Origin of the sequence: Actinomadura sp. NTSP31, assembly GCF_041951385.1 — a bacterium.
GTDB lineage: Bacteria > Actinomycetota > Actinomycetes > Streptosporangiales > Streptosporangiaceae > Spirillospora > Spirillospora napierensis.
On record NZ_JBGNUT010000030.1, the window covers coordinates 57672 to 115342 of the forward strand.

The 57671-nt window shown below is 73.9% G+C and carries 49 protein-coding genes (2 of these 49 cut by a window edge); 28 read left to right on the plus strand and 21 right to left on the minus strand.

What is annotated here, in order from left to right; all coding sequences use genetic code 11:
• The 5 genes from ACA514_RS37285 to ACA514_RS37305 form a co-directional block, all read left to right on the plus strand.
• Positions 1–1137: the 3' portion of a carbohydrate kinase family protein gene (locus ACA514_RS37285; RefSeq protein ID WP_375045992.1), read on the plus strand. The gene continues 126 nt to the left of window position 1, outside the view; only the last 1137 of its 1263 coding nucleotides appear in the window; the start codon falls outside the window, past its left edge; the stop codon is at positions 1135–1137.
• 98 nt (positions 1138–1235) lie between these two features.
• Positions 1236–2591, plus strand: coding sequence for an extracellular solute-binding protein (locus tag ACA514_RS37290; RefSeq protein ID WP_375045993.1), 1356 nt, complete (start codon positions 1236–1238; stop codon positions 2589–2591).
• Positions 2592–2734: 143 nt separating this feature from the next.
• On the plus strand, positions 2735–3709 hold the full coding sequence (locus ACA514_RS37295; RefSeq protein WP_375045994.1) for a carbohydrate ABC transporter permease: 975 nt from the start codon (positions 2735–2737) through the stop codon (positions 3707–3709).
• Positions 3706–4500: a carbohydrate ABC transporter permease gene (locus ACA514_RS37300; protein ID WP_375045995.1), complete on the plus strand. Its 795-nt coding sequence runs from the start codon at positions 3706–3708 to the stop codon at positions 4498–4500. Before ACA514_RS37295 ends, ACA514_RS37300 begins: the two co-directional genes overlap by 4 nt.
• Before the next feature lie 48 nt (positions 4501–4548).
• Positions 4549–7227: a sugar-binding protein gene (locus ACA514_RS37305; protein WP_375045996.1), complete on the plus strand. Its 2679-nt coding sequence runs from the start codon at positions 4549–4551 to the stop codon at positions 7225–7227.
• 66 nt (positions 7228–7293) lie between these two features.
• Here the strand turns inward: ACA514_RS37305 and ACA514_RS37310 are convergent, their stop codons facing one another.
• A complete protein-coding gene (locus ACA514_RS37310) occupies positions 7294–8031 on the minus strand; it encodes a GntR family transcriptional regulator (RefSeq protein WP_375045997.1) in 738 nt (245 codons plus the stop codon).
• A gap of 142 nt (positions 8032–8173) precedes the next feature.
• Between ACA514_RS37310 and ACA514_RS37315 the strand changes: the two genes are divergently transcribed.
• From ACA514_RS37315 to ACA514_RS37335, 5 genes are all read left to right on the plus strand, one after another.
• The gene (locus ACA514_RS37315) at positions 8174–9172 is read left to right on the plus strand and encodes a Gfo/Idh/MocA family oxidoreductase (protein ID WP_375045998.1); all 999 of its coding nucleotides are present in this window, start codon (positions 8174–8176) and stop codon (positions 9170–9172) included.
• Between the two features lie 80 nt (positions 9173–9252).
• Positions 9253–10203 carry a 5-dehydro-2-deoxygluconokinase gene (gene iolC / locus ACA514_RS37320; protein ID WP_375046065.1) on the plus strand — a complete coding sequence of 317 codons (951 nt, stop codon included), beginning with the start codon at positions 9253–9255 and terminating at the stop codon, positions 10201–10203.
• On the plus strand, positions 10200–11090 hold the full coding sequence (locus tag ACA514_RS37325; protein ID WP_375045999.1) for an aldolase: 891 nt from the start codon (positions 10200–10202) through the stop codon (positions 11088–11090). The genes iolC and ACA514_RS37325 overlap by 4 nt, the downstream gene beginning before the upstream one ends.
• Positions 11091–11107: 17 nt before the next feature.
• Positions 11108–11983, plus strand: coding sequence for a 5-deoxy-glucuronate isomerase (gene iolB / locus ACA514_RS37330; RefSeq protein ID WP_375046000.1), 876 nt, complete (start codon positions 11108–11110; stop codon positions 11981–11983).
• 198 nt (positions 11984–12181) lie between these two features.
• Positions 12182–13441 (plus strand): beta-ketoacyl-[acyl-carrier-protein] synthase family protein, encoded by a 1260-nt coding sequence (locus ACA514_RS37335; protein ID WP_375046001.1) that lies wholly within the window; start codon positions 12182–12184, stop codon positions 13439–13441.
• Between the two features lie 22 nt (positions 13442–13463).
• Here ACA514_RS37335 and ACA514_RS37340 read toward each other — a convergent pair whose 3' ends face one another.
• Together ACA514_RS37340 and ACA514_RS37345 are read right to left on the minus strand one after the other, a co-directional pair.
• Positions 13464–13835, minus strand: coding sequence for a hypothetical protein (locus tag ACA514_RS37340; RefSeq protein WP_375046002.1), 372 nt, complete (start codon positions 13833–13835; stop codon positions 13464–13466).
• Positions 13836–13937: 102 nt separating this feature from the next.
• Positions 13938–14912 (minus strand): DUF3068 domain-containing protein, encoded by a 975-nt coding sequence (locus ACA514_RS37345; RefSeq protein WP_375046003.1) that lies wholly within the window; start codon positions 14910–14912, stop codon positions 13938–13940.
• A 292-nt stretch (positions 14913–15204) separates the two neighbouring features.
• On the opposite strand from ACA514_RS37345, the gene nirB reads away from it, so the two are divergent.
• The 7 genes from nirB (at position 15205) to ACA514_RS37380 (ending at position 23064) form a co-directional block, all read left to right on the plus strand.
• Positions 15205–17709: a nitrite reductase large subunit NirB gene (gene nirB, locus ACA514_RS37350; RefSeq protein WP_375046004.1), complete on the plus strand. Its 2505-nt coding sequence runs from the start codon at positions 15205–15207 to the stop codon at positions 17707–17709.
• On the plus strand, positions 17706–19178 hold the full coding sequence (locus ACA514_RS37355) for an FAD-dependent oxidoreductase (RefSeq protein WP_375046005.1): 1473 nt from the start codon (positions 17706–17708) through the stop codon (positions 19176–19178). The genes nirB and ACA514_RS37355 overlap by 4 nt, the downstream gene beginning before the upstream one ends.
• Before the next feature lie 85 nt (positions 19179–19263).
• Complete coding sequence (locus ACA514_RS37360; protein WP_375046006.1) at positions 19264–20709, plus strand: MFS transporter; 1446 nt, start codon at positions 19264–19266, stop codon at positions 20707–20709.
• Between the two features lie 32 nt (positions 20710–20741).
• Positions 20742–21335 carry a TetR/AcrR family transcriptional regulator gene (locus tag ACA514_RS37365; protein ID WP_375046007.1) on the plus strand — a complete coding sequence of 198 codons (594 nt, stop codon included), beginning with the start codon at positions 20742–20744 and terminating at the stop codon, positions 21333–21335.
• Between the two features lie 10 nt (positions 21336–21345).
• Positions 21346–21867, plus strand: a complete 522-nt coding sequence (locus ACA514_RS37370; protein WP_375046008.1) for a gamma carbonic anhydrase family protein — start codon at positions 21346–21348, stop codon at positions 21865–21867.
• Positions 21868–21882: 15 nt separating this feature from the next.
• A complete protein-coding gene (locus ACA514_RS37375) occupies positions 21883–22770 on the plus strand; it encodes an amidohydrolase family protein (protein WP_375046009.1) in 888 nt (295 codons plus the stop codon).
• Between the two features lie 105 nt (positions 22771–22875).
• The gene (locus tag ACA514_RS37380) at positions 22876–23064 is read left to right on the plus strand and encodes a hypothetical protein (RefSeq protein ID WP_375046010.1); all 189 of its coding nucleotides are present in this window, start codon (positions 22876–22878) and stop codon (positions 23062–23064) included.
• A gap of 74 nt (positions 23065–23138) precedes the next feature.
• On the opposite strand, the gene ACA514_RS37385 is transcribed toward ACA514_RS37380, so the two are convergent.
• From ACA514_RS37385 to ACA514_RS37395, 3 genes are all read right to left on the minus strand, one after another.
• Positions 23139–23876: a Crp/Fnr family transcriptional regulator gene (locus ACA514_RS37385; protein WP_375046011.1), complete on the minus strand. Its 738-nt coding sequence runs from the start codon at positions 23874–23876 to the stop codon at positions 23139–23141.
• A gap of 368 nt (positions 23877–24244) precedes the next feature.
• Positions 24245–25165 (minus strand): 5'-3' exonuclease H3TH domain-containing protein, encoded by a 921-nt coding sequence (locus ACA514_RS37390; RefSeq protein ID WP_375046012.1) that lies wholly within the window; start codon positions 25163–25165, stop codon positions 24245–24247.
• 44 nt (positions 25166–25209) lie between these two features.
• Positions 25210–26706 (minus strand): SpoIIE family protein phosphatase, encoded by a 1497-nt coding sequence (locus ACA514_RS37395; protein WP_375046013.1) that lies wholly within the window; start codon positions 26704–26706, stop codon positions 25210–25212.
• Between the two features lie 228 nt (positions 26707–26934).
• Here ACA514_RS37395 and ACA514_RS37400 point away from each other — a divergent pair, with 228 nt between their 5' ends.
• The 5 genes from ACA514_RS37400 to ACA514_RS37420 all read left to right on the plus strand — a co-directional run bounded on the left by ACA514_RS37400 (position 26935) and on the right by ACA514_RS37420 (position 33228).
• Entirely contained in the window at positions 26935–28044 is a 1110-nt protein-coding gene (locus ACA514_RS37400) for a M24 family metallopeptidase (protein ID WP_375046014.1), read from the plus strand.
• A 233-nt stretch (positions 28045–28277) separates the two neighbouring features.
• Positions 28278–29507, plus strand: a complete 1230-nt coding sequence (locus ACA514_RS37405; protein ID WP_375046015.1) for an ABC transporter ATP-binding protein — start codon at positions 28278–28280, stop codon at positions 29505–29507.
• The gene (locus ACA514_RS37410; RefSeq protein ID WP_375046016.1) at positions 29504–30847 is read left to right on the plus strand and encodes an ABC transporter substrate-binding protein; all 1344 of its coding nucleotides are present in this window, start codon (positions 29504–29506) and stop codon (positions 30845–30847) included. The genes ACA514_RS37405 and ACA514_RS37410 overlap by 4 nt, the downstream gene beginning before the upstream one ends.
• A gap of 18 nt (positions 30848–30865) precedes the next feature.
• A complete protein-coding gene (locus tag ACA514_RS37415) occupies positions 30866–32251 on the plus strand; it encodes a carbohydrate ABC transporter permease (RefSeq protein ID WP_375046017.1) in 1386 nt (461 codons plus the stop codon).
• The gene (locus tag ACA514_RS37420; RefSeq protein ID WP_375046018.1) at positions 32248–33228 is read left to right on the plus strand and encodes a carbohydrate ABC transporter permease; all 981 of its coding nucleotides are present in this window, start codon (positions 32248–32250) and stop codon (positions 33226–33228) included. The genes ACA514_RS37415 and ACA514_RS37420 overlap by 4 nt, the downstream gene beginning before the upstream one ends.
• An 85-nt stretch (positions 33229–33313) precedes the next feature.
• Here ACA514_RS37420 and ACA514_RS37425 read toward each other — a convergent pair whose 3' ends face one another.
• Complete coding sequence (locus tag ACA514_RS37425) at positions 33314–34561, minus strand: ABC transporter ATP-binding protein (RefSeq protein WP_375046019.1); 1248 nt, start codon at positions 34559–34561, stop codon at positions 33314–33316.
• A 145-nt stretch (positions 34562–34706) separates the two neighbouring features.
• Between ACA514_RS37425 and ACA514_RS37430 the strand changes: the two genes are divergently transcribed.
• Together ACA514_RS37430 and ACA514_RS37435 are read left to right on the plus strand one after the other, a co-directional pair.
• The gene (locus ACA514_RS37430; RefSeq protein ID WP_375046020.1) at positions 34707–35729 is read left to right on the plus strand and encodes a LacI family DNA-binding transcriptional regulator; all 1023 of its coding nucleotides are present in this window, start codon (positions 34707–34709) and stop codon (positions 35727–35729) included.
• Between the two features lie 120 nt (positions 35730–35849).
• Positions 35850–36290 carry an Lrp/AsnC family transcriptional regulator gene (locus ACA514_RS37435; protein ID WP_344284466.1) on the plus strand — a complete coding sequence of 147 codons (441 nt, stop codon included), beginning with the start codon at positions 35850–35852 and terminating at the stop codon, positions 36288–36290.
• Between the two features lie 9 nt (positions 36291–36299).
• On the opposite strand, the gene ACA514_RS37440 is transcribed toward ACA514_RS37435, so the two are convergent.
• The 12 genes from ACA514_RS37440 to ACA514_RS37495 form a co-directional block, all read right to left on the minus strand.
• Positions 36300–37229, minus strand: coding sequence for a TIGR03619 family F420-dependent LLM class oxidoreductase (locus ACA514_RS37440; RefSeq protein ID WP_375046021.1), 930 nt, complete (start codon positions 37227–37229; stop codon positions 36300–36302).
• A 78-nt stretch (positions 37230–37307) separates the two neighbouring features.
• Positions 37308–38315, minus strand: a complete 1008-nt coding sequence (locus ACA514_RS37445; protein WP_375046022.1) for an N-acetylglucosamine kinase — start codon at positions 38313–38315, stop codon at positions 37308–37310.
• Positions 38315–39571: a 6-phospho-beta-glucosidase gene (locus ACA514_RS37450; protein ID WP_375046023.1), complete on the minus strand. Its 1257-nt coding sequence runs from the start codon at positions 39569–39571 to the stop codon at positions 38315–38317. The genes ACA514_RS37445 and ACA514_RS37450 overlap by 1 nt, the downstream gene beginning before the upstream one ends.
• Positions 39568–40422 carry a carbohydrate ABC transporter permease gene (locus tag ACA514_RS37455; RefSeq protein WP_375046024.1) on the minus strand — a complete coding sequence of 285 codons (855 nt, stop codon included), beginning with the start codon at positions 40420–40422 and terminating at the stop codon, positions 39568–39570. Before ACA514_RS37455 ends, ACA514_RS37450 begins: the two co-directional genes overlap by 4 nt.
• Complete coding sequence (locus tag ACA514_RS37460) at positions 40419–41393, minus strand: carbohydrate ABC transporter permease (protein ID WP_375046025.1); 975 nt, start codon at positions 41391–41393, stop codon at positions 40419–40421. Before ACA514_RS37460 ends, ACA514_RS37455 begins: the two co-directional genes overlap by 4 nt.
• 4 nt (positions 41394–41397) lie before the next feature.
• Positions 41398–42723 (minus strand): ABC transporter substrate-binding protein, encoded by a 1326-nt coding sequence (locus tag ACA514_RS37465; RefSeq protein WP_375046026.1) that lies wholly within the window; start codon positions 42721–42723, stop codon positions 41398–41400.
• Between the two features lie 90 nt (positions 42724–42813).
• The gene (locus tag ACA514_RS37470; RefSeq protein WP_375046027.1) at positions 42814–44070 is read right to left on the minus strand and encodes an ROK family protein; all 1257 of its coding nucleotides are present in this window, start codon (positions 44068–44070) and stop codon (positions 42814–42816) included.
• Between the two features lie 142 nt (positions 44071–44212).
• Positions 44213–44752: a DUF1707 domain-containing protein gene (locus ACA514_RS37475; RefSeq protein ID WP_375046028.1), complete on the minus strand. Its 540-nt coding sequence runs from the start codon at positions 44750–44752 to the stop codon at positions 44213–44215.
• Positions 44753–44908: 156 nt separating this feature from the next.
• Positions 44909–46132, minus strand: coding sequence for an acyl-CoA dehydrogenase family protein (locus ACA514_RS37480; RefSeq protein ID WP_375046029.1), 1224 nt, complete (start codon positions 46130–46132; stop codon positions 44909–44911).
• A gap of 68 nt (positions 46133–46200) precedes the next feature.
• Positions 46201–47280 carry a DUF3616 domain-containing protein gene (locus ACA514_RS37485; protein WP_375046030.1) on the minus strand — a complete coding sequence of 360 codons (1080 nt, stop codon included), beginning with the start codon at positions 47278–47280 and terminating at the stop codon, positions 46201–46203.
• A 63-nt stretch (positions 47281–47343) separates the two neighbouring features.
• The gene (locus ACA514_RS37490) at positions 47344–48525 is read right to left on the minus strand and encodes a cytochrome P450 (protein WP_375046031.1); all 1182 of its coding nucleotides are present in this window, start codon (positions 48523–48525) and stop codon (positions 47344–47346) included.
• A 64-nt stretch (positions 48526–48589) separates the two neighbouring features.
• Complete coding sequence (locus ACA514_RS37495; RefSeq protein WP_375046032.1) at positions 48590–49990, minus strand: KamA family radical SAM protein; 1401 nt, start codon at positions 49988–49990, stop codon at positions 48590–48592.
• A gap of 156 nt (positions 49991–50146) precedes the next feature.
• Between ACA514_RS37495 and ACA514_RS37500 the strand changes: the two genes are divergently transcribed.
• Together ACA514_RS37500 and ACA514_RS37505 are read left to right on the plus strand one after the other, a co-directional pair.
• A complete protein-coding gene (locus ACA514_RS37500; protein ID WP_375046033.1) occupies positions 50147–51202 on the plus strand; it encodes an L-erythro-3,5-diaminohexanoate dehydrogenase in 1056 nt (351 codons plus the stop codon).
• A 52-nt stretch (positions 51203–51254) separates the two neighbouring features.
• Complete coding sequence (locus ACA514_RS37505) at positions 51255–52586, plus strand: DUF2252 domain-containing protein (protein ID WP_375046034.1); 1332 nt, start codon at positions 51255–51257, stop codon at positions 52584–52586.
• Between the two features lie 25 nt (positions 52587–52611).
• Here ACA514_RS37505 and ACA514_RS37510 read toward each other — a convergent pair whose 3' ends face one another.
• On the minus strand, positions 52612–54219 hold the full coding sequence (locus tag ACA514_RS37510; protein ID WP_375046035.1) for a SpoIIE family protein phosphatase: 1608 nt from the start codon (positions 54217–54219) through the stop codon (positions 52612–52614).
• A 101-nt stretch (positions 54220–54320) separates the two neighbouring features.
• Here ACA514_RS37510 and ACA514_RS37515 point away from each other — a divergent pair, with 101 nt between their 5' ends.
• A complete protein-coding gene (locus tag ACA514_RS37515; protein ID WP_375046036.1) occupies positions 54321–55121 on the plus strand; it encodes an SAM-dependent methyltransferase in 801 nt (266 codons plus the stop codon).
• Between the two features lie 51 nt (positions 55122–55172).
• Complete coding sequence (locus ACA514_RS37520; protein ID WP_375046037.1) at positions 55173–57521, plus strand: ATP-binding cassette domain-containing protein; 2349 nt, start codon at positions 55173–55175, stop codon at positions 57519–57521.
• 120 nt (positions 57522–57641) lie between these two features.
• Here ACA514_RS37520 and ACA514_RS37525 read toward each other — a convergent pair whose 3' ends face one another.
• On the minus strand, positions 57642–57671 hold the final stretch of the coding sequence (locus ACA514_RS37525; protein ID WP_375046038.1) for a hypothetical protein. 579 nt of this gene lie beyond the right edge of the window; the window shows 30 of its 609 coding nt (coding positions 580–609); its start codon lies off the right edge, out of view; the stop codon is at positions 57642–57644.

Sequence of the window (57671 nt, forward strand, 5' to 3'; positions counted from 1 at the left end):
GACCCGTGCGCCGAGCGCGCGGCCGTGGGCGAGCGGCTGCGCCGCACGCACGACGCGGACGAGGAGGGACCGGCGCCCGACCTGGACGTCTTCCTGTCCGGCCAGGTCTTCATGGACATGATCTTCACCGGGCTGCCCGGCCTGCCGCCGCCCGGCACCGAGCTGTTCACCGACGGGCTCGGCTCGGCGCCCGGCGGCATCGCCAACATCGCGGTCGCGATGAGCCGGCTCGGGCTGCGCGTCGGGCTCGCCGCCCCGTTCGGCGACGACCTGTTCGGCGCCTACCTGTGGCGCACCCTCGCCGAGCAGGAGGGCGTCGACCTCGGCCACTCCCGCCGGGTCGGCTCCTGGCCCACGCCGGTCACGGTGTCGCTGGCCTACGACTCCGACCGCAGCATGGTCACCTACGCCAAGCCCGTCCCCGACATGGGCTCCGGCGACGACTCCTACGAGGAGGTGCTCGGTTCCGCGCCGCCGTCGGCGCGGGCCTGCTTCATCGACATCGAGCGGCCGGTGCCCGCCTGGGCGCGGCAGATGCGCGCGGGAGGCACCCTGGTCTTCGCCGACCTCGGCTGGGACGCCACCGAGACGTGGTCCAGCGAGGTGCTCGACCGGCTGGAGCACGTGGACGTGTTCCTGCCCAACGCCGTCGAGGCGATGGCCTACACCCGCACCGCCTCGCCCGAGGCGGCCGCCCGCGCCCTGTCGGAGCGGGTCCCGGTCGTGGTGGTCAAGCGCGGCGGCGCCGGCGCGATCGCCATCGACTCCCGCACCGGCGAGGTCGCCGAGACCGACGCGCTGCCGGTCCGGGCGCTGGACGCCACCGGCGCGGGCGACGTGTTCGGCGCCGGCTTCATGTTCGGCACCCTCGCCGGGCTGCCGCTGGCGGAGCGGCTGAAGTTCGCCAACCTGTGCGCGGGCCTGTCGGTGCGGCACCGCAGCGGCTCGCTCGGCGCGCCCTGCTGGGGGGAGATCGCCGCGTTCGGCGAGTCCGGCGAGGTCGCCGAGGAGGTCCTCGAACCGTACGCGTTCGTCGTCGACTACATCCCCGACTCGGCCACCGACACCGTCGTGCGCGCCGAGCCCACCCTCCGCGACGAGTCCGCCCTGCGCGACGACCTGCAGCACTCGTCCTGACCGATCGCCCCCACCCCCCCGCCCCACCCCCCAGGACCCGCACCGGTACGGCCCGTCCGGCCGGTGCGGGACCGGCAGCACAGAAAGGAGCCGCAGGAATGCCGACGCTCATGAGACGGGGCACGGTCGCCGCGGCGGCGGTCCTGGTGACCGCGCTCGCCGCCGCCTGCGCGCCGGGCTCGTCGGACGACAAGCCGGCGAGCAAGGCGCCCGCGGCGGTCAGCACCGACGTCGCCAAGGCCGGGAACGTGACGCTCACCGTCTGGGACCAGGAGGTCCAGGGCGGGCTGAAGGAGCAGATCGAGAAGCTCAACGCCCAGTTCGAGGCCAAGTACCCGAACGTGAAGATCAAGCGGGTGGCGCGCTCGTTCAGCGACCTGCAGAAGACGCTGCGGCTCGCGCTGTCGGGCGGCAGCCCGCCCGACGTCGTCGAGGCCAACCAGGGCTACGCGGCCATGGCGCAGTACGTCAAGGACGGCATGCTGCTGCCGCTCGGCTCCTACGACAAGGCCTACGGGTGGTCCAAGCGCTACCCGAAGGGCCTGCTCGACCTCAACAGCGTCACCAAGGACGGCAAGCTCATCGGGCAGGGCGACCTGTACGGGGTCTCGCTGAACGGCGAGATCGTCGGGCTGTACTACAACAAGGAGAAGCTCGCCAAGCTCGGCATCCAGCCGCCGAAGACCTGGGACGAGTTCGAGCAGGCCCTCGCCACCGCCAAGGGCAAGGGCGAGGTGCCCGTCGCGTTCGGCAACCTGGAGAAGCTGCCCGCGATGCAGCTGTACGGCATCCTGCAGGACGCCGCGACCGGCAAGCAGGGCGTCCGGAACCTGGTGTTCGGCAGCGGCGGGTCCTGGACGGACGCGCCGAACGTGCAGGCCGCGCAGCGGCTGTCCGACTGGGCGAAGAAGGGCTACCTCACCAAGGACTCCAACGCGGTGAAGTGGGACGACACCCCGGTGAACTTCGCCAAGGGCGACGGCGTGTTCATGTTCGGCGGCACCTGGTGGGCGCCGGACCTCAACGACCGGATGAAGGACAAGGTCGGCTTCCTGCTGCCGCCGGCGCCGCAGGCGGGCGCGCCCGTCGCGACCATGGGCGGCGAGAGCCTGCCGTGGTCGATCACCTCCAAGTCCAAGCACGCCGACGTCGCCGCCGCCTACATCAACTTCATCACCTCGCCGGACGCGATGAACGTGGCGGTCGAGGCCGGCAGCCTGCCGGTGCTGCCCGCGTCCAAGCAGCCGGACAAGCCGCTGATGAAGGAGGTGTCGGCGGCCTGGGCCGAGCTCAGCAAGAACGACGGCACCACGCCCTACATCGACTACACGACCCCGACGTTCACCGACGCGTTCGGCGGTCCGCTGCAGGGCCTCGTCGCCGGCAAGAAGTCCGCTCAAGAGGTCATGAAGGCGGCCCAGGACGACTACACCGCCTTCCAGAAGAAGAAGTAGTGACGACCGGCCCGGCGTGACCGCCGTCCCCGCCGCCGCCCGCGCCCGCCGCCCCGCGGCGCGGCCGGCGGCGGGGCACCGCGGGCCGTGCCCGCAGGAAGGGCGCGGCACGCGCCGACGAGGCGACAGCGAGGAGCGCGCACATGACGACCGTCGCGCGGCAGAAGACCCCCGACCCCGGGCCGAAGGCCCGCGGCTCGCGCACCGGGCGACCCGCGGGGCGCCGGAGCAGGTCCCGGCCCCCCGGCGAGCCCCGCGCCGTCGGCTGGCTGTACGTCCTGCCGGCCCTGGCGGTGTACGGGGCGTTCCTGCTGTGGCCGCTGGTGCGCGGGGCGCAGTTCTCCCTGTACCACTGGGACGGCATCGGCCAGGCGACCTGGGCGGGGCTGTCCAACTACACCGCCATCTGGACCGACCCGACGCTGCGGCACGCCTTCGGGCACCTGCTGGTGCTGATCGTGTTCTACGCGGTCGTGCCGTGCTGCATCGCGTTCGTGCTGGTCGCCGTCATGTCCCGGAGCAAGATCCGCGGCCTGACGTTCTTCCGCACCGTGCTGTTCATGCCGCAGGTCATCGCGATGGTCGCGGTCGCCGTGGCATGGCAGTGGGTGTACTCCGCGGACGGGCCGGTCAACACCGTCCTCGGGTGGCTGCACGACCTCGGGCTGCCGGACTGGCGGCACGGCTGGCTCGGCGACTTCACCTTCGCGCTGCCCGCCATCGGGCTCGTCGGCACCTGGGTGGAGATCGGGCTGGCGCTGGTGCTGTTCCTGGCCGGCGTGCAGAAGATCCCGCGGGAGCTGTACGAGGCGGCGCGGATCGACGGCGCCGGGGCGGTCCGGGAGTTCTTCACCGTGACGCTGCCGGGGCTGCGGCGCGAGCTGTCGGTCGCGCTGACGCTCACCACGATCATGGCGGTGCGCAACTTCGACCTCATCTACATGGCGACCTCGGGCGGCCCGGGCGACTCCACGAAGGTGCCCGCCTACGAGGTCTACAACCGCACGTTCAACACCGGCGAGGTCGGGCTCGGCTGCGCCGTCGGGATCACGCTGGTCGTGCTGGCGTTCGCGGTCACCGCGGGCGTCGGGCGCCTCGTGGAGGGGAGGGGCGAATGAGCAGGCGCTACGAGCGGATCCTCAACCACGCCGTGCTGGCGCTGTTCGCGGTCATCGCCCTGTTCCCGATGGCCGGCATCGTGGCGCAGGCGCTGCAGCTGCCCGGGAACCTGTCGTTCGACACCTTCCGGGTCGCGTGGAACGAGGGCCACTTCGCCGCCTACCTGCGCAACAGCGTCATCGTCACCGCCGTCACGGTGGTGCTGGCGAGCGTCTTCTCGATCATGTCGGGGTACGCGCTCGGCGTCATGCGCTTCCGCGGCGCCGGGGCGCTGTTCCTGCTGTTCCTGGCCGGCCTCACCATCCCCACCGAGGCCGTCGTCGTGCCGCTGTACTTCGACCTGCGCTCGGCGGGCCTGGACAACACCTACGCCGGGCTGATCCTCCCGCAGGTCGCCATGTCGGTCGCGTTCGGCACGTTCTGGATGCGCGCCTACTTCCGCAGCGTCCCGCCGTCGCTGATGGAGGCGGCCCGGATGGACGGCGCGTCCAGCTGGACGACGCTGTGGCGGGTGCTGGTGCCGATCGGCCGGCCCGCCATCCTCACCATGGTCGTCCTGATCACCATGTGGACCTGGAACGAGTTCCTGCTGCCGCTGGTGATCGTGAACTCCGACGAGGGGCTGCGCACCGCGCCGCTCGGCCTGTCGTTCTTCCAGGGCGCGCACAAGACCGACTATTCGCTGCTCATGGCGGGCGCGCTGATCATCGCCGCGCCCATCGTGATCGTCTATGTCTTCCTGCAACGCCGGTTCATTGCAGGGATGCTCTCGGGGGCCATCAAGGAGTAGGGAGTCCGGGGCCGCCCCCGGCGGCCCCGCAACCGAACAGGAGAGTTCATGCGAAGACTCGCCCTACCCGCCGTCCTGTGCGCCGCGCTGGCGGGCTCGGCCATCGCGCTGGCCGGCCCGCCCGCGCAGGCGCGGACGGCACCGTCCGATCAGGGCAGGCTGGACGTGCTGTTCGTCGGGGCGCACCCCGACGACGAGTCCGGCACCCTGTCGACGCTCGGCCAGTGGAACGAGTTCGAGAAGGCCAGGACGGGCGTGCTGACCGTCACCCGCGGCGAGGGCGGCGGCAACGCCGCGGGGACGGAGGAGGGCCCGGCGCTCGGCCTGCTCCGCGAGGACGAGGAGCGCCGCGCGGTCGGCAAGGCGGGCGTCACCGACGTCCACAACCTCGACAAGGTCGACTTCTACTACACGGTGAGCACCCCGCTCACCGAGGACACCTGGGGCCACGACGACACCCTCGCGAAGGTCGTGCGGATCGTCCGCGAGACCCGGCCCAAGGTGATCGTGACGATGAACCCGGCGCCGCTGCCCGGCCAGCACGGCAACCACCAGGAGGCCGCGCGGCTGGCGACCGAGGCGTACTACGCCGCCGCCGACCCCAACGCGTTCCCCACCCAGATCAGCAAGGAGGGGCTGAAGACCTGGGCGCCGGGACGGCTGTTCCAGGGCGGCGGGGCGTCCGGCCCGACCGGGCCGGAATGCGCCGCCAAGCCCACCCCCGACACCCCGGCGTCGGTCGCGTACGGCGTGTGGGGCGGCCGGACGTCGGCCCGCAACGGCGGCAAGACCTGGGCGCAGGTGGAGCGGGAGGCGCAGCGGCTGTACGTGAGCCAGGGCTGGGCCGGGTTCCCGGACGCGCCGTCCGATCCGGCCAAGATCGGTTGCGACTACTTCACCCAGATCGCGAGCCGGGTGCCGTTCACGCTCGGCGACACCGGCCCGTCGGCGCCGCTGGAGGGCGCGGTCACGCCGGGCAAGGGCGGCCTGCCGCTCGGCACCCGGTTCTCCCTGACGACCGGGTCGTACGGGGTGACGCCCGGAGCGGCGTTCAAGGTGACGGCGCACGCGAGCGCGCCGAAGAGCCTGGGCAACGCGCGGGCCGCGCTGTCCGTGCCCTCCGGTTGGAACGTGACAGGCAGCGGTGACCTGGGCAAACTCGGATCGCGCGAGCGGACGGCGACGTTCACCGTGACGCCGCCCGCCGGCGCCTCGGTGGGCCGCGCGCAGATCTCCGCGACGCTCACCTCCGGCCGCGCCACCGGCCAGACCGCGACGATGGTGACCGTCCAGCCGCCCGTCACCGGCCAGCAGGAACCGCTGCCGCGCGTCGAGGACTTCGACTCCTGGGCGACGAAGACCGGCGTGCCCGCGCTCATCGGCCAGGTGAAGCGGGTGCTGACGGTCGGGTCGGGCAAGTCGCGCGACGTCCGCGTCGACCTGGCCAACACCACCTCGTCCGCGCAGTCGGGCACGGTGCGGCTCGACCTGCCGAAGGGCTTCTCGGCCGACGCCGCGTCCAAGCCCTACACGCTCGCGGCCGGCGCGAAGGGCGCGGCCACCTTCAAGGTGACCAACACCGACGCGTCGCTGCCGACCTCCAACCAGGGCGGCTCCGGCGGCGACTTCGACTACACCATCACCACCACCCCGTCGTCCGGCCCGGCCGACGTGGAGAAGGCGGCGCTGGAGCTGGTCCCGGTCGCCGAGATCCCCAAGGCGGCCGCGGCCCCGAAGATCGACGGCAAGGAGGAGGACGGCGAGTACACCGGCGCCGAGCTGAACCTGTCGCGGGTGTGGGAGGGCGACGCCTGCGCGTCGGCCGCCGACTGCTCGGCCACCGGCAAGGTGACCTGGACCGACGACGCGCTGAACGTGCTGGTGAAGGTCCGCGACGACAAGCAGGGCACGGTGCTCGGCGCCGACGACTGCAAGCGGCACTGGCGCACCGACTCGGTCGAGATCGGGATCGACCCGCGCGGCGACTCCGAGAACACCTCGACCACCTTCAAGACCGGCATCTTCCCGCAGATGGCGGACGGCAAGCCCTGCTTCGAGCGCGACGCCGACGCCCACCAGGGCGGGGCGGACGCGGCGCCCGGCATGCAGGTCGCCGCGACGGTGAACCAGCCCTACGACGGCTACACCATCGAGGCGAAGATCCCGTTCAAGGACCTGCCGACCGCCGTGGACCCGGCGCGGATGGGCCTGAACGTCTTCGTCTACGACTCCGACACCCAGGACAAGACCGGCCAGACCCGTATCGGCTGGTCGACCTGGGGCGGCGTGCAGGGCGACCCGTACCGGTGGGGGCAGACGGCCCTGCCCGGCTACACGCCCGACCCGAGCCTGCCGACCACCCCGCCCGCGCCGGTCATGCCGACCGACGCGGCGGCCTCGGTGAACTCGCCGGAGTCGATCGAGCAGGCCGTCCGGACCGGGATCCCGCTCGCGGGCGGCCCGGCCGCGCCGCGTTCCGACAGCGCGGGCATCTCCGGCACGCCGAAGGCGTCCGGCGGGTCGACGACCTTCCGGCTGCGCGCCACCGGCCCCGGCACCGCCCACGTGACGGTCTGGGACGGCAAGGTCCTCGGCACCAGGACGGTCGAGGTGAAGCGCGCCGGCTCGCAGACCGTGACGGTCACGGGCGCGAGCGGCCTGCTCGCCGTCGCCTTCGAGGCTCGGAAGGGGGGCACGGCGAGCAGCATCGCCCGGCTGACGCCGTGAACGGCGCCGCCGCGCCGGGTCCGCACCCGGCGCGGCGGCGTTCCGCTCGGCGAGCGTCCGGGCCGGTCAGCGGCCCACGAGGGTGTGGGAGAAGGAGTAGCGGTCGGCCCGGTAGACGTGGTCGCCGTACTCGACGGCGGAGCCGTTGTCGTCGAAGGCGGTGCGGGTCATGGTGAGCAGCGGCGTGCCGCGCCGCTCGTCCAGCAGCCGCGCCTCCGCGGCCGTCGCCGCCCGCGCCCCGATCGTCTGGTGCGCGATCCGCAGGTTCACCCCGGCGGACCGCAGCGTCTCGTACAGGCCGTGCTCGGCGAGGTGCTCGGCGGTGACGTCGAGCAGCCCGGCGGGCAGCACGTTGGTCAGCAGCGCCAGCGGCTCGCCGCCGGTGAGCCGCAGCCGGCGCAGCCGCAGCACCTCGGTCCCGGCCGGGACGCCGAGCCGTTCGGCGGCCTCCTCGCCGGCCGGTGCGGGCCCGAACTCCAGCACCCGGGTGCGGGGCTCGGCGCCCGCGGCGGCGAGGTCGTCGTGCAGGCTGGTCAGCTCGATCGGCCGCCGCACCTGCGACTGGACGACCTGGGTGCCGACCCCGCGCTTGCGCACGAGCAGCCCCTTGTCGACCAGGTGCTGGATCGCCTGCCGGACGGTGGGCCGCGACAGCCGGTAGCGGGCCGCGAGGTCCAGCTCGTTGTCCAGCCGGGCGCCCGGGGGCAGCTCGCCGGACCGGATCGCCGCCTCCAGCTGCTGGGCGACCTGGAAGTAGAGCGGCACGGGGCTGCCGCGGTCCAGCGTCACCGTCGGTCCTCGCACGCGGGCTCCTTCCGTGGGTCGCGAGGCAGGATAGCCGACCCGTCGTCCGGAGATATTTAAGTCCTTATGTCAGGACATAGTGTTGACAGACATTAGATCGTTCCATGAGACTCGGTCGCGGTTCACGGCCGGAAGGGGTGCGATGAGGATCGGGCTGGCTGGAGCGGGACGCATCGGGACCGCGCACGCGGAGACGCTGCGCGCGCTGCCCGGTGTCGCGGAGGTCGTCGTCGCCGACGCCGATCCGCGCCGGGCGCGGGAGGCGGCGGACAAGCTCGGCGTGCGCGCCGCCGCGGACGTCGGCGCGCTGTTCGGGGCCGGGCTCGACGCGCTGGTCGTCGCGGCGCCGACCGACGCGCACGCCGCCCTGGTGGTGCGCGCGGCGCGGGCCGGGCTGCCGGTGTTCGTGGAGAAGCCGGTCGCCGCCGGCCTGGCCGGGACCGTCGAGGTGGTGGCGGCGGTCCGCGCCGCGGGGGTGCCGGTGCAGGTGGGCTTCCAGCGCCGCTTCGACCCCGGCCACGTCGCAGCGCGGGAGGCGGTGCGCTCGGGCCGGCTCGGCTGGGTGCACACCGTCCGCTCCTGCACGCTGGACCCGGCGCCGCCGCCGGACGAGTACATCGCCGGCTCGGGAGGGCTCTTCCGCGACTGCTCGGTGCACGACTTCGACGCCGTCAGGTTCGTCACCGGCCGCGACGTGGTGGAGGTGACCGCGACCGGCGCCAACCGCGGCTCGGCGGCGTTCGCCGAGGCCGGCGACGTCGACACCGGCGCGGCGATGCTGACGCTCGACGACGGGACGCTCGCCCTGGTGTCGGCGAGCCGCTACAACGCGGCCGGGTACGACGTGCGGCTGGAGGTCCTCGGCTCGCTCGGCGGCGTCGCCGCCGGCCTGGACGACGGGACGCCGCTGTCCCCGGCCGGGGCGGGGCTCCGGCCGGCCGGGCCGCCGCACACCGGGTTCCTGGAGCGGTTCGCCGACGCCTACGCGGCCGAGCTGCGGGCGTTCGTCCGGATGGTGGCCGACGGCACGGACAGCCCGTGCCCGCCCGAGGAGAGCCTGGAGGCGTTCTACGTGGCCGAGGCGTGCGAGATCTCCCGGCGCGAACGCCGCGCCGTCACGATCGAGGAGGTGCGGCGATGACGACCGCCGCGAGGACCACGGGCCACGAGCCCGTCACCACGGGCCACGACTCCGTCACCAGGGGCCACGACCTCGTCACCATGGGCCGCGTGAGCGTGGACGTCTACCCGCACCAGGTGGGAGTGCCGCTGGAGGACGTCGAGTCGTTCGGCAAGTACCTCGGCGGCAGCCCCACCAACGTGGCGGTCGCCGCCGCCCGGTACGGGCACCGCACCGCCGTCATCACCCGGACGGGCGCCGACCCGTTCGGCCGGTTCGTCCACAAGGCGCTGCGGGGATACGGCGTGGACGACCGGTTCGTCACCGAGGTGCCGGGCCTGCCGACCCCGCTGGCGTTCTGCGAGATCTTCCCGCCGGACGACTTCCCGCTGTACTTCTACCGGTACCCGAAGGCGCCCGACATGGAGATCCGCGCCGCTGAGCTGGACCTGGACGCGATCGGTGCCGCGCGGATCTTCTGGGCGACGGTCACCGGGCTGTCGCAGGAGCCGAGCCGGGAGGCGACGGTCGCCGCGCTCGCCGCGCACCCGGGCACGACCGTCCTGGACCTGGACTACCGGCCGATGTTCTGGGAGTCGCCGGACGCGGCCCGCGCGCGCGTGGGGGAGGCGCTGGAGCACGCGACCGTCGCGGTCGGCAACCTCGACGAGTGCGAGGTCGCGGTCGGCGAGCGCGAGCCGCGCGCCGCCGCCCGCGCGCTGCTGGACCGGGGCGTGGCGGTGGCGATCGTCAAGCAGGGGCCGCGCGGCGTCCTCGCCGCCTCGGCGGACGGCGCCGTCGAGGTCCCGCCGACGCCGGTGGAGGTGGTGAACGGGCTCGGCGCCGGGGACGCGTTCGGCGGCGCGCTCTGCCACGGGCTGCTGAACGGCTGGGACCTGGAACGGATCGTGCGGTTCGCGAACGCCGCCGGGGCCATCGTGGCGTCCCGGCTGTCGTGCGCGGACGCGATGCCCACCGCCGCCGAGGTCGAGGGGCTGCTCGCGGCGTCCGGCCCGCCGGCGGCGGGGGAGAGCAAGGAGGTCACCGCGTGAGCGCGGGAACGTTCGCGGAGCGCTACGCCGCCCTGGCCGGGATCAGGGCGGAGCACCCGGAGGCGGTGGCGCGGGCCGCGGCGGGGCGGGTGCGGCCGGCCGGCCCGCCCGGCGCGTCCGGGCCGCTGATGATCATCGCGGCCGACCATCCGGCGCGCGGCGCCCTCGGCGCCGGCGGCGACCCGCTGGCCATGGCCGACCGGCGCGACCTGCTGGAGCGGATGTGCGCCGCGCTGGAGCGGCCGGGGGTGAACGGCGTCCTCGGCACCCCCGACGTGCTGGAGGACCTGCTGCTGCTCGGCGCGCTGGACGGCAAGCTGGTGCTGGGGTCGATGAACCGGGGCGGTCTCGCCGGCGCGTCGTTCGAGATCGACGACCGGTTCACCGCCTACACCGCCGCCGCGATCGCGGCGGCCGGGCTGGACGGCGGCAAGATGCTGCTGCGGGTCGACCCGGCCGACCCCGCCACCGCGCGGACGCTGGAGTCGTGCGGGCGCGCGGTGACCGAGCTGGCCGGCCGCGGGCTGATGGCGATGGTCGAGCCGTTCATGTCCGCGCGCGGCCGGGACGGGCGGATCCGCAACGTGCTGACGCCGGAGGCGATGATCCGCGCGGTCGCGATCGCGTCCGGGCTCGGCGCGACGTCCGCGCACACCTGGCTCAAGGTCCCGGTGGTGCCGGAGATGGAACGGGTCATGGCGGCCTCGACGCTGCCCGCGCTGCTGCTCGGCGGCGAGGTCTCCGCCGATCCGGACGCCGCGCTCGCCGGGTGGCGGGAGGCGCTGAAGCTGCCGACCGTCCGCGGCCTGGTGATCGGGCGGAGCCTGCTGTACCCGCCGGGCGGCGACGTCGCGGCGGCGGTCGACGCGGCGGTGGCGGTCCTGTGAACGCGGGCGGGGAGGGCATGAACATGGGCGTGGACATGGGCGTGGACATCGCTCCGGCGGACGCCGGATGGACGTACTCGGGGCTGCGCGTCGTGACGCTCGGCCCGGGGGAGGAGACGACCGTCGAGACGGGCGACGCCGAAACGCTCGTCCTGCCGCTCGCCGGGTCCTGCCGGGTCGCCGTCACCGTCCCGGGCGAGGCGGCGGCGACGTTCGGCCTGGACGGCCGCGCCGACGTGTTCTCCCGGGTGACCGACTTCGCCTACGCGCCGCGCGACGCGACGGTGGTCGTGTCGTCGCGGGACGGCGGCCGGTTCGCGCTGCCGTCCGCCCGCTGCGAGCGGCGGCTGCCTCCGCGCTACGGTCCGGCGGAGGAGGTGCCGGTCGAGCTGCGCGGGGCCGGGCAGGCCAGCCGCCAGGTCAACAACTTCTGCACCCCGGAGGCGTTCGCGGCCGACCGGCTGATCGCCTGCGAGGTGCTGACGCCCGGCGGGAACTGGTCGTCCTACCCGCCGCACAAGCACGACGAGCCGACGGCGACCGAGTCGGTGCTGGAGGAGATCTACTACTTCGAGGTCGCGGACGGCCCGGACGGCCGGCCCGGCATGGGGTACCAGCGGGTGTACGGCACGGCGGAGCGGCCGATCGACGTGCTGGAGGAGGTCCGCACCGGCGACGTCGTGCTCATCCCGCACGGCTGGCACGGCCCGTCGATGGCGGCGCCCGGCTACGACCTGTACTACCTGAACGTGATGGCGGGCCCCGGCGACGAACGGGCCTGGCGGATCTGCGACGACCCGGCCCACGCCTGGGTCCGCGGCACCTGGGAAGGTCAGCCGACGGACCCGCGGCTCCCGATGAGCTCGGCCGCCGGAGGCGAGCGGGAACGGTGACGGATGCGGCGCCCGCCCCGGCGACGCGGAAAAGGGCCAGCATCTCCTGATCCGAACCGCCGTGCGGGTGTTTCACCGGTTATCGCATGCCGGTGACAAAAACGCCTGCCGGAAATGTGCCCATGGGGCCAAGTGGCGGCGAGCGCCCTGCCGCTAGCTTCCGAATCCTTGCGTTTTCCGAGAAGACCGAGGTGACGGATGACCGCTGTGCGCCGGGCCGACGGAACACCCCGGGTGGTGGTCACCGGGTTCGGCGTCAAGAGCCCGGCGGGCGGCGCCCCGGACGAGGTCGTCGCCGCCGTCTTCTCCGGGAAGTCGCAGGCCGTCCACATCCCCGAACTGCTGGAGGCGGGGACGGCCGTGTCGTACGGATGCCCGGCCCAGCCGTTCGACGAGGAGCGCTACTTCACCCGTCCCGAGCGTCGCCGGCTGGACCGGATGACCCGGCTCGGCGTCGCCGCCGCCGCCGACGCGCTCGCCGACGCGGGTCTGCACGGCGCGGAGCGGCCGGCGCCGGGGCGGCGCGGCGTGTTCGTCGGGACGGCCGCCGCGAACCTGGCGTCGGTGGTCGCGCTCGGCGGGCACGAGCACGCCGGGACCCTGCACCGGGTGCCGGTCCCCGCCGTCCCGATGATCATGCCGAACGCGACCGCCGCGAACATCTCCATCCGGCACGGCTGCGAGGGGCCGTGCCCGACCTACTCGACCGGCTGCGCCAGCGGCGCCACCGCGATCGGGGAGGCCGCCCTCGCGATCCGCGCCGGCCGCGTCGACACCGCCGTCGCGGGCGGCGTCGACGCGATCCTCACGCCGTTCGTGATGGCGGCGTTCGCCCGCATCGGCACGCTCGCCCGCCGCGACGACGCGCCGCACGCCGCGAGCCGCCCGTTCGACGCCGAACGCGACGGGTTCGTCGTCGGGGAGGCCGCCGCGTTCCTGGTGCTGGAGCGCGCCGACCGCGCCGCCGCCCGCGGCGCCCGCGTGCACGGCGAGATCGCCGGATACGCCGCCGCCAGCGACGCCGCCCACATCGTCGCGCCGCGTCCGGACGGCCGCGTCGCCGCCCGCTGCATGGCCGCGGCGCTCGCCGACGCGCGCCTGGACCCGCGCGACATCGGGCACGTCTCCGCGCACGCCACCGGCACCCGGGGCAACGACGCCGCCGAGGCCCTCGCGATCGACCGCTGCTTCGGCGGCGGCGCCCCGCCGGTCACCGCCGCCAAGGGCGTGACCGGGCACATCCTGGGCGCCGGCGGCGCGCTGGAGGCCATCGTCGCGCTGTGCGCCGCCGCGGCCGGCCTCGTCCCGCCGACCGCGAACTTCGCCGGGCCGGACGAGCAGACCGGGCTGATCGACGTGGTGCACGGCGAGGCGCGCGCGATCCCGGTGGCGCCGGTGCTGTCGAACTCGTTCGGGTTCGGCGGGCACGACGCCGCGCTCGTCCTCGCCCCGGTGTAGCGCGGCCCGGGCGCCGCGCTACTCAGCGGTCGGCGCCGCGACCGGGGTTCTCGAGCTGGAAGAAGTTGCTCTGCGCCCCGTCCTTCTTGTGCTCCTGGTAGATGAAGTTGAGCTCGCGCTCGTCGAAGGTGCGGAACCAGTCGTCCCAGGAGATGTGCTCGAGGTTCTCCCCGCCGTACCCGGGGAAGTCGAACAGCAGCCGGCCGGGCCTGCCCCCGTACTCGCTGCCGGGCACGCTGGACGGCTCGGCGCCGCGCTCCTCGGCCCACTGGCGGATCACCTCGTGGTCCGTGGTGACCAGGCTCTTGCCGGTCCGCTCCTCGTGCTGGTCCGGCGAGGTCACCTGCTGCTCGTACCGGTGCTCGCCGCGGATCGGATGGTTCTGCCCGCCCATCGGGTCCCCCTTCCCTCATGGCCGTGCGGCCGGCGCCGCGGCACACGTGCGTCCCGGCGCCTCCCACGGGCGTACCCACCCATCGCGCGCCTAACGGGCGTATCAGTGCGCGGTGGCGAGCGGCTCCCGGCGCTGCCGGTTGCGCGGCGGGCGGCGCCCGCCGACCCCGCCGACGAACGCGCCCGACACGAGCAGGACGACGCCGACCGCCGCGGTGCCGATCGGGACGGCGGTCTTCAGCAGGTTGATCTTCGAGGCGCCGTCGGAGGACTTGTCCTGCAGGGTCTTCTGCGACTCCGGCGTCATCCGCAGGTCCATCTGCCCGACGACGAGGCGTCCCGGTCCCGTCCTCGGCTGCAGGGTGGACAGCACCTTCTGCTCCTGGTCGACCGGTGCGCCGGTGCGCGGGTCGACCCAGAACGTCGCGTCCGCCTGGTAGTAGCGGTCGACCGCGGCCGCGGGGCTATTCTTCCCCCGGCCGAGCAGCTCGCCGGGCACGTCGGGCAGCTTCTGGCCCGGGACCTTGGTGGCGGGGACGTGCTGGACGAACCGCCAGGTGAGGATGCCGTGCACCCGCTCGCTGCCGTCGAACACCGCGGGCCACGGCCGGCGCGTCGCCGGGTCGTAGACGGGCTTGGCCTTCTTCGTGGCGTGCACGGGCCAGAACAGCCCGACCCCCGACTGCCGGACGGTGGCGTCGCCTTCCACGGAGGCGCCGCAGCAGTGGGTGAGCCGGCCGGTGCGCCGGTCGAAGGCGAACCGCTGGTTCTGGATCTCGATCGTGGTGCCCTGCGCGGCGTCCTGCACGACCGTCGCGGACTCCCAGACGGCGATGTCGTCCTGCGAGGACGTGACGTCGCCGCGGACGGTGTTGGTGGCGACGACCGTGGCGCCGGTGACCTGCTTGAGGTGCCCGGCGTCGAAGTAGGTGGCGTTCTCCGCCTGCAGCCGGGTGACCTGGTACACGTCCGTCGGCGCGGCGATCAGCCGCGGGGCGACGTAGAAGCGGACCAGCACGGCGATGATCAGAAGGAACGCGCCCAACCCGGTGAGCACCATGCAGATGACGTTGCGCAATGCCGTCTCCTCGTCCCCGACGTCCTCGCCCCCGATCGCCGGACGGGGTGTCCGGTCCGCACATCGTCCGCTAAGAATGCGCCGAAATGAACGTGTGTGGTCAGGAAAGTAAAAAAATTGTGCGGGCGCCCACCGCCGCCGGGCGGTGTTTGTGCCCCGGGACGGGCGCGCGGTGGTGCGCGAACGGCCCCGCCGCGACCCTGCAACGCCCCCGCCGGGCTGTGAGCGCCAGTTAACGCGGGAGTGATGTCCGGGACCCATACGGGAAATACGCCTTGCCGAGGATCAAGGCATGGAAGCTCGCAACGAACCGGACATGCACCTGGTCGTGGTCGGCCACGGACCGGCCTCGCACCGCCTGGTGGAGGCCCTGCGCGAGCGCGACGGCGCCGGGACGTGGACGGTCACCGTCATCGGCGAGGAGGCGCGCACCGCCTACGACCGGGTGGCGCTGACGACCCACCTGGAGGGCGCGGACCTCGCCTACCCGGCGCACGGCGGCGAGGTCAGCGTCATCACCGGCGAGCGGGTCACCGCGATCGACCGCGCCGCCCGCACCGTGACCACTTCCACCGGGCGGTCCGTCGGCTACGACGCGCTCGTGCTCGCCACCGGCTCGGCGCCGTTCGTGCCGCCGGTCGAGGGCCGGGACCTACCTGGCGTGTTCGTCTACCGCACGATCGACGACCTGGACGCGATCCGCGAGTACGCGCGGGGCCGGGCGACCGGCGCCGTGGTCGGCGGCGGCCTGCTCGGCCTGGAGGCGGCCCGCGCGATCCAGGGCCTCGGCCTGCGCAGCGGCGTGGTCGAGGTCGCGCCGTGGCTGATGCCGCGCCAGCTGGACGAGGGCGGCGGCGCGATGCTGCGCCGCCACATCGAGGCCCTCGGCATGGCGGTGCACGCGGGCGCGCCGATGGAGCGGCTGGAGGCGGGCCCGGACGGCGCCGTCGCGGGCATCGCGCTCGCCGGCGGCGCGCGGATCGACGCCGAGGTCGTGGTGTTCTCCGCGGGCATCCGGCCGCGCGACGAGCTCGCCCGCCTCTGCGGGCTGCCGGTGGGGGAGCGCGGCGGGATCGTCGTCGATGACACCTGCCGCACCGAGGACCCGGCGATCTGGGCGATCGGCGAGTGCGCGCTCGTCGGCGGGATGGTGTACGGGCTGGTCGGGCCATGCTTCTCCATGGCGGAGGTGGTCGCCGACCGACTGCTGTCGCCGTCGAGCACGGCGGTGTTCGACGGGGCCGACATGTCGACGAAGCTGAAGCTGATGGGCGTGGACGTCGCCAGCTTCGGCGACCCCTTCGCCGGCCCCGACCAGGGCGCGCTCGGCGTGACCTACACCGACCCGGTCGCCGGCGTCTACAAGAAGCTCATCGTCAGCGACGACGCCAAGACCCTGCTCGGCGGCGTGCTGGTCGGCGACGCCGAGTCGTACGGGACGCTGCGCGCCTACGTCGGGGGGAGCCTGCCGGGCGCTCCCGAGCAGATGCTGTTCGGCGGGACGGAGGCCGCGGGCGGCGACCTGCCGGGCGCCACCGTCATCTGCTCCTGCAACAACGTGACCGCCGAGACGATCCGCGGCGCGATCGCGGCGGACTCCCTCACCGACGTGCCCGCGGTGAAGGGCTGCACGAAGGCGGGGACGAGCTGCGGCAGCTGCGTCCCGCTGGTGAAGCGGATCCTGGACGCCGAGCTGACCGCCGCCGGCATCGAGGTCAGCAAGGCGATCTGCGAGCACTTCGACTACAGCCGCGCCGAGCTGTTCGACATCATCCGGGGCGGGCGGGTCACCAGCTTCACCCAGCTCGTCCAGGAGCACGGCCGGGGCCGGGGCTGCGACATCTGCAAGCCCGCCGTCGCGTCCATCCTCGCCAGCCTCGGCAACGGGCACATCCTGGAGGGCGAGCAGGCCGCGCTGCAGGACACCAACGACCACTTCCTGGCCAACCTGCAGAAGAACGGCACCTACTCGGTCGTCCCCCGCGTCCCCGGCGGCGAGATCACCCCGGAGAAGCTGATCGTGATCGGCGAGGTGGCCCGCGACTTCGGCCTCTACACCAAGATCACCGGCGGGCAGCGGATCGACCTGTTCGGGGCCCGGGTCGAGCAGCTCCCGGAGATCTGGAAGCGCCTGGTCGACGCCGGGTTCGAGTCCGGGCACGCCTACGGCAAGGCGCTGCGCACGGTGAAGTCGTGCGTCGGGTCGACGTGGTGCCGGTACGGCGTGCAGGACTCGGTCGCGATGGCGATCCGGCTGGAGCTGCGGTACCGGGGGCTGCGCGCCCCGCACAAGCTGAAGTCGGCGGTGTCGGGCTGCGCCCGCGAGTGCGCGGAGGCGCAGAGCAAGGACTTCGGCGTCATCGCCACCGAGAACGGCTGGAACCTCTACCTCGCCGGCAACGGCGGCATGCGGCCCCGGCACGCCGACCTGTTCGCCTCCGACCTGTCCGACGAGGAGCTGATCCGCACCATCGACCGCTTCCTGATGTTCTACATCCGCACCGCCGACCGGCTGCAGCGCACCGCGAGCTGGATGGAGGCGCTGGACGGCGGCATCGACTACCTCCGCGAGGTCATCGTGGACGACCGGCTCGGCATCTGCGCCGAGCTCGACGCCGCGATGGAGCGCCACGTCGCCGGCTACAGCGACGAATGGCGCGACACCCTCGCCGACCCCGACCGGATGCGCCGGTTCGTCTCGTTCGTCAACGCGCCGCAGACCCCCGACCCGAGCATCGAGTTCGAGGTCGAGCGCGAGCAGATCAAGCCCGTGCTCCTGCCCTTGGAGGTCAAGTGAACCGGGACCGGATCGTCGTCGTCGGGAACGGGATGGCCGGGGCCCGGTTCGTCAGCGAGCTGCGCTCCCGCGACCCCGGCGTGCCGGTCACAGTGTTCGGCGCGGAGACGCAGCGGCCCTACAACCGGGTGCTGCTGTCGAACGTCCTCGCCGGGATGACCAGGCCGGACCACATCAGCCTGGTCGACGCGGCCTGGTACGCCTCGCACGGGGTGGACGCCAGGCTCGGCGTCGAGGTCGTCCGCATCGACCGGGAGGCGCGCGCCGTGCACGCCTCCGACGGGACCGTCACCCGCTACGGCACGCTGGTGCTGGCCACCGGCAGCACCGCGTTCATCCCGCCGATGCCCGGCCTGGAGGACGGGCTGCCCGGCGGCGCGCTGGTGTTCCGCACGCTGGAGGACTGCCGGCGGATCTCCGAGCTGGCCGAGACGGCGGAACGCGCGGTGGTGGTCGGCGGCGGGCTGCTCGGCATCGAGGCGGCGCGCGGGCTGATGGGCCGCGGCCTGGAGGTGACCGTCCTGCACCTGGCCGGGCACCTGATGGAACGCCAGCTCGACCCCGCCGCCGGGCGGGTGCTGGCGCGGACCCTCGCGAGCCTCGGCATCGGCACCCGCGTGCAGGCCAACGTCGCGGGGCTGCGCATCGCCGGCACCGGCGACGACCGGGTGGTCACCGGTGTCGAGCTGGCCCTGCCGGACGGCGGCCGCGAGGTGATCGACACCGACCTGGTCATCCTGTCGTGCGGGGTGCGCCCCGAGGTGTCGCTGGCCCGCGACGCCGGGCTCGCGGTCGGCCGGGCGATCGTCGTGGACGACGAGCTGCGCTCGGTCACCGACCCGTCCGTCCGCGCCATCGGGGAGTGCTCCGAGCACCGCGACGAGGTGTACGGGCTGGTCGCGCCCGCGTGGGAGCAGGCGGGCGTGCTGGCCGGGCTGCTCGCCGGCACCGATCCCGCCGCGCGCTTCACCGGCGCCCGGCAGATCACCCGGCTGAAGGCGGCCGGCATCGAGCTGGCGTCGATGGGGGAGACGCACTTCGGCGACGAGGACGACGGCGTCGAGGTCGTCCGGTTCACCGACGCGGCGCGCGGCACCTACAAGAAGGCGGTGATCCGGGACGGCCGGCTGATCGGCGCGATCCTGCTCGGCGAGACCTCCGCCGCCGGATCGCTCACCCAGCTCTACGACCGGGCCTCGCCGCTGCCGTCCGAGCGGCTGGACCTGCTGTTCCCCGGGCTCGGCGGCGCCCCGGAGGCGGCCTCGCCGGTGCGGATGCCGGACGCGGCGACGGTCTGCAACTGCAACAACGTCAGCAAGGGGCAGATCCGCGCCTGCTGGCAGGACGGCGCCCGCACCGCCGACGAGGTCTCCCGGCGGACCCGGGCCGGCACCGGCTGCGGGAGCTGCCGGGAGGCTCTGGAGGGCATCGTGTCCTGGCTGGACGAGCAGGAGTCGGTCGACGCCTGAGCCAATAACTCGAACACTAGTGTTCGGTTTTCCGGTGTCCGGCGGTACGCTAACTCGAACAATGGTGTTCGAGTTAGGAGTCGCCATGCACGACCACGCGCTCACGCCCTCGGCGCACCCGCCCGGCGCGCACCCGGACGGGCCGCACGCCGACCCCCGCCGCTGGCGGGCGCTCGCCCTGCTGTGCGTCGCCCAGTTCATGCTGATCATCGACATCACCGTGGTGAACGTGGCGCTGCCCTCGATCGCCGCGGACCTCTCGCTCGGCCGCGGCGGCCAGACCTGGGTCGTCACCGCCTACTCGCTGTGCTTCGGCGGCCTGCTGCTGCTCGGCGGACGGCTCGCCGACGCGCTCGGCCGCAGGCGCGCCCTCCTGCTCGGGCTCGCGCTGTTCACCGCCGCGTCACTGGTCTCCGGCCTCGCCGGGACCGGGGGAGTGCTCGTCGCCGGGCGCGCCGCGCAGGGCGTCGGCGCCGCGCTGCTGTCCCCGGCCGCGCTGTCGATCGTCACCACGACCTTCCGCGGTCCCGAACGCAACCGCGCCCTCGGCGTGTGGGCGGCCGTCGGCGGAACCGGCGCGGCCGTGGGCGTGCTGGTCGGCGGGCTGCTCACCAGCGGGCCGGGCTGGGAATGGGTGTTCTTCGTCAACGTCCCCGTCGGGCTGGCCGTGCTGGCCCTGGTGCCGCGGACCGTCGCGTCCGTGCCGCCGGTGCGCGGGCCGCTCGACCCGGCAGGCGCGGTGACCGCCACCCTCGCCGCCGCGGCGCTCATCTACGGCCTGGTCAAGGCGGGAGAGGACGGCTGGGACGCGGTGTCGGCGCTCGTCCCGATCGGAGGCGCCGTCTTCCTCGCGGCCGGTTTCGTGCTGATCGAGCGGACCGTGCGGACCCCGCTGGTCCCGCCCGGCCTGCTGCGGCGCCGGACGGTCGCCTCCGGCAACGCGCTGATGGTGTCGGCGTCGGTGCTGCTGCTGTCGGGGTTCTTCCTGTGCTCGCAGTACCTGCAGAATCTGCTGCACTTCTCCGCGGTGAAGACGGGCCTGGCCTTCCTCCCGGCCGCCGTCGCCACGATCGCGGGCGCGCACCTCGCGTCCCACCTGGTCGGCCGGATCGGCGGACGGCCCGTCGCGGCGGCCGGGTTCGCGGTCGCGGCGGCCGGCGCGCTGCTGCTGTCCCGGGCCCCCTCCGGCGGCCACGCCTGGCCGGACGTGCTGCCCGGCTTCGTGCTGCTGTCGCTCGGCGTGGGCGCCGGATTCGTGTGCGCCACCACGACCGCGATGAACGGCATCGGCCACGAGGAGGCGGGCCTGGCCTCCGGCGTCGTCAACACCGGCCACGAGATCGGCGGCGCCCTCGGCGTCGCGCTCGCCACCGCCCTCGCCGGCGCGAGCATCGGCGGCCACACGGCCGGCGGGTTCCACACCGCGTTCACGGTGTTCGGCGTGATCGCCGCCGCCGTCGCGGTCCTCGCGCTCGCCCTCGTCCCGGCCGGGCGGCCCGAACCCGGAGACGGCCCGCTCTTCGCGCACTGAGCCGCCGCCCGCCGAGCCTCTACCCTGGCCCCATGACCTCCGCGACCCGCCGCCGCGCCGACGCCGAGCGCAACATCGAGGCCATCCTCGACGCCGCGCTCGACCGGCTCGGCCGCGACCCCTCGGCCGGCATGACGGAGATCGCCAAGGCGGCCGGGGTCGGGCGGGTCACCCTCTACGGGCACTTCCCGTCCCGGGAGGCGCTGGTGGACACCCTGTTCGACCGGTCGCTCGCCGACGCCGACGCCGTCCTCGGCGCCGTCGACATCGACGCCGGGCGGGCGGACGAGGCCCTCGCGCGCCTCGTCCGCTCGTCCTGGCGGGTCCTGGACCGGCAGCGGACGGTCCTGGCGGTCGCGCTGCGGGTGCTCGGCCCCGAACGGGTCCGCGACCGGCACGCCGCCGTGTTCGCCCGCCTCGAGCGCCTGCTGCGGCGGGGCCGCGAGGAGGGCGCGTTCTCCGCCGCCGCGCCGCCCGGCTGGCAGGCCACCGCGGTCTACTCGCTGATGCACGCCGCCGCGCAGGAGGTGGACGAGGGCCGGCTGGACGCCGCGCAGGCCGCGGAGACGCTCGTCTGGACGATCTTGGGCGCCCTGCGCGGCGGCCCGGCCGGGACCGGCCGGTAGGCTCCGCCGCATGGCCGTCTACGCCCTGGGTGACCAGGAACCCGACATCCATCCGACCGCGTACGTCCATCCGGCCGCGACCGTCATCGGGTCGGTGACGCTCGGCGAGGGCGCCACCGTCTGGCCCGGGGCCGTGCTGCGCGGCGACTACGGCTCCATCACCGTCGGCGCCCGCACGTCCGTGCAGGACGGCACGGTCGTGCACACCACCGAGGAGTGGCCGACCGTCATCGGCGCCGACTGCGTCGTCGGCCACAACGCCCACCTCGAGGGCTGCGTCGTCGAGGACCGCTGCCTCATCGGGTCCGGCTCCGTCGTGCTCAACCGCGTCCGCGTGGAGACCCGCGCCGTCGTGGGGGCGGGCGCCGTCGTCACCGAGGGCGCCGTCGTCCCCTCCGAGCACACCGCGCTCGGCGTCCCCGCCAAGGCCAGGCCCGGCGGCATCGACGAGAAGTGGCACGCCGAGGCGGTCGCGATGTACGTCGCCAACGGCCGCCGCTACGCCGCCGAGCTCGAGCTGATCCGGCCCTGACGCGGGGAGGCGCACATGCTCGACGGACGGCCCCTCATCGACGCCCACGTCCACACCGCGCGGCTGCCGACCCTGCCCCCGGCGTGGCGGCAGTGGGCCGAGGAGTTCGGCTCCGCGCACCCCTGGCAGGACCTCTACGACGACTCCGGCACCCTCGTCCCCGAACGCGTCGACGCCTACTTCGAGGCCGAGGGCGTGGACGTCGCGCTGCTGCTGTGCGAGTACAGCCCGAAGACGACCGGGTACCAGCCCATCGAGGACCTGGTGCCGCTGCTCAAGCACAACCCGCGCCGCTTCAAGCCGATCGCCAACCTCAACCCGCACCTGCACTACCCGATCGACGCCGAGCTGGAGCGCCAGCTCGGCTTCGGCGCCGTCGCGCTGAAGCTGCATCCGGTGCACGGCGGGTTCAGCGTCGCCGACCCCGACCTGTACCCGGCCTACGCGGTGTGCCGGGACGCGGGCGTCCCGGTCGTCGTGCACTGCGGCACCAGCTCGTTCCCCGGCTCGGCCAACCGGTACGCCGACCCCACGCCGATCGACGACGTGCTCCGCCACTTCCCGGGGCTGACGTTCGTGCTCGCGCACGGCGGCCGCGGCTGGTGGTACGACGCCGCCGCGTTCCTCGCGCTGTCCCGCGAGGAGGTCTGGATCGAGCTGTCGGGACTGCCGCCCCGCCGCCTCCCCGAGTACTACGCCCGGTACGACCTGAAGCGGCTCGCGCGCAAGTTCGTCTTCGGCACCGACTGGCCCGGCGTCCCCGGCATCGCCCGCAACGCCCGGGCCATCGCCGGCCTCGGCCTGGACGAGGAGACCGTGTCCCTCGTCCTCGGCGGCAACGCGATGCGGATCTACCCCGGAATCGCGGGCGGACCGGAATCGGGTCGCGGCGCCGGCGGCTGATCCGGACGACCGAAAAAGGGAAAGCGGTTTCACGGCCGCGCGAACGGTGATCGGGCCGGTACCCGCGGGGCGCCCGGCGCTCCCCGACCCCCACCGGAGGCCGCCATGCTCGCGATCGTCGCCGCCGTCGTCTTCGCGCTCGCCCTGCTGTTCGACCTGGCCGACGTGTCCTCGGACGCCATCAACAACGGGACGCTGACCGTCCTCGGCCTGCTGCTGCTCTCGCTGCACTTCGCCGGCGTCGGCACCGGCACGGACTGGCGTCACTACACGCGCCGCCGCCGGCGCCGCTGACCGCCGTTCCGCCGCGGTGGCCCCATGCGCCCCGGGGCGCTAAGAAATCTACAATGTAAAGGCGCCGGGCCGTGTCATTCGCCGGTCTCCCGCGCGAACCCGCGCAGGGCGTCCGGGTCCACCACCGTGATCTTCCGGCGGCCCGTCCGCACCAGGCCCGCGCGGCGCAGCGCCGCGAGGGCGCGGGCCACGGTCTCGCGGGAGGCGTCCATCCAGCTGCCCAGCTCCTCCTGCGACAGCGGCGGCCCGATGCCGACCGAGCCGTCCGCGGCGGGCGGGGCGTACCGCGCCGACAGATCGGCCAGGTGCGACAGCAGCATCGCCAGCCGCCGCGGGCCCTGCGCGGACACGTTCGCCTGCACCCGCCGGTCCGCGTCGTCCAGCCGGCGCACGAACGTGCCGCTGACCAGCAGCCACACGCCGGGATGGGCGTCCAGGAACGCGGTGAACCGGGCCGCCGGCACCACCAGCGCGCGGACGGCGGTCAGCGCCGTCACGGTCGCCGACCGCTGCCGGCTGCCGAGCACCGCGCTCTCGCACACCAGGTCGCCGGGGCCGCGCACGGCCAGCACGACCTCGTGGCCGTCCGGCGTCGACGACGTCGCCTTCGCCCAGCCGGACCGGATGACGATGATGTGGTCGGAGTCCTCGCCCTGGTAGCACAGCGGGGCCCGCGCCGGGTAGTTGCGCGGCCGCGCCGCCGCCTCGAGGGCGGCGCGCTGCGCCGGGTCCAGCTCGGCCCAGAAGCCGTCGCCGCGGCCGGCCGGGAAGGGGGCGGCGAACCCGCCGCGCGATGGGGTCCTGGTGTTCACGGGGTGCCGGCTTTCCGAGCCCCGCCGGGCTCACGGGTCGGGACGGTCCGCCGGCGCGCGCCGCTGCGCGCCGGCCGGTGAACCGGTATCCGCGGCAGATGGGGGGAGTGGGGCGGTGAGGCCCAGTGCCGCGGATACCGGTCCGCTCGTGCGGCCGCCGCGGCCGGACCCGGTGCCCGGTCGACGGCCGTCATCGCCCGTCCCGCGGCGGCGTGCGTGCTCTCCGCATGTCCCTAGGAGAACCCCTCATTGAGCCATATGCTGCGCGCGCGGGCACCCCGCGTCTGCGTCATCTGACACTTTCGGGGAAAATTGCAGCCGAGGTTTCTCCGCGCCGAGACCCGGGGGTGTCCCCGGCGCCGCCGGGGCTAACGGGCGAGGGCGTTCAGCAGCCGGTTGACGGGGCTGGAGAGGTTCCAGGCGTCGGCCAGCTCCACCAGGGCCTCGGCGTCCCGCGGCTCGGCGGGCAGCCGGTCGTCCAGCTTCGCCAGTTCCGGCGCGTCGATGTCGGTGACGACCCGGACCACCGTCTCGGCGGACGCCAGGTACTCCCGCGCCGCCTCCATCCGCTTGCGGGCGCCCGCCGGGAACCCGTCGGTGATCCCCGCGTCCAGCGCCGCCAGGATGCCGTCCACCGACCCGAACCGGGTGATCAGCGCGGCGGCGGTCTTGTCGCCGACGCCCGGCACGCCCGGCAGCCCGTCGCTGGGGTCGCCGCGCAGCGTCGCGTAGTCGCCGTAGCCGCGGCCGGGGATGCCGTACTTGGCCGCCACCTCCGCCTCGTCCATCACCTGCAGGTTCCGGATGCCGCGCGCGGTGTACAGCACCGACACCGGGCCGGTGTCGTCGACGAGCTGGAACAGGTCGCGGTCGCCGGTGACGATGTCGACCGGGCCGTCCGCCGCGCCCCGCACCGCGAGGGTGCCGATGACGTCGTCGGCCTCGTAGCCCGCGACGCCCACGCGGGCGAGCCCGACCGCGTCCAGCACCGCGTCGATCACCGGCAGCTGCGCCTCCAGCGCGTCCGGGGTCTGGTCGCCGCCGTCCTCGGCGACCCGGTGCGCCTTGTAGGACGGCAGCGCCTCGACCCGGAACGCCGGCCGCCAGTCGGCGTCCATGCAGCAGACGAGGCGGTCGGGGGAGCGGTCCTGGACGAGCCGGGCGATCATGTCGATCAGGCCGCGGACGGCGTTCACCGGCGTCCCGTCCGGCGACGTCACCGACTCGGGCACCCCGTAGAAGGCGCGGAAGTACAACGACGGCGTGTCCAGCAGCATCAGCCCGCTCATGGGCTCATGCTCCCACGCGGCCCCGACATCCCCGCCGTGACACGTCAGACGACCTGGACGGCGAGCACGCAGGTGTCGTCGTCGGGATTGGCGGCGCCGAGCGAGCGCAGCACGTGGTCGATGACCGCGTCGGGCCCGGCGCCCGGCCGCTCCCGGGCGGCGGCGAGCAGCATCCGGAACCCGTCGGCGAGGTCGCGGTCGCGGCGCTCCACGAGGCCGTCGGTGTAGAACAGCAGCAGGTCGCCGCGGTGCAGCCGGGTGATGACCGACTCCAGGTCCGGGGCGTCCAGCGCGCCGAGCAGCACCCCCTCGGGCGCCGCCAGCAGCTCCGCGGCGCCGTCGCGCAGCAGCAGCGGCGGCGGGTGCCCGGCCCGCGCCCAGGTCAGCACGCGCGGACCCGGCTCGTAGCGGGCGGCGACGGCGCCCGCGGTCAGCGGCCGGTCCCTCCCGCGCGCCGGCGCCTCGAGCGGCATCCGGTTCAGCAGCATCCGGTTCAGCGACGCCAGCATCCGGTCGGGGGCCGCGCCGGTGCACGCCAGGCCGCTGAGGGCGCCCCGCACCCGCGCCATCGCGGCCGCGGCCGGCGGCCCGTGCCCGGACACGTCGCCGATCGCCAGGAACACCTCGTCCTCCGACAGCGCGGTCGCCTCGTACCAGTCGCCGCCGACCCGCGTCTCGCTGCACGCGGGCAGGTAGCGGACGGCGGCCCGCAGCCCGGGCAGCTCGCGGGGGCCGCGGGGCAGCGGCAGCAGGGCCCGCTGGATCTCCACGGCGGTGTGCCGCTCCTCGGCGACGCGGCGCCGCCGGCGACCCAGTTGCAGGCGGGTCGCGGCCATCAGCTCGTCGCGGTGCCGCGGCGAGGCGTCCTGGAAGACGACGTGGAGCGCGGCCGGCTCGCCGCCGGCGTCCAGGACGGGCTCGGCCATCACCCGCAGGTGCCGGACGGCGTTCCCGGCGCGGACGCGCAGCTCCGCGTCGGCGGGCTCGCGCCGGACGAGCAGGGTGCGCATGAGGTGCTCGGCGTGCGGCAGGTCGGCGGGGACGACGTGGCCGGTGAGCCGGCCGAGCGGCGGCGGCCCGGCCGCCGGGTCCCGCCCGAACAGCTCGTACAGCCGGGCGGACCAGCGGGCCTCGCCGGTGGCCAGGTCCCAGCGGGCCCAGCCGAGGTCGCCGAGCCGCTGCACGAGCGCGAGCTGCGCGGCGAGGTCACCGGGGTCGGCGGCGGGCTCGGCGGGCGGCGCGGCGGCGCCGGGACCGGCGGGACCGCCGTCCGGCGCCGTGCGCGGCTCGGGCACGCCACCGTGGGCCGGGTGCCCGCCGGGCACATCGGGGTCGGCGCCGACCAGCAGCGCGGCGGCCGTCTCCGGCTCCATCCCGGAGTCGGAGGCCAGCTCCAGCAGGTGGTCGTAGGCGGCCTCCACGCCGCAGCCGAACCGCTCGGCCAGCATGCCCTTGGCCTGTTCGACGACGGCGGCGGCGCGGACCGCGCCGGGTTCGGCGGCCGGGTCCCCGGGGCGCGCCGCGTCTCGGTCGTGCCGCACCGGCTCAGCCGCGCCGCGCCGGCGCGGGCGGGCCGGAGCGGCGGCGCCCCGGACCTGTTGGGATCATTGCTGGGATCCTGGTGCGGTATCCGAGGCGGTACGAACTGTGTCGGAGCACGGACAGAATGTAACAGGAGCAGGTCACAGGGAGGAGGAAGCGGTGGACGACGGCGCGGCCCGCGCCCTGCGGCGTCCGGCCCGGCCACCGCGACCGGTATGGAGACGGATGTGACAACGGAGTTGTATCCGCGCGAGCGCCTCGGACGGGTGCGGGAGGCCACCGCGCAGGCCGGCCTCGGCGCGGTGCTGCTGACCCCCGGCCCGGACCTGCGCTACGTCACCGGGTACGACGCCAAGCAGCTGGAGCGGCTCACCTGCCTGGTGGTGCCGGCCGGCGGCGAGGCGTTCCTGGTCGTCCCGCGGCTGGAGCTGCCGGCGGCGCGGGAGTCGCCCGCGGGCTCGCTCGGCGTGGAACTGGTGCCCTGGGACGAGACCGACGACCCGTACGCGCTGGTCGCGCGCCGGCTGCCCGGCGGCCTGGCGTCGGTGGGCGTGGCCGACCGGATGTGGGCGGTGATGGCGCTGCGGTTCCGCGCCGCGCTGCCGGGCGCCGAGCAGGTCGCGGCGGGCGGCGTGCTGCGGGAGCTGCGGATGCGCAAGAGCGCGGCCGAGGTGGCGGCGCTGCGCGAGGCGGGCGCGGCGATCGACCGGGTGCACCGCCGCGTCCCGGACCTGCTGCGGGCCGGGCGGACCGAGCGCGAGATCGGCCGGGACATCGCCGAGGCGATCCTCGACGAGGGGCACGAGGCGGTCGACTTCGTGATCGTCGGGTCGGGCCCGAACGGAGCGAACCCGCACGCCGAGCTGTCGGACCGGGTGGTCCGGCGCGGCGATCCCGTGGTCGTCGACATCGGCGGGACGATGCCGAGCGGCTACTGCTCGGACTCCACCCGCAACTACTGCGTGGGCGAGCCGCCCGCCGACTACGCCGCGTACTTCGCGGTGCTGGAGGAGGCGCAGCGCGCCTCGTGCGAGGCGGTCCGGCCGGGCGTGACTCCGGAGGCGGTGGACGCGGCGGCCCGCGACGTCATCGCGGCGGCGGGGCACGGCGAGCACTTCTTCCACCGCACCGGGCACGGCATCGGCCTGGAGTCGCACGAGGACCCCTACATCGTGGCGGGGAACCGCGAGCCGCTGGAGCCGGGAATGGCGTTCTCGATCGAGCCGGGCATCTACCCGGGCCCGCACGGCGCCCGCATCGAGGACATCGTCGTGTGCACCGAGGACGGTTACGAGCCGATGAACGTGACCGGGCGCGGCTTGGTGGTCGTCGGCTGAGGCCCCGTGCCCGGAGCGCTTCCGGGATGACGCGCGCGGAGGGCGCGGGTGGATTTCCGCCCGCGCCCTCCGCTTGTTTCGGATGGCGGAAAATAGCCCGGAAACGGGTCGGTAACGATCTCTGTACCAAATGCGTCAGCCGGTGCCGCGCGTATTGCGATCCGGCCGTCCCGCCCTGTACGACCTTGTTTCAAGTTACGCCGGGGTAGCGCTTGTCAAGCAGAGGAGACGCCGTGGCAGAGGTCGACCTGACCAGCGTCGGGAAGGTGTATCCCGACGGGACGCGGGCCGTGACCGACCTGAACCTCAGCATCGCCGACGGCGAGTTCCTGGTGCTGGTCGGACCGTCCGGCTGCGGCAAGACCACCGCCCTGCGGATGGTCGCCGGCCTGGAGGACATCTCCGAGGGGACCGTCGCGATCGGCGGCCGCGCCGTCAACCGGGTCCCGGCGCGCGACCGCGACGTCGCCATGGTCTTCCAGAGCTACGCCCTCTACCCGCACCTGTCGGTGCGCGACAACATCGGGTTCGGGCTGTCGCTGCGCAAGCTGCCCAAGAAGGAGATCCGGCAGAAGGTCGACCACGCCGCCGAGATCCTCGGCCTGACCGACCACCTGGAGCGCAAGCCGCGCAACCTGTCGGGCGGCCAGCGCCAGCGGGTCGCGATGGGCCGCGCGATCGTCCGCGAGCCGCAGGCGTTCCTGATGGACGAGCCGCTGTCCAACCTCGACGCCAAGCTGCGCGTCCAGATGCGCGCCGAGATCGCCCGCCTCCAGCGCGACCTCGGCGTCACCACGATCTACGTCACGCACGACCAGACCGAGGCGATGACGCTCGGCGACCGGGTCGCGGTGATGAAGAAGGGCGAGCTCCAGCAGGTGGCACCGCCGCAGGAGCTCTACGACCGGCCGGCGAACCTGTTCGTCGCCGGCTTCATCGGCTCACCCGCCATGAACCTGCTGCACGGCACCCTGTCCGGGGACGCGGCGAACCCGCGCCTGGAGATCGGCGGCCAGACCCTGGCGCTCGCCGGCGAGGCGCTGACCGCGCGCCCCGCCCTGGCGTCCTACCTCGGGCGCGACCTCGTCGTCGGCATCCGCCCCGAGGACATGGAGGACTCCGAGCTCGTGGACGCGCCCGAGGGGTCCGGGCTGACCTCCACCGCCGACCTGGTGGAGGCGATGGGCTCGGACGTGCTGGTCCATTTCGCGGTCGAGGCCGCCCAGGTCGTCACCGAGGACACCAAGGAGCTCGCCCGCGACGCGGGGACCGACGTGCTGGGGCACATGGAGCGCCCCCGCACGGACCTCGTCGCGAGGTTCAGCCCCCGCACCCGCGTGAAGGTCGGCGACCCGGTGACGATCCGCGTCGACACCGGTCGCCTGCACTTCTTCGATATCGAGTCCGGCGCGTCGATCTGGGGATCGGACGACGCCGGATCGCCCAGGAAGGATGAGGGATGAGCGTCAGCAGAGGTGTGATGGGCCGCAGGACGGTGGGGGCCGCCGTGGCGGCGGGACTGCTGCTGTCGGCCGCGGCCGCGTGCGGCGGCGGGGACGACGACAAGGGCGGCGGCTCGAAGACCTCGGCCGGGGGGACGGAGCTGAAGGGCGTCACCGTCTCGGTGGCCGCGAAGTGGACCGGCACGGAGGAGACCAACTTCCGCAAGGTCCTGCAGGCGTTCGAGAAGCAGACGGGCGCGACCGTCCAGTACGCCTCCACCGGTGAGAACACCGATGCCTACCTCGGCCCGAAGCTGGCGGCGCACAACCCGCCGGACGTGGCGATCCTGCCGCAGCCCGGCCTGATGAACCAGTACGCCGCCAAGGGCCAGCTGAAGCCGCTCGCCCCCGACGCGGTGTCGGAGGTGTCGCAGAACTTCTCGCCGTACTGGAAGGACCTCGGCTCCTACCAGGGCAAGACCTACGGCGTCATCGCCAAGGCGGCCTACAAGTCGATCATCTGGTACCGGCCGCAGGCGTTCTCCGACGCCGGCGTCCAGCCCCCGGTGACCTGGGCGGACCTGGTGAAGGGCGCCGGCACCCTGCAGGACTCCGGCACCACCCCGTTCACGCTGGCCGCCGGCGCGCAGGACGCCTGGACGCTGACCGACTGGTTCGAGAACGTCTACCTCTCACAGGCCGGCCCCGACAACTACGACAAGCTGGCCAAGCACGAGATCAAGTGGACGGACCCGACGGTCGCCAAGGCGCTGCAGACGCTCGCCGAGATCTGGGGCAAGCCGCAGTTCCTCAACGGCGGCCTCGCCACCGCGACCAAGACCAAGTTCGACGAGTCGATCACGCAGGTGTTCGGCCAGAACAAGGCCGCGATGGCCTACGGCGGCGACTTCGCCGCGGCCAACATCGGCACCACGAAGGCCAAGGTCGGCACGGACGCGAAGGTGTTCGCCTTCCCCAAGGCCGGCGACACCGCCCCGGCGGTCATCGGCGGTGACGTCGCGGTCGCGATGAAGGACGGCAAGGGCGCGCAGGCGCTGATGAAGTTCCTCGCCTCCCCGGCGGCCGGCAAGGTCTGGGCCGGGCTCGGCGGCTACCTCACGCCGAACAAGGCCGTGCAGCCGGATGCCTACTCCGACCCGATCGCCAAGCAGCTGATCCAGCAGATGCAGCAGGCCGGCGACAACGCCCGCTACGACATGTCCGACCTGACGCCGGCCGCGTTCGGCGCGACGCCGGGCGCGGGCGAGTGGGAGGCGCTGCGCCAGTTCGTGAGCAAGCCCACCGATGTCAAGGGCACGCAGGCCAAGCTGGAGGCCGCGGCCGCCAAGGCGTACAAGTAGGGGAGCGGACGACCCCGGATGAAGCCTACGAATGAGGGGGTGCCGCCGGCCGCCACGGCCGGCGGCGCCGCCGCCGTCTCCGTCCCGGCCGCCCCCCGGCGCGGGCGCGGCGCGGGCGAGCGGCTGAAGCCGCCGTCCTGGCTGGCGCTGACGTTCCTGCTGCCCGCGCTGCTGCTGCTCGGCTTCCTGGTCGTGTACCCGATCGTCTACTCGGTGATCCGCAGCTTCTTCGACGCCTCGGGCGGCTCGTTCGTCGGCATCGACAACTACACCGGGGTGTTCGAGGGGCACGACAACCTCGTGGCGGTGCGCAACACCGTCGTGTGGGTCGTGGTGGCGCCCACGATCGTGACTATCATCGGGCTGTTCTTCGCCGTGCTCACCGAGCGGATCCGGTGGGCGACGGCGTTCAAGCTCGTGGTCTTCATGCCGATGGCGATCTCGTTCCTCGCCTCCGGCGTCATCTTCCGGCTGGTGTACCAGCAGGACCCCGACCAGGGGGTGGCGAACGCGGCGCTGGTCGCGATCCACGACACCTTCGAGTCGGGCACCAGCTATCCGGGTGCGGGCCCGCGCAACGGCGGCGACCAGCTCGTCCACCAGCAGGGCGGCGCCGTGCTCACCTCCCGCCCGGCCTCGGCGGGGCAGACCGCGCTGCTGCCCCTGGTGAAGGTCAAGCCGGAGTACCTGCCGAAGGACGCCGAGCCCGCCGCGCAGCCGCCCGCCGCCAAGGCGGGGCAGCTGACCGGGACGGTCTGGTTCGACTTCACCAAGGGCGGCGGCGGCGAGCTGAACAAGCCGAACGCCGGTGAGAGCGGCCTGCCCGGCATCAAGGTGGAGGCGGTCCGCGACGGCAAGGTCGTCGCCAAGGCGACCACCGCCGCCGACGGGACGTTCACGCTGAAGAAGGTGCCGTCCGGCCCGGTCACGGTGCGGCTGCCGAAGGGCAACTTCACCGCCTCCTACGGCGGCGCCGAATGGCTCGGCAGCACCCTGATCACTCCCGCGATCATCGGGTCGTACCTGTGGGTGTGGTCGGGATTCGCGATGGTGCTGATCGCCGCGGGCCTGGCCGCCATCCCGCGCGACGCGCTGGAGGCGGCCCGGGTGGACGGCGCGACCGAGTGGCAGGTGTTCCGGCGGGTGACGATCCCGCTGCTGGCGCCCGTGCTGATGGTCGTGCTGGTCACGCTCGTCATCAACGTGCTGAAGGTCTTCGACCTGGTGTTCATCATCGGCGGCGGCGATCCGAACGCCAACGTGCTGGCGCTGGAGATGTGGACCAAGTCGTTCGGCGGCGGCAACGACCCGGGCTCCGGCAGCGCGATCGCCGTGCTGCTGTTCCTGCTGGTGCTGCCCGCCATGCTGTTCAACATCCGGCGACTGCGGCAGGAGCGCAAATGAGCACCGCGGACGGCACTGACGTCACCCCGGACGGCGCTCCGGGCGGCGCCGGCGGGACCGCCGCCGCGCCGGAGAAGGACCCCGCGGCGAACGGGGCGGCCGGGGCGCCGCGCCGGGGCCTGGCCGCCCGCCTGGTCGGCCGGGCCGGCGGCACCGTCGCGCAGGTGCTGCTGGTGCTGGTCGCGCTGTTCTGGCTGGTGCCGACGTTCGGCCTGTTCGTGGAGTCGCTGCGCTCCACCGAGGACAACGGCGCCGGCGGCTGGTGGAAGGTGTTCTCCCACCCGGCCCAGATCACGACCAGCGCCTACGGTTCGCTGCTGGACAAGCCGGACTTCGTCGACTCGTTCTGGAACACGGTGCTGATCACGGTGCCGGCGACGGTGCTGGTGGTCGCGATCGCGTCGCTGGCGGCGTACGCGTTCGCGTGGCTGGAGTTCCCCGGCCGCGACTGGCTGTTCCTGATCGTCGTGGCGCTGCTGGTGGTGCCGGTCCAGGTCGCGCTGCTGCCGGTCGCGAAGCTGTACGGCAACATCGAGGTCGGCGGGTTCAAGATGTACGGGTCGATCACCGGCGTGGTGCTGTTCCACGTCGCGTTCGGGCTGCCGTTCGCGATCTTCCTGCTGCGCAACTTCTTCGCCGCGATTCCCCGGGACCTGCTGGAGGCGGCGCGGATGGACGGCGGCTCGGAGTGGACGATCTTCCGGCGGGTGATCTTCCCGCTGGGCGGGCCGGCGATCGCCTCGCTCGGCATCTTCCAGTTCCTGTGGGTGTGGAACGACCTGCTGGTCGCGCTGGTGTTCGCCAACACCGGCGCGCAGCCGATGACCAAGTGGCTGCAGTCGCAGATGCGGCAGTTCACCGGCAACATCGACATCCTCGCGCCCGGCGCGTTCCTGTCGCTGGTCGTCCCGCTGGTGGTGTTCTTCGCCTTCCAGCGCTACTTCGTCCAGGGAGTGCTCGCCGGCTCGGTGAAGTGACCGGCGCCTACTGGAGACGGAACGAGAAGAGGCCCGTGCGGGGACGTCCCGCACGGGCCTTCTCCCGTTCTCCGGAAGTGCCGCGTCAGCCGGCGGCCTTCTTCAGCTCGGGCGCGGCGGCGGCCGCGGCGCCCGGGTGGCCGATCGCCAGGCCGCTGTCGGGGTCGAAGAAGTGCAGCCGCTTGGTGTCGACGGCCAGGTCGATCTCCTGCCCGGGCCGCACGTGCGAGCGGGAGTTGACGCGGGCGGTCCACAGCGCCTTGTTGTCCACCAGCGGGATCGCCATGTCGGCGTCGCCCTCGGCGGCGTCCTCGGCGAGGTCGGCGGTGTCCTTGTGCTCGACGGGCGGCGCGTCGATCGTGAAGATGACGTTGATCTCGCTGCCGAGCTCCTCGGTGACCGTGCTCCGCGCCGACATCGGCGCCCAGTCGGGGTTGGCGTGCGCCGCGTCCTCGAAGTCGGAGGGGCGGACGCCGAGGATCACCTCGCGGCCGATGTAGTCGCGCAGCGCCGGCCGGTCGTTGAGGAGCGAGTCCGGCACCGGGAGCGTGAACCCGGCGAAGGAGACCTGCGCGCCGCCGTCGCCGCGGCCGAGCTGCGCCGTGACGAAGTTCATCGCGGGCGAGCCGATGAACCCGGCGACGAACAGGTTGACGGGGTTGTCGAACAGCCGCTGCGGGGTGTCGACCTGCTGGAGCTTGCCCTCGCGCAGCACGCACACCCGCGAGCCGAGGGTCATCGCCTCGATCTGGTCGTGGGTGACGTAGACGGTGGTGACGCCGAGCCGCTCGTGCAGCTGGCTGAGCGAGGCCCGCATGGACACCCGCAGCTTGGCGTCGAGGTTGGACAGCGGCTCGTCCATCAGGAACGCCTGCGGCTCGCGGACGATCGCGCGGCCCATCGCGACCCGCTGGCGCTGGCCGCCCGACAGCGCGGCGGGCTTGCGGGCCAGGAACTGCTCGAGGCCGAGCATCTTGGCGGCCTCGCGGACCTTCTGCTTGATCTCCGACTTCGGCGTGCCGCGCAGCTTCAGGCCGAACGCCAGGTTCTGCTCCACCGTCATGTGCGGGTAGAGCGCGTAGTTCTGGAACACCATCGCGATGTCGCGGTCCTTGGGCGCCAGGTCGTTCACCACCTGGCCGCCGATGGAGATCTTGCCGCCGCTGATCTCCTCCAGGCCGGCGATCATCCGCAGCGCGGTCGACTTGCCGCAGCCGGACGGCCCGACCAGCACCATGAACTCGCCGTCCTCGATCGTCAGGTCCAGGCCGTCCACCGCCTTGACCCCGCCCGAGTAGATCTTGTCGACCCGGTCCAGCTTGATCTCGGCCATCCCCGCTCCTTTGGAAACGTTTCCCGTCCACCCCTGCCCAGCAGGGCGTTCTCTCAATGGCTGGAGTAAACATCATGGAATCGTTTCCATGGGAGAGTTGATCACGATAAGCTCGGAAACCTCGGGACATGAGGGGTGGGCACGGGTGGCGGACGGACGGTCGGCGACGATCAAGGACGTGGCGGCCGCGGCCGGCGTCGGCATCGCCACGGTGTCGCGGGTCTTCTCCGGCGGCTCGGTCAGCGCGGCGACCCGCGAGCGGGTGCTGGCCGCCGCCGCCGGGCTGGACTACCGGCCGAGCGCCCTCGGCCGCGGCCTCAAGCTGCGCCGCAGCGGCGGCATCGGCCTCGTCCTGCCCGGCGTCACCGACCCCTTCCACGCCGAGGTGGTCGCCGGCGTGCTGGCCAGCGCCCGCACGCTCGGCGGGCACGTGATCGTGGAGGCGTCCGAGGGCGACCCGGCGCAGGAGGCGGAGATCGTCGACCGGCTCGTCGAGCAGCGGGTGGACGGGATCATCGCGCTGCCCGCCGGGGACGAGGCCGACTGGCGCGCCGCCGTCCGGGTGTGCTCCAGCGTGGTGTTCGCCGACCGGGTGCTGCCCGGCCTGCCGGAGATCCCCGCGGTGCTCGCCGACGACGCGGGCGGCGTCCGCTCGCTGGTGGAGTACCTCGCGGGGCTCGGGCACCGGCGGATCGCCTTCCTCGGCGGGGCCGCGCCCGGCGAGCGGCCCGGCGTGCGGGAGCGGGCGTTCCGCGACGCGCTGTCCCGGCTCGGCGTCCCGGTGGAGGAGGACCTGGTCGTCGCGGCCCGGCCTGCGCGGGACGCCGCGTACGCCGCCGCGGCCGGGCTGCTGCAGCGCCGGGCGGACGTGACCGCCGTGCTGGCCGCCGGGCACCTGCTCGGCGAGGCGGCCGTGCTGGTGGCCCGCGAACTGGACCTGCGCGTCCCCGCCGACGTGTCGATCGCGATGGTCGACGACGTGGCGTGGGCGGAGCTGTGCGACCCGCCGCTGACGGCGGTGGCGCGGCCGGGCCGCGACATCGGCCACCGGGCCTGCGAGCTGCTGCTGCGGGACCGGGCGCGACGGGGCCGCGGCGCGCCCGTCCTGCTGCCGACCGAGCTGGTGGTGCGCGGCAGCTGCGGCGCGCTGCGCGGGACCCGGCGCTGACCGTCCCGGTGCCCGGCGGGCCGTCCCGATCCGCGGCCTCCGCGCGCGGACGGTGGAAAAGAGCTGATCTGTGATCTGCGCGGGGCCCGTCCACCGCCCGCGGCGCGCTAGATTTCCCGCGTGGAGGAGATCGATCGTCAGATCATGGCGCTGCTGGCCGACGACGGGCGGATGAGTTTCACCGACCTGGCCAAGCAGACTGGCCTGTCGGTGTCGGCGGTGCACCAGCGGGTGCGGCGGCTGCAGAAGCGCGGCGTCATCCGCGGCTTCACCGCCCAGCTCGACAACCAGCAGATCGGCCTGCCGCTCACCGCGTTCGTGTCGATCAAGCCGATCGACCCGGCCGCGCCCGACGACGCGCCCGACCGGCTGACCCACCTGGAGGCGATCGAGGCGTGCCACTCGGTGGCGGGCGACGAGAGCTACATCCTGAAGGTGCGCGTCGCCTCCCCGAACGAGCTGGAGGACCTGCTGCAGAAGATCCGGGCGGCGGCGAACGTCGCCACCCGGACCACCGTCGTCCTCAGCACCCCGTGGGAGGGGCGCCGCCCGGCGCTGTGACGGCCGCGCTCACGAGCGCGGGGCGAAGGCCTCCAGCGCCTCGCGGGCCAGGTACATCGAGTCCCACGGGTCGGCGTCCGGGCCGGTCAGCTCCGGGTCGAAGTTCAGGTCGACGAACAGCTCGGTGACGCCCTGCTCCTCCAGCGCGGCGAAGTCGCCCAGGATCTGCTCGTAGGTGCCGGTGAGCGGGCGCCGCTCCTCCTCCGGCGGCGCGGCCTCCTCGGTGCGCACCCGCACCGCGCCGCGGCAGACGAACCGCAGCGCCGCCGAGTCGCGGCCGGCCTTGTCCGCGGCGTCGCGGACGGTCGCGATCGACCGGCCGATCGCGGCCAGGTCGGCGCGGCTGGAGCTGACCCAGCCGGCGGCGAGCCGTCCGGCGCGGTGCAGCGCGGCCTCGGAGGCGCCGCCGAGCAGGATCGGCGGCTCGGGCTCCTGCAGCGGCCGCGGGTCCATGGTGACGGGCGGGACGTCGTAGAACTCGCCGTGGAACTCGCTGACCTCGCCGGGCTCGCCGGTCCACATGGCGCGCAGCGCGGCGAGGAACTCCTCGGCGCGGGCGCCGCGCCGCCGCATGGAGGCGCCGACCGCGGCGAACTCCTCGGGCATCCAGCCGTTGCCGAGCCCGAGGTCCAGGCGCCCGCCGGTGACGTGGTCGAGGGTGATCGCCTGCTTGGCGAGCATGGCGGGGGAGTAGAACGGCATGTTCAGCACGGCGACGCCCAGCCGCACCTGGCTGGTGTAACCCGCGAGGTAGGCCAGCGTGACGAGCGGGTCGGGCACGTTGCGGTAGGTCTGGTCGGCCGAGCCGGCCGGGTTGACGACGCGCTGCAGCGTCCACAGCGAGTGGTAGCCGAGCTCCTCGGCGCGCTGCGCGATCAGCACCTGGTTGGCCGGGGTGGACCACGCCCCCGTCACCGGTACTGCGAACCCGATCTGCACGGCTCTCCTCCTCGTCGCCGGGCCGCACCTTACAACGTCAAGGGCGGGGGTCGGTGCGGCATGGTCAAAGCGCCGAATCTACCGGACTCGGGGGCGCCGGAACGCCTCCCGCAGCGCCGCGTGCGCGGCGGCCGGGGCCTTCAGGTGGTCCAGCCCGAGCAGCGCCGCGCCGAGCAGCGGCGGGTCGTCCGGGACGATCAGCCGGGCGCGCGGCGCGAGCGCGGCGTAGCGCTCGGCGACCGCGTCCATCAGCAGCGCGCGGCGGGCGGCCAGCACGCCGCCGCCGAGCACGACGTCGGCGGGGGAGTCCAGCAGGCCGAGGCGGCGCAGCGCCACCGAGCCGAGGACGGCGACCTCCTCGGCGAGCCGCAGCACGACCTCGCGGGCCACCGCGTCGCCCGCCTCGGCGGCGTCGATCAGCACCGGCGCCAGGGCGGTGAGCCGGCCCTCGTCGAACTCTCCGAGGTGGACGCCGAGCCCGACGTCGATGGCACGGTCCACGCCGAAGTGGGCGGCGACGGCCCCGGTCAGCGCGGTGCGCGGGCCGCGGCCGTCCTCGCCGCGGACGGCGTGCCACAGCGCGGCGCGGCCGAGCGCGCCGCCGCCGCCCCAGTCGCCGGTGTGCTCGCCGAGGGAGGGGAAGCGGGCGGTGCGGCCGTCGGGGGCGACGCCGGCGCAGTTGATGCCGGCGCCGCAGACGACCGCGACCCCCCATCCCTCGGTGACCGCGCTGCGCAGCAGCGCGAACGTGTCGTTGCCGACCACGACGCCGGGCGCGGCGCCCCGGTCCAGCAGCAGCCGCTCCAGCCGTTCCTCCTCGCCCGGCAGGTCGACGTTGGCCATGTAGGCGGCGAGGTGGACGACGTCGCCCCGCGCGACGCCGGCCTCGGCGAGCGCGGCGTCGATGGCGGCGCCGAGCGCGTCCACGGCGCCGTCGAGCCCGGCGGTCTGCGGGCGGAACCCGGCGCCGCGCGCGGTCGCCAGCAGCTCCCCGTCGGTCCCCGCCACGGCCGCGTCGATCTTGCTGTTGCCGCCGTCGACGGCGACCAGCACCCCGCCCCGGCGGCGCGCCGGCGCCGCCGCCATCAGGCGGCCCACGGCAGGTGGGCGCGGTTGGCGGCGACGAGGTCGCGGGCGAGCCGGCCGGCGGCGTCGAGCTGCCCGACGAGCGGGTGCGCGAGCAGCGCGTCCGCGACCCGGTCGACGCCGCCGCGCAGCGCCGCGTCCAGCGCCAGCTCCTCGTAGCCGGACACGTGCGCGACCAGGCCGGAGAACAGCGGGCCGAGGGGCGGTACGGGAAGCGGGACCGGACCGGACGCGGTGATCCGCGCGGGCACCTCGATCACGGCCCGGTCGTCGAGGAACGGCAGGGTGCCGTTGTTGCGGACGTTGACGACCTGGGCGTCGCCGCGTCCGGTGAGCAGCGACGCGGCGAGCCGCACGGCGGCCTCGGAGTAGAAGGCGCCGCCGCGTTCGTCCAGCCGGGCGGGCTTGGTGTCCAGGGCCGGGTCGGCGTACAGGGCGAGCAGGTCGCGTTCCAGTGCGGCGACCTCCTCGGCCCGCGTGGGCGCGCCGCGCTGCTCGCGCACGACGCGGTCGTGCTCGTAGAAGTAGCGCAGGTAGTAGGACGGGACGGCGCCGAGCCGGCGCACGAACGGCGCGGGCAGCCCGGCCATCGCGGCCAGGTCCTCGGCGTGCCGCTCCAGTAGCTGGGGCAGGACGTCGTGCCCGTCCAGCTCGATCGACCGGACCCAGGTCAGGTGGTTGAGGCCGGCGTGGCCGAGCGCGACCCGCTCGGGCGGCACGTCCAGCAGCGCGGCGGCGCGGCGCTGCACGCCGATGGCGACGTTGCACAGGCCGACGGCGCGGTGCCCGGCGTCCAGCAGCGCGCGGGTGACGATGCCGACGGGGTTGGTGAAGTCGATGATCCACGCGTCCGGGGCGCGGGCGGCGACCCGCTCGGCGATGCCGAGCACGACCGGGACGGTCCGCAGGGCCTTGGCGAGGCCGCCCGCGCCGGTGGTCTCCTGGCCGACGCAGCCGCACTCCAGCGGCAGCGTCTCGTCCACGTGCCGGGCCGCCTGCCCGCCGACCCGCAGCTGGATCAGCACCACGGCGGCGCCGGCCGCGGCCTCGTCGAGGTCGCCGGTCGTCACGACCTTCGCGGGATGGCCGGCGCGGGCCAGCATCCGCGCGCAGAGCCCGCCGACCAGCTCCAGCCGCCGCGCGTCGGGGTCGGCGAGGACCAGCTCCGACACCGGCAGCGCCGTCCGCTCGCGGGCGATCCCGTCGACCAGCTCCGGGGTGTAGGTGGACCCGCCCCCGATGACCGTCAGCTTCAACCCTTCACTCCCGTCAACGTCACACCCTGGATGAACACGCGCTGGGCCAGGAAGAACACCACCAGCACCGGCATGATGGTCAGCAGCGTCGCCGCCATCGTGAGGTTCCATTCGACGTGGTGCGCGGCGCGGAACGTCGCCACGCCGATGGCGAGCGTCCAGTTCTCCGGCTTGGCGTACACCAGCGGCCCGTAGTAGTCGTTCCAGCAGTAGAAGAACTGGAACAGCGCGACGGCCGCGAGCGCGGGCTTGGCCATCGGCAGCACGACCCGCAGCATCGTGCGCAGCTCACCGCAGCCGTCGACCCGCGCCGCGTCGGCGTACTCGCGCGGGATGGTCACCAGGAACTGGCGCAGCAGGAAGATGGAGAACGCGTCCCCGAACGCCTGCGGGATGATCAGCGGCCAGAGCGTCCCGGTGAGGTGGAAACGGGACCACACGATGTACAGCGGCACCATCGTCACCTGCGGCGGCAGCATCATCGCGGAGATGACCACGACCAGCGCGAGGTTGCGGCCGCGGAACCGGAAGCGGGCCAGCGCGTAGGCGACCGGGACGCTGGACACCAGCATCAGCGCCGTCGACAGCCCCGCGTACACGGTGCTGTTGACCGTCCACCGCACCATGTCGCCGCTGAAGGCCCGGCGGAAGTTCTCGAAGTGCCATTCGTCCGGCCACAGCGAGGTGCTGAGCGCTTGCGAGTCGCTCATCACCGCGGTGAGGAACATGAACACCAGCGGCGCCAGGAACATCAACGCCAGGACGATCGCGGCGGCGTGCGTGGCGATCCACATCAAGGTGCGCCGGCCGCGTCCGCCGTAGGCCAGGGAGGTTCCCGTCGTGGGGGTCACTGCGCCTCCTCTCCGGCGAACGCGTGGAACTGGCGCAGGAGAAGCAGCGTGAACGCCATCGCGATGACGAACATGACCAGGGCGAGCACGCACGCGTATCCCATGTTGAACTGGCGGAACCCCTCGTCGTAGAGCCACTGCGGGAACGTCAGCGTGGACCCGCCGGGGTAGCCGGGCGCGAACTGGGTGCCGGGCGTGTCGGCCTGCCCGGCGGCGACCTTCCCGGCGACCATCGCCTGGGTGAAGTACTGCAGCGTCTCGATCACGCCGGTGACGGCGGCGAACGCCAGGACGGGCGAGACGGTCGGCAGCGTGATGTGCCGGAACCGCGCCCAGGCGCCGGCGCCGTCGATGGCGGCCGCCTCGTACAGCGAGCGCGGCACGTTCAGCAGCGCCGCGAGCAGGATGATCATGACGTCGCCGACCGCCCACAGCCCGAGCAGCGAGAGACCGGGCTTGGCCCACGCGGCGTCGTTGAAGAAGTCCGGCAGGGTGAACCCCAGGTGCCGGGTGATCACCGGGAACGGGCCGGTGCCGGGGTTCAGCACGAACACGAACGCCACGGTCGCCGATACCGGCGGGATCAGGTACGGGACGTAGAACACCGCCCGCAGCAGGTTCCCGCCCCGCCTGATCCGGGTGAGCAGCTGCGCGACGCCGAGGCCGAACAGCACCCGCAGCGGGACCAGCACCGCCACCAGCCACAGCGTGTTGCGCATCGCCGTCCAGGCGTCGCCGTCGTGCAGCAGGTACCGGTAGTTGTCCAGCCCGACGTACTTCAGCGTGAACAGGTTGTAGCGGGTGAAGGAGAAGTAGACGGTCGCGGCGAGCGGGTAGGCGAAGAACAGCCCGAACCCGGCCAGCCACGGCGACAGGAACGCCAGCACCCGCAGCCGCCGGCGGCGGCCGGCCCGGGACACCGTCCCGAGCCGGCCGCGCCGCAGCGGCAGGCGCAGCGAGCCGGAGGCCACGCCGTCAGCCCCCGGCCAGCTTCAGCGACGCGTCGACCTTCCCGTCGAGGCCCTTCAGCGCCGTGCCGAGGTCGCCCGCCTTCCCGGGCTCCCACTGGTCCTGGACGAACTGCTGGAACTTCACGACGTAGTCGTTGCCGTTCGGGGTGGGCGGGGTCGTGGCGCTCGCGGGGTTCTTGAAGATGCCGAGGAACGTCGTGAACTGCGGCGGCAGCCTCAGGCCGGGCGACGACAGCGAGGCGATCGTGGTCGGGACGTTCCCGAGCGCGTTGGCGAAGGTGACGAGCGCGCCGGTGTCGGTCGTCAGGTAGTGGATGAACTCCCAGGCGGCGGCGCGGTGTTTCGCTCCGCGCGGGATGCCGATGACGGTGCCGGTGACGAAGCCGCTGCCGTAGCGGGCGTCCTGCCCGTCGGGGACGGGCGCGGGCGCGGTCCCGTAGTCGACCTTCGGCGCCTCCTCCTGCATGAACTTGGTGCGCCACTCGCCGTCGACGGCCATGGCGACCTTGCCCTTCTCGAACGGGTTGGACGACTCGAACTCCTGGCCCATCGAGTGCAGGAACTTCTTGACGTTGGCGTAGCCGTACCAGTCGATCAGGCTCTTGTTCCACTGCAGGTAGGCCCTGACGGCGGGGTCGGCGGCGAAGTCGGCGTGCCCGTCGGGGGTCAGCCACTTCGCGCCGAACTGGGTGGCGAGGTGCTGCACCTGGTGCTCGTAGTACTGCGCGGACGGCATGAAGCCGGCGACCTTGATGGTCCCGTCGGGGTCGCGGACGGTGAGCTTCTTGGCCAGCGCGGTCAGCTCGGAGAACGTCCGCGGCGGCTGCTCGCCCTTCATCAGGCCCTTGTTGTAGTAGAGGCCGTAGGCGTCGGCGAGCAGCGGCATCGCGCACCGGCGGCCCTTGTACTGGGTGTACTGCTGCACCGGCTTGGGGAACTGGTTCAGGTCGAGCTTCGACGCGGCGATGTCGCCGGACAGGTCCTGCCACGCGCCGCTCTGGCACCACTGCCCGACGCTGTCGGTGGTGAACGACGACACCACGTCGGGCGGGTTGCCGCCGCGGATGGCGTTGGTGATGCGGTCGTCGGTCTGGTCCTTGACGAGCTTGACGGTGATGTTGGGATGCAGCTTGTGGAAGCCCGCGACGGCGTCCTGGAACGCCTGTACCTCGTGCGGGGCGCTCCAGCCGTGCCAGACCTCGATCGTCTGCTTCTCCCCGGCCTTCGGTCCGCCCGACTGGCCGCCGCTTCCGCCGGCCGTGCAGGCCGTGAGGCCGAGCCCGGCGGCGGCCAGCGCCGCGGCGAGCCGGCGCGTTGTCGATGTGCGCACTCCGGTTCTCCTTCGGGGGAGGGGACGGCCGGTTGCCGCCGTCCGCTGTGGGGGAGCGGGGGGTTGGGTGCGTGTCGGGAACGTGGCGTGTCAGGAGCGCGGGGTGTCGGGGACGGTGGTGGAGAAAACCGCGTCGCGGGTGTCCTGGAGCGCCAGCTGCAGCGCGCCGGCCAGGACCGGGTTCCCCTCGACGGAGCTGAGCCGCACTCTCGGGCGCGGGATCGTCAGGCTGTGCAGGTGCTGCTCGACGCGGGCGCGCAGCGGCTCCCCGCCGGCGCGCAGGACGTCGCCGGTGAGCACGACCAGGGCGGGGTCGAGGACGGCGACGACGGTGGCGAGCGTGGCGCCGAGCCGGGTCGCCAGTTCGGTGAGGGCGCGTTCGGCGCGGGCGCCGGCGTCGGAGGCGCCGCGCGTCCCCGGCCGGGCGGCGCCGACCTCGGCGGCGGCGCGGCCGAGCGCGGTGGCCGCGTCCCGGCCGCGGAACCCGTGCTCGCGCATCAGCCTCAGCACGGCCGCGCCGCCGGTGAGGCTGTGCACGCCGCCGGTGTGGGTGCGGCGCACGTCCCGCATCAGCGGGGCGCCGACCGCGGGCGCGTAGCCGATCTCTCCGGCGCCGCCGGTCGCGCCGCGGTGCAGCGCGCCGTCCAGGACGACGGCCATGCCGACGCCGTCGGCGACCCACAGCAGCACGAAGTCGCGGGTTCCGGCGGCGCGCCCGCCGGCGCGCTCGGCGAGCGCGGCGAGGTTGACGTCGTTCTCGATGGCGACCGGGACGCCGAGCCCGCCGGCGAGGGTGCCCACCAGGTCGGGGACGTGCCAGCCGGGGATGTGCGAGGCGTAGCCGAGCCGGCCGGTGGCGGGGTCGATCGCGCCCTGGATGCCGATGACGGCCCGGTGCAGGGCGGCGCGGGTCAGGCCGGCCGCGGCGGCGGCCTTGTCCAGCGCCTCGGCCATCCGGGCGACCACGTCCACGCCGGTGCGGCCGGGGGTGGGCAGGGTGTGCTCGCCGACGACCGTTCCGGTCAGGTCGGCGACGCTGACCCGGATCCGGGCCGGCGTGACGTCGGCGCCGGCGACGTGCGCGGCGGCCCCGTTGACGCGGTACAGCTCGGCGGTCCGGCCGGGCAGCCCCTCGCGCACGCCGTCCCGCACGACCAGGCCGGCGTCCTCCAGCCGGGCGAGCAGCTGCGAGGCGGTGGGCTTGGAGATGCCGGTGAGGTCGGAGATCTGCGGGCGGGTCAGCGGGCCGCGGGCCAGCAGCGCCTCCAGCGCGGCGCGGTCGTTGATGGCGCGCAGCAGGCTCGGCGTCCCGGGGACGCCCGGGCTGCCGGGGGCGGAGGCGGGCACGGCGGCTCCTCGGAGTTAAGAAGGTTTCCTAACTTGGAGGAGAAAGTAAGGACTCTTAACGAATACGTCAAGACCCTGGGCCCGGCCGGGAGCGGCGGGCGGCCTCAGCAGGCGGCCTCAGCGGGTGGCGTCGGGGGCGGCGTCAGGGGGCGGCGACGATATAGCCGACGTTGCCGAACCCGATCTCGTCGCCGGGCCGGACCCGGGCCGGGCCGGTGAGCCGCCAGCCGTTGACCCGGGTGCCGTTCATCGACCCCAGGTCTGAGACCATCCAGCCCTCGTCGGCCTGGTACAGCTCGGCGTGGAAGCGCGAGACCGTCAGGTCGGTCAGCACGAACTGGCAGGTGGGGGCGCGGCCGACGACGATCCGCGCCGCGCCGGCGGGCGGCAGCACGAAGCGCGGCAGCCGGGGGGCCCGCCAGGCCGCCTCGATCCGCGCGGTCACCTGCGACACCGTCGCCACCAGGCCGGTGAGGCGGCCCACGACGCGGCTGGTGGGCGGCAGGTCGTGCACGATGTCGTCCAGCTCGGCGCGGCTGCGCGCCTGCAGCACCTGGTCGACGCGGCGCTCGAACGTCTCGTGCGACATCCGGCCCTCGGCCACGCGGTCGCTGAGGACGCGCAGCACCCGGTCCCGCTCGGTGTCGGACGCTCGCACCGGGTAAGAGGGCTGACCGTCCATGGCTGTGAGTATCCAGTCCCCGTCGTCGGCTGTCCAGAATCGGCCGTCTGGTGGAGGGCGGGCGATCGCCCTCACCCGCCCTCCACCTTTTCGATGCCGAGGAGACGCCGGAAGTTCGGGACCGTTTCCCGTACAGCCGCCCTCAGAGGACGGGGATCAGCGCGACAGCAGGTCGCGCGCGATGTGGGTCACCTGGATCTCGTCGGTGCCGGCGTAGATCTGGAAAGACTTGGCGTCGCGGGCGAGCTGCTCGACCCGGTACTCGCTCATGTAGCCGTTGCCGCCGAACAGCTGCACCGCCTCCTGCGCGACCTCGCTGGCGGCCTGCGCGGCGTACAGCTTCATCGCCGACGCCTCGGCGAGCGTCGGGGTGCGGCCCGACCGCTGCATCTCCACGTGCCGGAACACCAGGTTCTGCACGTTGAGCCGGGCGACCTCCATCTTGGCGAGCTTGAGCTGGATGAGCTGGAAGTCGCCGATCCGCTGCCCCCACAGCTCGCGGGTCTTGGCGTACTCCACCGACAGCTTCAGGCATTCCTCGATGACGCCGAGGGCCATCGCGGCGACGCCGGCGCGCTCGGTGACGAAGTTCTGCTTGGCCGACTCCTTGCCGCCCTGCGATCCGGACGACAGCAGCCGGTCGGCGCCGGCGCGCACGTCGTTGAGGAACAGCTCGCCGGTGGGGGAGGAGTGCAGGCCCATCTTGCGCAGCGGCCTGCTCTGCTCCAGCCCGTCCATGCCGCGGTCGAGGACGAACGTGAGGATCTCGCGGTCGCGGGGTTCGCGCCCGTCGTCGAGCTTGCAGTAGAAGACGATGGTGTCGGCGTAGGGGCCGTTGGTGATGAACGTCTTGCTGCCGTTGATGACGTACTCGTCGCCGACCTTCTTCGCGGTGGCCTGCATGCCGCCGAACGCGTCGGACCCCGAGTTCGGCTCGGTGATCGCCCAGGCGCCGACCTTCTCCATCGTCAGCAGCGGCAGCGCCCAGCGCTCCTTCTGCTCGGGCGTGCCCCGCTTCATGATGGTCCCGGCGGCGAGGCCGAGGCCGACGCCCATCGCCGAGACCATGCCGGGAGCGACCTTGCACAGCTCGATGACCGGCAGCATCGTCATCGCGGCGTTGCCGCCGCCGGGGCCGTCGGCGTCCTTCTTCTCCGCGTCCTTCTTCTCGGGGCCGCCCTCGCGCTCCTTGGCGATCCGGGACTGGAAGGACGAGCGCGCCATCTCGTCCATCCCGAAGGTCTTGTACAGGCTCCGGAGCAGGTCGTAGGGCGGCAGCTCGCCGGAGTCCAGCGCGTCCAGGTTCGGCCGGACCTCCGCGTCGATCCAGCCGCGGACCGCGTCCCGGATCATCAGGTCTTCCTCGGACCACTCGATCATGCTCAGCCTCGCCCTTCCGGTTACCGCAGGTGACGGGCACCATCCAAGCAGATCACGGAAGCGAGCACTTATTTGGGGAGCCGGACGACGTCGGCCAGCACGCCGCCGTCCGCGGTGAGGCGCTCGGGCGCGGGGCTGTCGTAGACGACCAGGAGCCGGGTGCCCGCGCCGTGCGAGCCGTCCAGGACGGCGAGGCCCTCGGCGTGGTCGTCGCCGTCGCCGTAGGGCAGGTCGCCGAGCAGCGGCAGTTCGTCCGCGGTGACGACCTCGGGCGCGTCGGTACCGGCGATGCCCGGCCAGCGGTGCACGCGCACGGGACCGTCCAGGTCCATGGTCGGGCCGGTGAGGATCAGCAGGTCGTCGCCGTCCGGGCACAGGTCGCGGATGCCGAGGCCGCCGAGGTCCAGGAAGTGGGTGCGGTACAGGGCCTTGCCGTCGCCGACCGGCAGCAGCTCCAGCCGTCGCGGGTCGTCGGGGTGGGTGTCCGGGCGGATCTCCACGAGGACGGCCCAGCCGCGCAGCACCGGCCCGCGCAGCCCGATGTAGAGCCGGTCGCGGTGCGCGGCGACCCCCTCGATGTCGATGCCGTTGTCCTTGCTCGGGATCGCCAGGAACGGCGCCAGGTGCGGATCGTCCTCGAGCAGGTCGGTGATGGAGTCGCGGCGCAGGCCGAGGACGGCGGCGGTGCGGCCGCCGTCCTCGCGGACGACCTCCGGCAGCCCGTCCGCCCCGGTGGCCAGGGGGAGGCGGGCCAGCACGAACCGGTTGTCCTCGCGCACCACCGACGCCAGCCGCTTGCGGGCCTTCGCGCCCGTCTGACCCGGCTTGATCTTCTTGCGCTTGAGGCTGTGCGAGCCGATCGCCCACAGCCAGCCGTTGCTGCGCGCCAGGCCCTCGATGTCGGCCTCCTCGTCGGGGCCGGCGGGCAGCTCGACGAGATCGGCGAGCGCGACGGTGGTGTGCCCCTCGTAACCGGTGACGAGCCCGTCCGCGTCGAGGGTCGCGGTGAGCCGCTCGATGGTGGCCGTCTCGTCGCCCGCCACCCACAGGCAGCGGCCGTCCTGGCGCACGGCGGACAGGTTGGTGTGCGTTTCGGCGTCCCGGCTTTCGCGTCCGAAGCGCAGCTCGACCCGGCGTTCCACGATCATGAGCGGAATGTTCCCACAAAACGGGTGTCGCCTCGGCGTGCCGCGCGAGGCCCGAAACGGCCGCTACCGGTCCCAGAGGACGTGCAGGCGCGGCGGCTTGCGGAAGACCAGCCCGTGCGCGCGCGGCGTGTGGGACGGATCGAGGCGCAGCCCCGGCAGCTCCAGCAGCGCGGCGACCGCCGTACGGGCCTCCAGCCTGGCCAGGTGGGCGCCGAAGCAGAAGTGCGGGCCGTGCGCGAACGCCAGGTGCTCGGCGGCGTTCGCGCGCCGCACGTCGAACCGGTCGGGGTCGGGGAACACCGCCGGGTCGCGGTTCGCGCCCGCGATCGACACGCGCACCAGGTCCCCCTCGCGCACCGTGACCTCGCCGAGGACGGTGTCGCGGGTGGCGTAGCGGTCGACGACCGACGCCGACGGCTCCAGCCGCAGCGACTCCTCGATCGCGGCGGGCAGCAGGCCGGGATCGTCCAGGACGAGCCGCAGCTGGCCGGGATGGCCGAGCAGGTGCAGCAGCGTGTTGGCGATCATCCCCTCGGTGGTGTCGATGCCGCCGAACATCAGGATCGCCGCGTTCGCCACGACCTCCGCGGTGGTGAGCCCGGCCCCGTCCGCGGCGGCCTCCGCCAGCAGCGACCCGGGCGCGCCGGCGGTGATCGCCTTCTCGACGGCGGCGCGCAGCAGCGCGTACGCCTCGTCCGCGCGGGCGGGCGCGTCCCCGCCGGCGGTGATGGCGGACACCGCCTCGACGAACGCCCCGTACCAGGACCGGATCGTCGCGGCGTCCACGCCTTCCAGCCCGAGCGCCTCGGCGACGACCGCGACGGCCAGCGGGCCGGCCAGGTCGCCGCGCAGCTCCGCCCGCCCGGCCGGCGCGAGCCCGCCGACCAGCCGCGCGACCTCGGCCTCGACGAACGCGGTGAACCGCTCCCGGGTCCGCGCGGGCCGGAACGGCCGCGCGAACGGGTCGCGGTGCCGGGTGTGGACGGGCCCGTCCAGCGAAAGCATGCTCGGCCCGACGACCCGCGCGGTGGAGAAGCGCGGGTCGTCGACGGTGAACGCCGCCGCGTCCCGCATCACCCGCAGCGCCAGGTCGCGGGAGGTCACCAGCCAGCCGCCGAGGGCGGGCAGCCAGGAGGCGGGCTCGGCGGCGCGCAGCCGGGCGAGCAGGGGGTGCGGGTCGTCCTCCAGGTCGGCCACCGTCGCGGTGGCGCCGACCGGGAAACGGGACGTCAGCTCAGAAGTCACCCGTCCGAGGATATTCCGCCCGACCGCCCCTGCATGTGATCTACATTGTAAAGGTGTCGGGCGGTCATGCCGCCTCGGCCTGCTCGCGCCACCATTCGCGGCCGCGGTCGGGCAGCGTGTAGATCGGGTCGTAGTACTCGTACTGGCGCGTCAGGGCGTCCGGATCGGACAGCTCCAGGCCGGTGCGGTAGTTCTTCGTCCAGTAGGAGACGCCGCGCTCGCGGTCGTAGTCGGCGAGCTGGTGCACCCAGCGCTTGCCGACGTAGGGGACGTCGCACACGATGCGCGGGGTCGCGAAGCCGGGCAGGTAGCCCATGATCGCGTGCTGCAGCTCCTGCGCCTCCCAGACCGCGAGCCGCCAGTGCTCGCTGCTCGGGATCATGTCGCACATGTAGAGGTAGTACGGCATGATGCCGGCCTCGTCGAGCAGCGCGAACGACAGGTCGAGCAGCTCGGCGGGGGAGTCGTTGACCCCGCGCAGCAGCACGCCCTGGTTGCGGACGTCGCGGATGCCGGTGTCGAGCATCGCCCGCGCCGCCTTGGCGACCAGCGGCGTCACCGACCGGGCCGCGTTGACGTGGGTGTGGATCGCGATCTGCACGCCGCGCTGGTTCGCCTTGGCGGCCAGGCGCTCCATGCCGGCCCGTACTTCGTCCTGCAGCCAGTGCTGCGGCAACCCCATGAGCGCCTTGCTGGCCAGCCGGATGTCGCGGATGTTGTCGATGTCCAGCAGTGCGCCGACGAACGACTCCAGGCGCGGCCACGGCAGGTTGGCGACGTCGCCGCCCGACACCACCACGTCGCGGACGCCGGGCGTGCGACGCAGGTAGTCGAGCATGGCCTCGTGCCGGTCCGGGGGCCGGATGGTGAACTTGTGCTTGTCGACGTTCGGCGTGGAGTTGCCGACCAGGTCCATCCGGGTGCAGTGCCCGCAATACTGCGGGCAGGTCGGCAGCAGCTCGGCCAGCACCTTGGTCGGATAGCGGTGGGTGAGCCCCTCGACGGCCCACATCTCGGCCTCGTGGAGCGAGTCGCGCGTGGCGTAGGGGTGCGAGGGCCAGTCGGTGCGCCGGTCGCTCAGCACCGGGAGCATGTAGCGCCGCACCGGGTCGGCGTAGAACGCCTCGGTGGACGAGGTGTCCATCGTGTTGAGCATCTGCGGAGGCAGCAGCATCGACATCGTCGCGCGCTCCGCCTGGTCGCGCACGAGGTCGGCGTAGAACGACTCGTCCAGCAGGTCGCCCATGACCGCGCGGAGCTGGCGGATGTTCTTCACGCAGTGCGCGCGCTGCCACTGCGCCGACTCCCAGTCCGCGTCCGTGACGTCGCGCCAGCCAGGCAGCCGCCGCCAGTCGGGCTCCTCCAGCGGCCGGCGCCGGTAGGCGTAGGGCTGGCGCGCCGCGTCCCGGTCGGCCACCGGGGTCCGGACGGCCGCGTCCGGGTCCGGATGCAGGGCAGTGGTCATCGTCGACCGCCTCCTCGCGTCACATCGTTCGCATAAAAGTCTTGTATGGAGCCGACGTTACGGGAAGACTTCCACTGAAACCAGTGGTGCTCGGTATATCTTCCGGGGCATCACCATGGATCACACGGGACGCGGACGTTGCGGGAGGGCGCGGGGATGAGCGGAGCCGGGACGGCGGCGGGGACGGGGACCGCCGTGGGGCTGCACCGGGTGCTGGAACCGGCGGGCGTGCTGCCGCAGGCGGCGGCACGGCTGGACACCGACCCGGCGATCCGCCCCGACGAGGTGCGCGTCCGCGTCGAGCGGCTCAACCTGGACGCCGCGTCCTACCGGCAGCTGCACACCGCGCACGGCGGCGACCCGGACGCGATCCGGGCCGAGGTGCTGCGGATCATCGGCGAGCGCGGCAAGATGCACAACCCGGTCACCGGGTCGGGCGGGATGCTCGTCGGCACCGTCGAGGAGGCCGGGCCGGACTCGCCGCTCGGGCTGAGGCCGGGCGACCGCGTCGCCACCCTCGTCTCGCTCACCCTGACCCCGCTCGCCGTCACCGACGGCCTGGCCCGCTGGGACGGCCGGTCCGAGCAGGTCCCCGCCGACGGGCACGCGATCCTGTTCGCCCGCTCCATCGCCGCCGTCCTGCCGGACGACCTGCCGGTGCCGGTCGCGCTGTCGGTGATGGACGTGTGCGGCGCGCCCGCGCTCACCGAGCGGGTCGTCGCCTCCCGCGAGCGCCCCGTGGTCGCGGTGCTGGGCGGCGCAGGCAAGAGCGGCTCGCTGTCGCTGGCGGCGGCGCGCCGCGCGGGCGCGTCCCGCACGATCGGGCTGGTGCCGACCGCCGAGGAGGAGGACCTGCTGGCCGCGACCGGCCTGGCCGACGCGGTGGTGCGCGCCGACGCCCGCGACCCGGTCGCGGTCGCCGCCGCGATCGGCGAGCCCGCCGACGTGACCGTGGTGTGCGTGGACGTGCCGGGCTGCGAGCACGGCGCGATCCTGGCCACCGCGCCCCGCGGCACGGTGGTGTTCTTCTCCATGGCCACCTCGTTCTCCGCCGCCGCGCTCGGCGCCGAGGGCCTGGCCGCCGACGTGACCATGCTGATCGGCAACGGCTACGTCCCCGGGCACGCCGAGACCGCGCTCGGCCTGTTGCGGTCGGAACCGGCACTTCTCCCGCTGTTCACCGCCCGGGCGGGGGCGGATTCGGCAGAATGATCGCGAACTCCCCGGCTGCGGCGGGGAGCACGCGAGCATCGAGGGAGAGAGCATGGCGAGCGTCATCGGGGCACTGCACGACCGCGATCCCAAGGAGCGCCAGAGGCAGATCGTGGACGTGCTGGTCGAGGCGTTCGCGGACCTGATGGAGCGCAGCCCCGCCGAGTTCCGCCGCCGGTTCCGCAAGATGGCCTCCGACCCGTTCGCGTTCTACCGGGGCAGCGCCTGCCTGTTCTACGCCGACGTCCAGCACGACGACGACCGGTGGGTGGACGAGCGCACCAGCCGGGTGTGGATCCAGGGCGACCTGCACGCGCAGAACTTCGGCACCTACATGAACGACGACGGCGTCTTCGTGTTCGACGTCAACGACTTCGACGAGGCCTACGTCGGGCACTTCACCTGGGACGTCAAGCGGCTGGTGGCGAGCCTGGCGCTGCTGGCGTGGCAGAAGGCGATCTCCGACGCCGACATCCGGCGGCTGATCGAGACCTACGTGCGCGGCTACGTCGACCAGGTCCGCCGGTTCGCCGCGCACGAGGGCGACGAGAAGTTCGCGCTGACCCTCGACAACTCCGACGGCTACGTCCGCGACGTGCTGATCGAGGCGATGGGCGGCACCCGGATCGGGCTGCTGGACGGGATGACGGTCGTGGAGGGCCCCGACCGCCGGTTCCGCGACCGGCCCGGCGTCCGCCGCCTGGACGACGCCGAGCGCGCCAAGGTGGAGGCCGCCTACCAGGACTACCTGCGGACCATCCCGGCCGAGAAGCGGTTCGGCAGCCTGACCTACCAGGTGAAGGACATCGTTGGCGCGTCCGGCTTCGGGATCGGCTCGGCGGGCCTGTCGGCGTACAACATCCTGGTGGAGGGCAACACCCAGGCGCTGGAGAACGACGTCATCCTGTCGATGAAGCAGGGCAACGTCGCCGCCCCCAGCCGGGTCGTCGACGACGCCCGCATCCGCGAGTACTTCCAGCACCACGGCCACCGCACCGCGGTGTCGCGCCGGGCGTTGCAGGCCAACACCGACCCGTGGCTCGGCTACACCCAGATCGACGGCGTCGGCTACGTGGTGCAGGAGCTGTCGCCCTACGAGGAGGACCTGGACTGGGGCGGCCTCACCGAGCCGGAGGACATGCTGTCGGTGCTGGACGACCTCGGCCGGGCCACCGCCAAGGTGCACTGCGTGTCCGACACCGACTCCGACCACACCCTGGTCGGCTTCCAGGTCGAGGACGCCATCAACGCGGTGATCGGGGCGGACGAGTCCGCGTTCGTGGAGGACATGGTCGCCTTCGGCACCGGCTACGCCGAGATCGTCCGCCGCGACCACGAATTCTTCGTGGACGCGTTCCGCAACCACCAGATCCCCGGCCTGTAGCGGCCGGCCGCCGGCGGGCCGCGCGTCAGGCCGCGCCGGCGGCGCGGACGAGGAGGAGGGCGATGTCGTCGTGGCCCTGCTGGTCGGCCAGCAGGGCCAGGACGCCGTCGGCGGTCTCGTCCAGCGACGGGGACCGCGAGGCGACGAGCGCGGACGCCAGCCGGGCGATGCCCTCGTCGACGTTGCGCATCCGGCTCTCCACCAGCCCGTCGGTGTAGAACGCGAGGGTCGCGCCGTCCGGGACGACGCCGGCGAGCTGCTCGTACTCGGGCGGGTGCGCCGGGTCCGACACCCCGAGCGGCAGCCCGTGCGGGACCGCGAAGTGCCGGGCCGTGCCGTCGGCCAGCGCCAGCAGCGGCGGCGGATGCCCGGCGCACGCCAGCTCGCAGCGCATCGTGGCCGGGTCGCACACCAGGCACACGCAGGTGGCGAACTGGGCGGCGTCCAGGCTCTGCGCGATCGTGTCCAGCCGGGTCAGCACCTCGGCGGGCGGCAGCTCGCAGCCGGCGAGGGTGTGCGCGGCGATCCGCAGCTGCCCCATCGCGGCGGCGGCGGTGACGCCGTGCCCGACCGAGTCGCCGATCACGATGGCGACCCGCTCGCCCGGCAGCTGGACGACGTCGTACCAGTCCCCGCCGACGTCGCTGCCGGCCGGCACGTACCGGTCGGCGATCTCCAGCCCGGCGGGGACGGTGACGCGGCCCGGCTTCAGGCTCGCCTGCAGAGCGGTCGCGGTGCGGTGCTCGCGCCGGTACAGGCAGGCGTTGTCGACGCAGGTCGCGGCGCGGGCCGCCAGCTCGCCCGCCAGCGCGGTGTCGGCGGGCGCGAACGGCAGCCGACCGCGTTTACGGCTGAACACCGCGAATCCCAGCACGCGTTCCCGCGCCACCAGCGGCACCGCCAGCAGCGACACATGGTCCAGCAGCCCCTCCATCGCGGGACCGGTGCGGTGCACGAGCGCATCCGGGATGGCGTCGCTGCCGAACTCGACCATGCGGGCGGTGTTGACGCAGCGGGCGTAGGACGTGCCGGGCGGGTAGACGATGACCTCGTTGACGGGGAACTCGCGGGACCAGGCGCGCGGGTCGTCCTCGGCGAAGGCGATCGCGAGCCGGCGCACCACCACCGCCGCGTCACCGCCGGCGACGGCGGGCGGGACGGGCCGGCCGTCCGCCAGCAGCGATTCGAGCACGTAGATGGCGCCGGCGTCGGCGAACCGGGGCACCGCCACCCCGACGACCTCCGCGGCGGTGCGGTGCAGGTCGAGGGTGGAGCCGATCCGGCGGCCCGCCTCGTTCAGCAGCTCCACCCCGTCCGCCCACGGCGGCGCGACGGTCAGCGCCACCAGCGTCCGGCCGGACCCGGCCGCCATCGGGTCGCAGGCCACCAGCGGATGGCCGCCCGGCAGCGGCAGCGTCCCGCGCCACGGACGGCCCGCCGCGGCCTGCTTGAGCGCGTCGGCCAGCGGCCCGGCGGCGGCGCGCCCGACCAGGTCGGCGAGCCGCGCGCCGACCGCGGCGCGCGCCGGGCGGCCCAGCAGGCGGGCGGCGCCGTCGCTGCAGGCGGTGACCGTGCCGTCCGGGGTCAGCAGGACGGTCACCGGGCCGGCGTGCGGCGCGAATGGCTCTGACATCGGTCCTTCACTGTCGGCTGCGCGAGGGCGGCCGCGGTGTGACTCGCGTTACGCTGAATCCCCCCGCGGACGACGCCCTCGGCTGAAAAGGGAGACGATGCATGGACTCCGAGTGGATCCCACCCGAGGTCGACGGTCAGAGACCAAGCGTCGCACGGGTGTACGACTTCCTGCTCGGCGGAGGGCACAATTTCGCGTCCGATCGTGACCTGGCGACCGGGCTGCTGCGGATCGAGCCGCAGGCGCGGGAGCTGGCGCACGCGAACCGGGCGTTCCTGCGCCGTGCGGTCCGCACGGCGGCGCGGGCCGGCGTCGACCAGTTCGTCGACATCGGGTCGGGGATCCCCACACAGGGGAACGTGCACGAGGTCGCGCAGAGCATCAACCCGGACGCGCGGGTGGTGTACGTCGACAACGACGACGTCGCCGTCGCGCACAGCCGGGCGATCCTGGCGGGCAACGACCGCGCCACGGTGATCCAGGCCGACATGCGTCGTCCCCTCGAGATCCTGGCCGACCCGGAGCTGAACCGGGTCGTCGACCTGGCGAAGCCGGTGGCGTTCCTGCTCGTCGCGGCGCTGCACCTGGTCAAGGACGAGGAGGACCCGGCCGGCATCGCGGCGGTGCTGCGCGACGCGGGCGCGCCCGGCAGCCACCTGGTCCTGTCCCACCTCACCCACGAGGCGCAGCCGGGCAAGACCGCCGCGATCGGCAAGCTGTACGACCGGGCGACCTCCCCGGCGGTGTCGCGGTCGCACGCGGAGATCCTGCGGTTCTTCGACGGCTGGGACCTGCTGGACCCGGGCCTGGTGTACGTGCCGCTGTGGCGCCCCGATGACGACGACGAGGTGAAGGACCCCGAGCGGTTCCTGGTGTTCGGCGGGGTCGGCCGCCGCCCCTGACCTGCGGGTACCGGCGCCGGGCCGCGGCGGCGGGCCGGTAGTGTGCTGATCATGCAGGCCGCCGACGACCCGTTCGTGCGGGTGCGCGGCGCCCGCGAGCACAACCTGCGCGGCGTGGACGCCGCGATCCCGCGCGACGCGCTGGTGGCGTTCACCGGCGTGTCCGGGTCGGGCAAGTCGTCGCTGGCGTTCGGCACCCTGTACGCCGAGGCGCAGCGCCGCTATCTGGAGTCGGTCGCGCCGTACGCGCGGCGGCTCCTGCACCAGGTCGGGGCGCCGGCCGTCGACGAGGTGACGGGGCTGCCGCCGGCGGTGGCGCTGGAGCAGCGCCGGTCGGTGCCGTCGTCGCGGTCGTCGGTCGGCACGGTGACGACGCTGTCGAACTCGCTGCGGATGCTGATGTCGCGCGCGGGGGAGTACCCGGCGGGCGCCGACCGGCTGGACTCCGACGCGTTCTCCCCGAACACCGCCGCGGGCGCCTGCCCGCACTGCCACGGCCTGGGCGAGGTCCACGAGGTCACCGAGGCCTCGCTGGTACCCGACCCGTCGCTGAGCATCCGCGACGGCGCGATCGCCTCGTGGCCGGGCGCCTGGCAGGGCAAGAACCTGCGCGACATCCTGGACGCGCTCGGCCACGACATCGACCGCCCCTGGCGGGACCTCCCGCAGGACGAGCGCGACTGGATCCTGTTCACCGACGAGCAGCCCGTCGTGACCGTCCACCCCGTCCGCGAGGCGCACCGCATCCACCGCCCGTACCAGGGCACCTACTCCAGCGCGAAGCGGCTGGTGCTGCGCGCCTATGCCGACTCCAAGAGCGAGGCCCGGCGCAGGCGCGCCGAGTCGTTCCTGGTCTCGGCCGTGTGCCCGGTGTGCGGCGGGCGGCGGCTGCGGCCGGAGGCGCTCGCGGTGACCTTCGCCGGCCGCACCGTCGCCGAGCTGACCGCGCTGCCGCTGTCGGCGCTGGCGGGCGTGCTGCGCCCGCACCTGGCCGGGGACGGGCCCGCCGCCGTCCTGGCCCGCGACCTGACCGCCCGCATCGAGGTGCTGGAGGAGCTCGGCCTGGGGTACCTGGCCGTGTCCCGCCCGGCCCCGACCCTGTCGGCGGGGGAGCTGCAGCGGCTGCGGCTGGCGACGCAGCTGCGGTCCGGGCTGTTCGGCGTGGTGTACGTGCTGGACGAGCCGTCCGCCGGCCTGCACCCCGCCGACACCGAGGCGCTGATGACGGTGCTGGAGCGGCTGAAGGCGGCGGGCAACACCCTGTTCGTGATCGAGCACGACATGGAGGTCGTGCGCCGCGCCGGCTGGGTCGTGGACGTCGGCCCCGGCGCGGGCGTGCACGGCGGCCGGGTGCTGCACAGCGGGCCGGTCGCCGGCCTGCGCGGTGTCGGCGCGTCGGTCACGCGCCGGTTCCTGTTCGAGGAGCGCGCCCGGCCCCGGCGGGAGCCGCGCGAGCCGTCGGGGGCGCTGGAGCTGCGCGGCGTCACCCGGCACAACCTGCGCGGGCTCGACGCCGACGTGCCGCTCGGGGTGTTCACCGCCGTCACCGGCGTGTCCGGATCGGGCAAGTCCACCTTCGTGGACGTGCTGGCCGAGCACGCGGAGGCCGCCGCCGCGGTGGGGCGGGTGGTACGGGTCGACCAGCGGCCCATCGGGCGCACGCCCCGCTCCAACCTGGCGACCTACACCGGGCTGTTCGACGCCGTCCGCAAACGGTTCGCCGCCACGGACGAGGCGAAGGCGCGCGGGTACGACGCGGGACGCTTCTCCTTCAACATGCCCGGCGGCCGGTGCGAGAACTGCCAGGGCGAGGGATACGTCTCGGTCGAGCTGCTGTTCCTGCCGTCCACCTACGCGGTCTGCGACGTCTGCCACGGCGCCCGCTACAACCCCGAGACGCTGCAGATCACCTGGCACGGCGCGACGATCGCGGACGTGCTGGCGATGACGGTGGAGGAGGCGGCGGGGTTCCTGGACGAGGTCGCCCCGGCCGCGCGCGCCCTGGCGGCGCTGCGCGACGTCGGCCTGGGGTACCTGCGGCTCGGCCAGCCGGCCACGGAACTGTCCGGCGGCGAGGCGCAGCGCATCAAGCTCGCCACCGAGCTGCAGCGCGCCCGCCGCGGCCACGTGCTGTACCTGCTGGACGAGCCGACCACCGGCCTGCACCCGGCCGACACCGAACTGCTGGCCCGGCAGCTGCACGCGCTGGTCGACGGCGGCGCCACGGTCGTGGTCGTCGAGCACGACATGGACGTGGCCGCCTCCGCCGACCACGTCATCGACCTGGGGCCCGGCGGAGGCGGCGAAGGCGGCCGCGTCGTCGCCCAGGGCACGCCGGCCCGGGTCGCGGCGGCGTCCGCGAGCCGCACCGCGCCGTACCTGAAGGCCCGCCTGCCCTGACCGGCCCGCGACGCCTCCCGGAAGCGCGGTGCGCGCCCCCGCCCGACCCCGGCGCGGCGGGACGGGCGAGGACGCGCGGGTCGGCACGCTCGCGAGCGCGTCAGCGGGCGGACGCGGATGTCAGCGGGCGAACGCGATGGCCGTCCCGGC

Coding starts and splice junctions, on each gene's coding strand:
- ACA514_RS37510 (WP_375046035.1), bottom strand. CDS start 54,219: ATGTCAGAGCCATTCGCGCCGCACGCCGGCCCGGTGACCGTCCTGCTG.
- ACA514_RS37420 (WP_375046018.1), top strand. CDS start 32,248: ATGAGCACCGCGGACGGCACTGACGTCACCCCGGACGGCGCTCCGGGC.
- ACA514_RS37480 (WP_375046029.1), bottom strand. CDS start 46,132: ATGATCGAGTGGTCCGAGGAAGACCTGATGATCCGGGACGCGGTCCGC.
- ACA514_RS37505 (WP_375046034.1), top strand. CDS start 51,255: ATGGCGAGCGTCATCGGGGCACTGCACGACCGCGATCCCAAGGAGCGC.
- ACA514_RS37335 (WP_375046001.1), top strand. CDS start 12,182: ATGACCGCTGTGCGCCGGGCCGACGGAACACCCCGGGTGGTGGTCACC.
- ACA514_RS37290 (WP_375045993.1), top strand. CDS start 1,236: ATGCCGACGCTCATGAGACGGGGCACGGTCGCCGCGGCGGCGGTCCTG.
- ACA514_RS37515 (WP_375046036.1), top strand. CDS start 54,321: ATGGACTCCGAGTGGATCCCACCCGAGGTCGACGGTCAGAGACCAAGC.
- ACA514_RS37295 (WP_375045994.1), top strand. CDS start 2,735: ATGACGACCGTCGCGCGGCAGAAGACCCCCGACCCCGGGCCGAAGGCC.
- ACA514_RS37380 (WP_375046010.1), top strand. CDS start 22,876: ATGCTCGCGATCGTCGCCGCCGTCGTCTTCGCGCTCGCCCTGCTGTTC.
- ACA514_RS37305 (WP_375045996.1), top strand. CDS start 4,549: ATGCGAAGACTCGCCCTACCCGCCGTCCTGTGCGCCGCGCTGGCGGGC.
- ACA514_RS37410 (WP_375046016.1), top strand. CDS start 29,504: ATGAGCGTCAGCAGAGGTGTGATGGGCCGCAGGACGGTGGGGGCCGCC.
- ACA514_RS37365 (WP_375046007.1), top strand. CDS start 20,742: ATGACCTCCGCGACCCGCCGCCGCGCCGACGCCGAGCGCAACATCGAG.
- nirB (WP_375046004.1), top strand. CDS start 15,205: ATGGAAGCTCGCAACGAACCGGACATGCACCTGGTCGTGGTCGGCCAC.
- ACA514_RS37390 (WP_375046012.1), bottom strand. CDS start 25,165: ATGAGCGGGCTGATGCTGCTGGACACGCCGTCGTTGTACTTCCGCGCC.
- ACA514_RS37500 (WP_375046033.1), top strand. CDS start 50,147: ATGAGCGGAGCCGGGACGGCGGCGGGGACGGGGACCGCCGTGGGGCTG.
- ACA514_RS37415 (WP_375046017.1), top strand. CDS start 30,866: ATGAAGCCTACGAATGAGGGGGTGCCGCCGGCCGCCACGGCCGGCGGC.
- ACA514_RS37315 (WP_375045998.1), top strand. CDS start 8,174: ATGAGGATCGGGCTGGCTGGAGCGGGACGCATCGGGACCGCGCACGCG.
- iolB (WP_375046000.1), top strand. CDS start 11,108: ATGAACATGGGCGTGGACATGGGCGTGGACATCGCTCCGGCGGACGCC.
- ACA514_RS37340 (WP_375046002.1), bottom strand. CDS start 13,835: ATGGGCGGGCAGAACCATCCGATCCGCGGCGAGCACCGGTACGAGCAG.
- ACA514_RS37475 (WP_375046028.1), bottom strand. CDS start 44,752: ATGGACGGTCAGCCCTCTTACCCGGTGCGAGCGTCCGACACCGAGCGG.
- ACA514_RS37485 (WP_375046030.1), bottom strand. CDS start 47,280: ATGATCGTGGAACGCCGGGTCGAGCTGCGCTTCGGACGCGAAAGCCGG.
- ACA514_RS37425 (WP_375046019.1), bottom strand. CDS start 34,561: ATGGCCGAGATCAAGCTGGACCGGGTCGACAAGATCTACTCGGGCGGG.
- ACA514_RS37445 (WP_375046022.1), bottom strand. CDS start 38,315: ATGGCGGCGGCGCCGGCGCGCCGCCGGGGCGGGGTGCTGGTCGCCGTC.
- iolC (WP_375046065.1), top strand. CDS start 9,253: ATGGGCCGCGTGAGCGTGGACGTCTACCCGCACCAGGTGGGAGTGCCG.
- ACA514_RS37360 (WP_375046006.1), top strand. CDS start 19,264: ATGCACGACCACGCGCTCACGCCCTCGGCGCACCCGCCCGGCGCGCAC.
- ACA514_RS37495 (WP_375046032.1), bottom strand. CDS start 49,990: ATGACCACTGCCCTGCATCCGGACCCGGACGCGGCCGTCCGGACCCCG.
- ACA514_RS37370 (WP_375046008.1), top strand. CDS start 21,346: ATGGCCGTCTACGCCCTGGGTGACCAGGAACCCGACATCCATCCGACC.
- ACA514_RS37375 (WP_375046009.1), top strand. CDS start 21,883: ATGCTCGACGGACGGCCCCTCATCGACGCCCACGTCCACACCGCGCGG.
- ACA514_RS37300 (WP_375045995.1), top strand. CDS start 3,706: ATGAGCAGGCGCTACGAGCGGATCCTCAACCACGCCGTGCTGGCGCTG.
- ACA514_RS37520 (WP_375046037.1), top strand. CDS start 55,173: ATGCAGGCCGCCGACGACCCGTTCGTGCGGGTGCGCGGCGCCCGCGAG.